The sequence below is a fragment of the Sulfitobacter sp. UBA4523 genome, from assembly GCF_002388305.1.
GTDB lineage: Bacteria > Pseudomonadota > Alphaproteobacteria > Rhodobacterales > Rhodobacteraceae > Sulfitobacter > Sulfitobacter pontiacus.
Map to the genome: position 1 here is coordinate 6,020 of NZ_DGMH01000044.1, position 56,081 is coordinate 62,100.

Sequence of the window (56,081 nt, forward strand, 5' to 3'; positions counted from 1 at the left end):
GGTTTGACCATCGCTTCCTGTGCGCCATTCGCCAGCAGGTGCAAACACAGCGCCCCGCCACCGCCCTCGGCCAAGGCAAAGACAGGTATCCGTGATGTCCGCGGCGACCCCGCGAGCATGGCGCATAGGGCCGTTGCATCCTGCCCGTCCAGATGATGCGCCGTGATGACCAAATCAGGCCCCGACCGGCGCGAGATGTCGACCGCCTGGGCCACGGTGGACGCCTGCCATACCTCGTAGGAGGCGGACGTGAGTTTGGTTTTCAACGCGATGCGGTTGGTCGCAACCGTATCCACAATCAGGACTTTACCGGGCACTTGTCTTCATTCTCCACTCACGTGTAACTGGCTTAAGCGCCCTTTGTTGCCGTGATTGGTTAACAAAGGGTTTCGTTTGGGAAACCGTGATGGAAATTAATATGATGAAGCAAGATGCCGCCGAGACGGTCGCCCTGCAGGCATTAGCCTGGCTGGCCGCGAACGAAGACCTGATGCCCACCTTTATGGGATCAACGGGCGCATCTGCCGAAGATCTGCGCACGCAGGCCGGTGATCCGGTGTTTCTTGGCGCAGTGCTGGATTTCATCATGATGGATGACGCCTGGGTCACGGGGTTTTGTGATACGGTGAACATCCCTTACGATCGTATCATGCAAGCCCGTCAGTCGCTTCCCGGCGGCGCGCAGATGAATTGGACCTGAAAATGATCAAAGCCTTGCTGTTTGACAAAGACGGAACCCTGTTCGACTTCGCCGCCACATGGGAGGCATGGGCCAATGCTTTTCTGACCCGGATCAGCAAGGGAGACGGAGAGAGAGCGGCTTTGCTGGGGCAGCAGATCGGCTTTGATTACGGGACGCAGAGATTCTCGCCCGACAGTATCGTTATTGCGGGCACACCGGGGGAGGTCGTAGATGCGCTGGCCCCCCATGTGGTCGAGATGGCGAAGACGGATCTCTTGGACCTGCTGAACCACGAGGCCGAAAACGCCCCTCAGGCAGAGGCGGTGCCGCTGGTTGCCTTGCTAGAGGCGTTCAAGGCACGCGGGCTGGTGCTTGGCGTCGCCACCAATGACGCCGAGGCGCCCGCCCGCGCGCATTTGGGCGGCGCGGGGGTGACCGGGTATTTTGACTTTATCGCAGGTTTCGATAGCGGCCACGGTGCTAAGCCCACGCCCGGGCAGCTCATGGCGTTTGCCAAAGCCGTGGGGGTGGACCCGTCGGAAGTCGCGATGATCGGGGATAGCCTGCACGATATGGCGGCGGGCCGTGCGGCGGGTATGGCCTGCGTTGCGGTGCTGACGGGGCTGGCCACACGTCAGGACCTAGAAGGGGCCGCCGATGTGGTTCTGCCCGACATCGGCCATCTGCCCGCGTGGCTGGACGGGCAGAGGCATGACCCGCAGGGCTGACAGCTAGATTGCATTTAAGACAAAACCAAAGCGCATTCCGCCGCGTCGGAGGTTTAGCCTTCGGTCTTTGTTAACTCCCATCCGCCATCTTCCCCGTGAAACGGCGGAAAGGGGCGCGATGCAGGGGCTGATCAACCATACGATCCAACGGTTCGTGCTGGATAGCTTTGGCCACCGTGTCTGGGCGCAGGTCGCCCTGCGCGCCGATCTTTGTGCCGTTATGGGCACGGCGGATTTCGAACCGATGCTCACCTATGACGATGCCATCACGCCGCGGGTTATCAACCGCCTGTCTGCCGTGATGAAACGCGCGATCCCCGATCTTCTGGAAGATCTGGGTGCCTGGCTTGTGTCCAACCCCGACCGCGAAGGCGTGCGGCGCTTGCTGCGCTTTGGCGGCGACGATTTTGAAGAGTTCTTGCATTCTCTCAACGATTTGCCAGAACGTGCCACCCTCGCCGTGGAAGACCTGCAACTGCCCCAGATGGAGGTCGCGCAGCTTGATGACTGGCGCTTTACGCTCACCTGTCGCGGGAAAGTGCAAGGCTTTGGCTATGTGATGATGGGCGTGATGCGGGTGATCGCGGATGACTATGGCACATTGGCTCTGCTCGATTGCAAAGCCGCCCCACCGGAGGGGGAGGTGATTGCCGTCACGATTATTGACCGGCACTACGCGCAGGGGCGCAGCTTTGATCTGGGTGCACGCGGGTGACAGTAGGGGCAGCTTATGAGGCGGCATTAGATGTGCTATGCCCGATGCATGTGATCGTGCAGCCCTGCGGACGTATCCGGCATGTGGGCCCCACCATCCACAAACTGCGCCATCGTGGCACTTGGATCGGGAGCAATTTTTTCGACCAGTTTGTCATGCGCCGACCGAATATGGCCGACAGTATTGCGCAAATTCGCCCAATGGCGGGGCGCAAGCTGCATCTGGCGTTGCACGACCGGCCCGAGCAGATTTTTAAGGGGGTTCTGGTCCCGCTGTCTTGTGGCACCGAACAGATGGAAAGCTCGGAAACCGACTGTCTGATAAACCTGTCGTTCGGGATATCGATCCTGAACGGCGTCCGCACCCATCGCCTGAGCAATGCCGATTTCGCGCCGACCGACCTCGCGGTCGAGATGCTTTATCTGATGGAGGCGAAATCGGCGGCGATGGCGGCGTCGCGTGCGCTGAACCAGAAGCTTGAGATCGCAAAGATCGCGGCGGAGGAGCAAGCGTTTACCGATACGTTGACCGGCTTGAAAAACCGGCGCGCGATGGATCACGTGCTGTCGCGGCTTATCGCGGGGGACAAGGGGTTTGCCGTGATGCAGATCGATCTGGATTACTTCAAGGCGGTGAACGATAGCCTGGGCCATGCAGCGGGGGATCACGTGTTGCAAACCGCGGCCCGGATCATGGTGGAGGCAACAAGGGACATCGACACCGTCGCCCGCGTCGGCGGTGACGAATTTACCCTGCTGCTGCCAGGGGTTGCCGGCAGCGCGCATCTGGCACAGGTCGCCGAACGGATTATCACGCGACTGGAACAGCCGATCAAATTTGATGGCGCGGCGTGCCAAATCTCTGCCAGCATCGGCAGCATAGGGGTCAAAGCGGGGCAGGACGTCGTAGCCGAAGATGTCCTGTCGGACGCTGATGCGGCGCTTTACCGCTCTAAGCAAGCTGGGCGTGCGCGGCACACGGTGCACGGTGAAACTGTGTCAGACGCTATGCAGAAGCGGAGGGAGAAACCACACGCGCTGCAGTAGATGACGGCGTGCGCTGGGCGTGCTGGCTTTGGTACGCGTCATAAAATGGTGGCCTGTCGAACTGCGGGCGTTCAATCTGCGCAATGCTTCAAGATTGTGCAGCTTGCCTCAAAACGCGCCGCAGGGGGCTGTGGCGACAGGATTATGGGGGCACCGCTTTTGGCTGCTCGTCACACGCGCGCGCCTGCGTTAGGGTTTTGGGAAAGGATATTCAGGCAAGGCAGGACATCATGACGGACAGTGCCCGTTCTCTCGGCTCTCGGCTCAGCGCGGTGTTGGCAGAGGTCTATCCCGATCTGGATGCCGACATCCTGGCTAGCATGGTCCTTGATGCCTTCTGGCCCGAGGGGACAACCCGCCGCAAAAGAGGCCGGATTGCCGGCAATACGCTTTGGTCGGAACGTGACGCGCTGCTGATCACCTATGGCAACTCGATCGTGGACGGGGCGCATAAGCCGCTGGATTTGTTGAACGACTTCTTGCATCGCTACCTGCGCGGCACATTGAACAGCGTGCATATCCTGCCGTTCTTCCCCTATACCTCTGACGACGGGTTTGCCGTGTCCGATTTTCGCGCGGTGAACCCGCAGCTTGGGGATTGGCCTGATATCAACCGCATCGCCGCCGATTTCACGCTGATGTCCGATCTGGTGCTGAACCATGTGTCGAGCCAGGGGAACTGGTTCAACGCCTACCGTCAGGGGCAGCCCCCCTATGACAAGTTCTTTTTCGAAGCCTCGCCGAAGGATGATCTGCGCGAGGTGGTGCGCCCGCGCACGACGCCGCTGTTGCAAGAGGTAGAAACCTCAAGCGGCCCGCGCCACGTCTGGTGCACTTTCAGCCATGACCAGATCGACCTTGATTTCCGCAACCCCGAGGTGCTGCTCGAGTTTTTGCGTATCATCCGCCTGCATGTGGATAATGGCGTGCAGATCATCCGGCTGGATGCGGTGGCGTTCTTGTGGAAGCAGATCGGCACCCCGTCGATCCACCTGCCGCAAACCCATGCCATTATCCGGCTGATGCGTTTGCTGTGCGACTATGCGCCGGAAAAGATCATCCTGCTGACCGAAACCAATGTGCCCAAGGCTGAAAACCTCAGCTATTTCGGGGCAGGGGACGAGGCCCATGCGATCTATAATTTCCCGCTGCCGCCGCTGATCTTGCATGCGATGATGTCGGGCAATGGGGCGCATCTGAGGCGCTGGCAACGTACGATGCCGCCGGCCCCCATGGGTTGCGCCTATCTGAACTTTACCGCCAGTCACGACGGCATCGGCATGCGCCCCGCCGAAGGGTTGCTGCCCGAGGATGAAAAACAACAGGTCATTGATACGGTGCTACAGGTCGGCGGGTTGGTATCGATGCGCAGCCTGCCCGACGGCGGGCAAAGCCCGTACGAGCTGAACACGACCTTTTACGACGCGCTGTCGCGGACCTTTAAGGGCGCGGATGACCATCATCATGCGCGGTTCATCTGTTCGCAGACCATCGTCATGTCGCTGGAGGGGATACCCGCCTTCTACATCCACGCCATGCTGGCGACGCCCAATGATCACGCGCAGGTCGAACATCGCGGGATGAGCCGCGCGATCAACCGACACCGATGGGATTATCCGAGCTTGCGCGACCAGCTGGCCGATGGGTCCAGCGCGCCGGCGCGCGTCTTGGGCGATCTGTCGGCGCGGCTAAAGGTGCGGCAGAAGCAAAAGGCGTTTCACCCCAATGCGACGCAATTCACCGTGAACCTGCAAGATGACCGCGTGTTCGGCGTGTGGCGGCAAAGTCTGGACCGCAAACAGTCGATCTTTGCGCTGCACAACGTCAGCGACGCCTCTGTCGGGATTTCGGCGGCGGCACTGAACCTGATCGAGGATCAACCCTGGCAGGACCTGATCAGCGGTGATTTGATTGACGCCAGTGCGGATCACATCACGCTGGCCCCCTATCAATGCATGTGGATCACCAACCGGTTCTGACCCTGCTGCCCGCGCGGCCCTCAGCTAGTTGTATTCTGCGTCATCCGCTGCGGCGGCCTCGCGCAGATTGGCAAGGAACTCGGGCGCGGCGGCGTGGACGCGGTTCCACGTGGGTATAAAGGGTGTCTCGTGCGGGTTATCGAGAAAGAAGTGTCCCGCCCGCATGATATTCTCGGTAAAAAGCTCGATCGCGCGTTCTTCCTTGTGGCGGTCAATGCTGAGTCCGTTCATCTTGGCGTCGTTGTAATAGGCATCCAGCAGGTCGAGCGCACAGCGATAATAGGTCGCCTTGAGCGTGCGAAAGACATTGGGCGTGAACACCGTGCCGTCTGCCGCCAGCTTGCGGAAAATCGCCTTGCAGATGTCGGTGGACATGCGGTTCAACCCCGCATCAGCGTCGGCCTCGCTCAGATCTTGGTGCTTGTGGTCATAGTCGTCGGCGATTTCGACCTGACAGACCGATTTCGGCGCGAGGTTGCGCCATGCCTCTGACAGCACGCCGATCTCCAGCCCCCAGTCGGAGGGGATGCGCAGATCGGGCAAGATATTGGTGCGCATGGCAAATTCACCCGAGAGCGGATAGCGGAAGGCGCGCAGGTAATCGATATAGTCACGGTCGCCCACGACCTTTTTCAGCGCGATCAGCAGCGGGCTGACCAGCAGCCGCGTGACCCGCCCGTTCAGCTTGTCGCTGCCCACCCGCGCGTAATAGCCTTTGGCGACCTGATAGGGGAAATTCGCATTGGCGACGGGATAGATCAGCCGCGCCAGCAGGTCGTTGGTATAGGTCACGATATCGCAATCATGGATCGCCATCACCGCGCTGTCCTGACAGGCGATCAGATAGCCGAGCGAGGACCAGACGTTCTTGCCCTTGCCTTGTTCGGCGGGGGCGAGGCCCATGTCTTTGAGCTGCGCGCCAAGCGCCAGCATCCGCGGGCTGTCGTTCCAGATCACGATGTGGTTCTGGTTGAGGCCCTTGAAGAACTCTTTCGCATGGCGGAACTGTGCCTCGTCCGCGCGGTCCAGACCGATGATGATGCGGTGCAGATAGGTGACCTTGGACAGCTCTGCCAGAATGCGGGGCATCGCCTCGGTCTCTAGCTCGGAGTAGAGGCAGGGCAGGATCAGCGCCATTTTGCGGGTCTGGGCGAACGTCTCGAGCTCGTAGGTCATTTCGTCCAGCGAGCGGGTGCGCAGATTGTGCAGGGTCGCGATATTCCCGTTTTGATGAAAATCAGCCATGCGTTGTCATTCCTTAGTTCAGGTTAAGCCGCGCGATCAGGTCCAGCACGGCACCGTTCCATCCGGCAGGGCCGGGGAGCGTGGTGCGGGTGATCCTGCCGGTGTCCTCACCGGGCAGCGGGGGCAGGGAGTCGCGGTGCGGGTTGGCGACAATGACGCCAAACTCGGCTGCTTGCAGCATCTCTATGTCATTGGGGGCATCGCCAAGCGCCAGCGTATGGCGCGGCGCAAAGGCGTCGGTCAGCGCGGCCATCTGGTCGGCTTTGGTGCGCCCGTAGGAGAGGGTCAGAAACCGTCCCCCTTCGCGGGCATGGATGCCGTGATCGTGCAGGGCGTCGATAAATGCGCCGCGCAACTCGGCGCTGCCCGACCAGATGCCGGGTTCGGAAAAGGCCCGTTCTGCCGCGTTGGCGGCGTCATTATGCGACAGGCCGGTGATCTGTGCGATCTGTGCCACGGTCATATCGCCGAACCCGCAAAACGGGTCGCGCAGCTCCGCAGGCAGGCTGTCGAGCGCGTGGCGCAGGCGCACGTAACTGTCCGTTTTGGGCATGTCGGTGCTGTCGGGCGGTAAAATACCGGCACCGTTTTCGATGATCGCGGGGCAGTGATCCCATGCCAGTTCGGCGCGAATCTCTGCGATCTCGGGCGCGGTTTTCGAGCTCGCCAACACCACTGCGGCCCCGATTTTGCGCAATGTATCCAAGGCCGGGGTGGCCGCATCCCAGCGATAGGAACTATGTGACAGCAACGTGCCATCAAGGTCGGTAAACACCAGCAGGGGTAAAGACATAGCCATAGATCAAGCGTGTGGTGCGGGATCGATTGTTGCAACTGGGCACAGGTGTTCATCGCGCGGTTTGCATTGTTTTTCTAGCTTTTGCCTAAAAAATGTGCAGAAACTGGACTGCGTGGATGCGCACGTATAAATAGAATCACATGGGCGCTTTCGGGGGAGGGGCCGGTGTAAAAGAGGTCAGGTGACGTCGCGACCAAGGGCTGTGTTTTCACTCTGACAATAATTTTTATTGTTGACGTAAACAAAGTTGCGCGACAGTCTGAGCGCCAAGATACGCCAAAGCGTGCTTCGGGGGATTATTTGTCAACAACTGCGATACAGGCGGCGGCGCTTTCGCCGCCAGAGGGATTAGGCGACCGCATGCGGATGCAGCGTCATCGGATGGCGATGACATTGCAGCAGCTGTCGTCGGCCTCCGGTGTGTCGGTGGGCTATCTGAGCCAGGTGGAACGCGGCAACGCGACACCGACGCTTGGCACGCTCAGCCAGATCGCTGCCGCGCTTGACGTTGATGCGGATTTTTTCGTGCGGACCCCGCGCACGGTCGACAGCCTGACCCGCGGTGCCGCACGGCCCCGTTTCGCGGTGGCAGGATCGTCGATTGAATATGAACAGATCGGTGCCGAACGCGCGGGCCACGAGATGACATCCTATGTGATGAACGTGCCGCCCGGCTATGAATCCGAAACGGTGACCCATGTTGGCGAAGAGATCATCTATATCCTTGAGGGTGAGATCTCGCAGATGGTTGGCGAACGAGAGTATCTGATGACGGCGGGCGACAGCCTGCATTATCTGGGTACCACGCCCCATTGCTGGGCCAACAGAACAGACCGGCAGGCCCGCATCTTATGGGTCGGTCGCATGAAATACGATAAGTCCGGGGAAATCGGACAGAGTGAGGCCGCGCCGGCAGAGAGCTCGCGCGAAATGTTACCCCTCAGGCGTTAACCCTATCGCCCTCATCGGCCCAGAGAGGCCGTGGGGAGATAACACTTTACCAACTAGGAGAGTAAATCGAATGTCTTTCAAGAATATCATGGCCACGGGCCTGCTGCTAAGCACGCTTGGCGTTGCGGCGCAGGCGCAGTCGCTGGTCTATTGCTCGGAAGGGTCGCCAGAAGGCTTTGACCCGGCTCTGTACACCGCAGGCACGACCTTTGATGCGTCCAGCCACCCGATCTACAACCGCTTGGCGGAATTCAAGGTCGGTACCACCGAAACCATTCCCGCGCTGGCCGAAAGCTGGGACGTGTCCGAAGACGGCAAGACCGTGACGTTCAAGCTGCGCAAAGGCGTCAAGTTTCACAGCAACGCCGAGTTCACGCCCACACGCGATTTTAACGCCGATGACGTGATCTTTAGCTTCGACCGTCAGGGCAACGCCGACAACCCCTACAACCAAGTATCGGGTGGCACCTGGGAATACTACGGTGCGATGTCGATGCCTGATCTGATCGAAAGCATCGAAAAAGTTGACGATTACACCGTTCAGTTCAACCTGACCCGCGCCGAAGCGCCGATCATTGCCAACATGGCGATGGACTTTGCCTCGATCGTGTCCAAGGAATATGCCGACGCGATGCTGGAAGCCGGCACGCCGGAAATGCTGAACCAGGCACCTATCGGTACCGGCCCGTTCACCTTCCAAGCCTACCAGAAAGACGCCGTGATCCGTTACGTGCGCAACGACGAATACTGGGGTGACCCGGCGAAAGTCGAAGCGTTGATCTTTGCGATCACACCGGACGCCTCCGTGCGCTACCAGAAGGTACAAGCGGGCGAATGCCACGTCATGGCCTATCCGAACCCTGCGGACGTGCAGGCGATGAAAGACGCCGAAGATATCGTCGTGATGGAGCAAGAGGGCCTGAACGTGGGCTATCTGGCATACAACACGCAGATGCCTCCGTTCGACAACGCCAATGTGCGTAAAGCCTTGAACATGGCGATCGACAAGCAAGCGATCATCGACGTGGTGTTCCAGGGCTCCGGCGAAATCGCCAAGAACCCGCTGCCGCCGACAATGTGGTCCTATAACGACGCGATCGAGGACGACAAATACGATCCGGAAGCCGCGAAAGCCGCGCTGGAAGCCGAAGGCGTATCCGACCTGACGCTGAAAATCTGGGCGATGCCGGTCCAGCGTCCTTATAACCCCAATGCCCGCCGTATGGCCGAGCTGATGCAGGAAGACTTCTCGAAGGTCGGTGTCGACGTAGAGATCGTGTCCTACGAATGGGGTGAATACCTTGAGCGTTCCAAAGCGAAAGACCGCGATGGTGCCGTTCTGCTGGGTTGGACAGGTGACAACGGTGACCCCGACAACTTCCTCGCGGTTCTGCTGGGCTGTGACGGCGTAGAGAAATCCAACCGCGCACAATGGTGCAACGAGGAATTCGACGCGCTGGTTCAGGAAGCCAAGGTTCTGCCAACACAAGAAGAGCGTGCGCCGCTGTATGAAAAAGCGCAGGAAATCTTCAAGGACCAAGCCCCTTGGGCCACCATCGCGCATTCGGTTGTTTACATGCCAATGCGCCCCGAAGTTGAAAACTATGTTGTGCACCCGCTGGGTGGCCACATCTTCAACCAGGTTGGCCTGTCGCAATAACAGCGATGACAAAGCAATGGGGACGGTGCATGTCGCGCCGTCCCTTCCTCTATTCTAGGCCCCGGCCACGTTAACGAAAGGCGCAAGCCCCCCGTGTCAAAGAACCTCTCTCAACGTCTTGCCGACTATGCCGCTGTGGCCGCCGATCTGGGCGTCGATGCCGTGGCGCTGGTGCCCGGGCCCAATTTCTCGCGCGCTGTCGGCCAAAGCTTCATGAGCCACGAACGCCCCTTTGTTCTGGTGATCCCTGCGGATAAACCTGCGGCGGTGCTCTTGCCGAACCTTGAACTGGGCAGCTGGGACACGGTCGGCTTTGACGGCGCGGTGTTTGATTGGCGCGACCAGACCGGCTATGGCGATGCATTTGTCGCGCTGACGCAGCATTTGGGGATCTCGTCGCTGGCGGTCGAAGGGCAGGTGATGCGCGTGTTCGTGCACCATGCGTTCAAAGATGCACAGCCCGATCTGACCATCACCGACGCCGAACGCGAAATCTCTGCCCTGCGGATGATCAAAACCCCCGAGGATATCGCTGCCCTGCGCGAGGCGATCGGCATTTCCGAACGCGCCCTCCAACGCACGCTGGACAGCGTCAAACTGGGCCAGAGCGAGAAGCAGATCGAACAGACGCTGGTGCAGGCGCTTTTCGCGGAAGGGGCGGATGACCTGTCCTTTGGTCCCATCGTGGCCGCCGCGGATGGCTCGGCCCGGCCCCATGCCCATGCGCGCGAGGATTACGCCGTCAAGGCGGGCGATGCGCTGCTGCTGGACTTTGGCGCGCGCAAGAACGGCTTTGCCGCCGACATCACCCGCACCGTTTTTCTGGATCACGTCACCGACGAGGGGCGCGATGTCTATGACACCGTGCTGCGCGCCAATATGGCAGGGCTTGCCGTGACCCGCGCGGGGGTGACCGCGCATGGCATCGACGATGCCGTGATCTCTGTGCTGGAAGCCTCGCCCTATGGGGACCGCATCCGCACCAAGACCGGCCACGGTCTGGGCCGCGAGGTCCACGAGGCCCCCTATATCATGCGGGGCAATCACATGACTTTACCCGCCGGAACGGTTTACACCAATGAACCCGGCCTCTACGAGATCGGAAATTTCGGCGTGCGCATCGAAGATGACGTGCTGATTACCGACGACGGCTATGAAACGCTGACCAACTTCCCCAAAGAGCTGATGGTGATAAAATGCTGAACTATGTTCTGGGACGACTGCTGACGTTCATCCCGACTTTCATCGGGGTGACGCTGATCTCCTTCGGGTTCATCCGCGCGCTGCCTGGCGACCCGATCCAGGTGATGGCGGGCGAGCGCGGCATCTCTGATGAACGCTATGCCCAACTGGCCAAACAATTCGGTTATGACCAGCCGATCTATGTGCAATTCTGGGATTATCTGACCGGCGTGCTGCAGGGCGATCTGGGCAATAGCTTTGTCACCAAGCGCCCGGTGTTCGACGAATTCTTTACGCTCTTCCCCGCCACGCTTGAGCTGGCGGTCTGCGCGATGATCTTTGCCATCGCCCTTGGCCTTCCGGCGGGGGTGATCGCGGCGGTGAACCGGGGCAAATTCTTTGACCGGGCGCTGATGTCCACGGCGCTGGTGGGCTATTCGATGCCGATCTTCTGGTGGGCGCTGCTGCTGATCATCGTCTTTTCGGGCAACCTGCAATGGACGCCTGTGTCGGGGCGGATTGATCTGCTGTATTACTTCCCCAACCCCACCGGCTTTATGCTGATCGACAGTCTGGCGTCGGGTCAGAAGGGGGCGTTCCTGTCAGCGGTGCGCCATCTCGTTCTGCCAACGATCGTGCTGGGGACAATCCCGCTGGCCGTGATCGCACGCCAGACGCGGTCGGCCATGTTGGAGGTTCTGGGCGAGGATTACATCCGCACCGCCCGCGCCAAGGGCATGTCTCCGGGGCGGATCAACGGCATCCACGCCCTGCGCAACGCGCTGATCCCCGTGATCACCGTGATTGGTCTGTCGGTCGGCACATTGCTGGCCGGTGCGATCCTGACCGAAACCATCTTTAGCTGGCCGGGCATCGGCAAGTGGATGGTCGATAGTATTTTCCGCCGCGATTACCCCGTGGTTCAGGGCGGGCTGCTGCTGATTGCTGTGATGGTGATGGTCGTGAACCTGACCGTCGACATGCTTTACGGCGTCATCAACCCCAAAATCAGAAAGCGATAACATGGACGACGCACTCTCTGCCGAAGCCGCAATGGTCCAGGAACGTCCGGGCCGCTTGCGCGAATTCTGGTTCTACTTCCGCGAAAACCGCGGCGCTGTCATCGGGCTATGGATCTTTGCGGTCTTTGCCTTTCTGGCCCTCTTCGGTCCGTGGGTCGCCCCCCATGACGCGACAGAGCAATTCCGCGCCGCCACCCTACAGCCCCCCGCATGGCAAGAGGGCGGCACCTGGACCCATATCCTGGGCACCGATCCGCTCGGGCGCGATATGCTGTCGCGTCTGATTGTGGGCGCGCGTTATTCCTTCTTTGTGGGGGTCGTCGTTGTCTCTATCGCGGCGACCGGCGGGATCATCATCGGGCTGATCGCGGGCTTTGCGCCCAAATGGGTCGACAGCATCATCATGCGTGTCATGGACATCGTGCTGGCGTTCCCGTCTCTGCTGCTGGCGCTGGTGCTGGTGGCGATCCTCGGGCCGTCGCTGACCAACGCGATGATCGCCATCGCGATTGTGTTGCAGCCCCACTATGTGCGCCTGACCCGCGCCAGCGTGCTGTCGGAACGTCAAAAGGATTACGTGACCTCGGCCCGCGTGGCGGGGGCAGGGATCTTACGGCTGATGTTTGTCACCGTGCTGCCCAACTGCCTCGCGCCGATCATCGTGCAGGCCGCGCTGTCATTCTCGACCGCGATCCTTGATGCCGCGGCCTTGGGCTTTCTGGGAATGGGGGCGCAGCCACCTACACCTGAATGGGGCACGATGCTGGCCGAAGCGCGCGAGTTCATCCTGCGCGCCTGGTGGGTCGTGACCTTCCCCGGCGTGGCGATCCTTGTGACCGTGCTGGCGATCAACCTCATGGGTGACGGCCTGCGCGACGCGCTTGATCCGAAACTGAAACGGAGCTGAGCCATGACACTTTTGCGTATCAGAAACCTAAGCGTTGATTTCGCCACGGCCTCGGGCAAGTTCCGGGCGGTGGACGGTGTCGACCAGGACGTGAACGAAAGCGAGATCCTCGCGATTGTGGGGGAAAGCGGGTCGGGTAAATCCGTGTCGATGCTGGCGCTGATGGGGCTGCTGCCCTGGACCGCCACCGTCACCGCGGACGAGCTGACCTTTGACGGGCACAACCTGCTTACGATGGACGCCAAGGCGCGTCGCAAGATCGTCGGCAATGATCTGGCGATGATCTTTCAGGAGCCGATGTCATCGCTTAACCCCTGTTTCACCGTGGGCTGGCAAATCCGCGAGGCCCTGCGGGTGCATCTTGGCATGGGCCGCCGCGAACGTCAGAAACGCGCGATCGAGCTGTTTGAACAGGTCGGCATCCCCGATCCCGAAAAGCGCCTGTCGGCCTTCCCGCACCAGATGTCGGGCGGGATGAACCAGCGGGTGATGATCGCGATGGCGATTGCCTGCAAGCCCAAGCTGTTGATCGCCGATGAACCTACCACGGCGCTCGACGTGACCATTCAGGCACAGATCCTTGATCTGCTCGCGTCCCTGCGCGAGGAAACGGGCATGGGGCTGGTGTTGATCACGCATGACATGGGCGTGGTTGCGGAAACCGCCGAACGGGTCAGCGTGCAATATGCCGGCCAGAAGATCGAAGAGCAGCCGGTGATCCCGCTGTTTGACGCGCCGCACCACCCCTATACCTCGGCACTGCTGGATGCGCTGCCAGAACGGGCGACGGAAAAGCGGCTGCCAACCATTCCGGGCGTGGTGCCGGGGCAATTCGACCGCCCCGCAGGATGCCTGTTTTCGCCACGCTGCAAATTCGCCAACGCCAAATGCAAGTCCGAAGCGCCGCCCGCCTTGGGCGCTGATCTGGGCTATGCGCGTTGTTTCTACCCCTTGAACACAGACGAAAGGGTCGCATCATGACCGCACCTGTGATGACTGCAACGGCGCTAGAGCGTCACTATGAAGTCGGCGGCGGGCTGTTTCGCAAGCCGCGTACGCTCAAGGCCGTGGGCGGGCTTGATTTCGCGCTTTATCCCGGCAAGACGCTGGCCGTCGTAGGCGAAAGCGGCTGCGGGAAATCGACCTTGGCGCGGATGGTCACGATGATCGAAGACCCGACCGCCGGATCGCTGACACTGGATGGAAAACCCGTGGTCCGCGAAGATTGGGCATCGCTGCGCAAATCGGTGCAGATCGTGTTTCAAGACCCCTATGGCTCGCTCAACCCGCGCCAGCGGATCGGCGCGATCCTCGAGGAACCTCTCAAGATCAACCGCCCCGACATGAGCAGCAAGGAGCGTACCGCCAAAGCGCGCGAGATGCTCGGGCTGGTGGGCTTGCGGCCTGAACATTTTGACCGCTATCCGCATATGTTTTCCGGCGGTCAACGCCAGCGGATCGCGATTGCGCGGGCGTTGATGCTGGATCCCAAAGTGCTGGTGCTGGACGAGCCTGTGTCCGCGCTGGACCTGTCGATCCAGAGCTCGGTGCTGAACCTGTTGGTTGATCTGCAGGAACGTCTGCAACTGGCCTATCTGTTCATCTCCCATGATCTGAGCGTTGTGCGTCACGTGGCGGATGAGGTGATCGTGATGTATCTGGGGCGCGCGGTCGAACGCGGCAGCCGCGATGATGTCTTCGGTGCGCCGTTCCACCCCTATGCCAAGGCGCTGCTGTCGGCCACGCCCCAAGCGGACCCACGCGGCGCGAAAGAGCGGATCAAGCTGCAAGGCGAACTACCATCGCCACTGGCGATCCCCGATGGCTGCCCCTTTGCGCCACGGTGCTGGAAAGTGCGCGACAAATGCCGCGCCATGCGGCCCGAACTGCCGCAGGGGCATCATGCCGCGGCGTGTTTCTTTCCTGAAAACGGTGGCACCCCGGCCTAGGGCCGGGGGCTTCCTCGTGTATTGCGCGCGCGTCAGATCAACTGGCGCTTGCGTCGGCGCAAAGTTGCAGCCCGGCGCGCACATGGTCGCGGCGCGAGACGTGGCTGGCCGTCAGACCCTGGGCGGCAAGCCCGCGTGCATAGAGCGGGGCGAGGGGGCTGTCGGACAGGATGACCACCTCGCGGCCCAGCCAATAGGCGCGGGCACCGGCCAGCTCTAGCCCGATCAACAAACCCATCAGCCGTGACCAGCCTGCGTCCGTCGTGGGGCCGTCGATGGTGGCGTGCGCCGAAATCTCGGCCAGCGCGGTGGCAAAGATTTGCGGGCGAGCCATGACATCATTCACGGCGGCGTCGAAAGTATCCTCATCCAACGCACCACCGACAACCGCCTTTGATAGCGGTGCTGTCGCGGACAGTTGCGTGGCCATCACGGGGGTGAGAAAACTTTGAAAACTGACGACCTCGCGGGCGCTGATGTGGGCCCATGTGGACTGTGCATCAAGGCAACAGATCACCCCGTCAAACTCGGGCGCTGCCTGAAGGTAGCCCGCAATCGCCGTCTCGGCCCCTTGCGTGATCTGGGGGGGGCTGGCCTGTTTCAGGCCGGGCACCGCGCGCAGTTCCAGCCGCGGGTCATCAACACCCAGGGCAAGCACCCCGCCCAAGGACTCTGCCGGAACGGGGCGCAGGCTGCTGGCGGGCAGGGCGGGCAGCCCCGCGACGATCACCGGCAAACGCTGCTGGTCCGACAGATAGGGCGACAGCAAATCCGTAAGGGCCGCGACAAAGCCGTCTTCCGCAGGCAAGGCAGCGACCGGCCCGTCGGCCTGCGCCAGCACATCGCCGCGTGGATCATGCACCCACAGATGCATATGCCCATCCGCGACATCGACCCCGATCCACGCGGGGCTTGCACCGCTCACGCGCGGGGGCCTGTTAAGAGGGGAATGGGAAAATAGGGGGTGCCGATCATGGGGTGTCTCCTTGCCTGAGCCGCGTCTTGCCGCGCGGTCGTGTAGAAATCGGGTTGCATCAAAGCGCGCAATCGCGCTCTATTACGCGATCAACAATAAACATAACGGGAGTTCCTCTGCCATGAAAGTTCTTGCAGCAACCACCGCGCTTACCCTGTCCCTTGCCAGCAGCCTTGCTGCCGCAAGCTGTGACGAGATCACCTTTTCCGACGTAGGTTGGACCGACATCACCGCGACCACTGCGGCAACCACCGTCGTGCTGGACGCTTTGGGCTATGAGACAGACGTGAAAATCCTATCCGTTCCAGTGACCTACACGTCGATGGCCGCAGGCGATGTGGATGTGTTTCTTGGCAACTGGATGCCCACGATGGAGGCGGACATCGCCCCCTACCGCGAGGATGGCAGCGTTGACACCGTGCGTGCGAACCTGACTGGCGCGAAATACACGCTGGCCGTGAATAAAGCCGCCGCTGACATGGGGATCAAGAATTTCGCCGATATCGCCGCCAATGCAGACGCGCTGGACGGTCAGATCTATGGCATCGAGCCGGGCAATGACGGCAACCGCCTGATCCAGTCGATGATCGACGATAACGCCTTTGATCTGGCCGAGTTCGAGGTCAAGGAATCCTCGGAGCAGGGGATGCTTGCACAGGTCAAACGCCTGTCCGCCAAGGGCGAGCCTATCGTCTTCCTTGGTTGGGAGCCGCACCCGATGAACGCGAACTTTGATCTGACCTATCTGGAAGGCGGGGATGATTTCTTTGGCCCCGATCTGGGCGGTGCGACCGTTCATACCAACACCCGCGCCGGTTTTGTCGAGGAATGCCCCAACGTGGGCAAGCTGCTGACCAATCTGGAATTCACCCTCGCCATGGAGAACGAGATTATGGGGGCCATTCTGGATGACGGCGAAGAGCCCCGCGATGCGGCGACAGCCTGGATCAAGGCGAACCCTGATGTGCTCGACACATGGCTGGACGGCGTGACCACCGTGGACGGTGGCGACGCGATGGCGGCCGCCAAGACCATCGTCGAGTAATCCACCCTTAGGATGTGAAAAGGGCCTGCCATCGGGCGGGCCCTTTTTGCCATCATCGCATGATACCAGCCTCCGGAGGTTCCCATGAACTGGCTCACCGATAACAAGATCCCGATTGATGACGCCGCAGAGGCGGTTTTTGATTGGCTGCTGATCAACGCGGGTTGGCTGTTCGACGGGCTGGCCGTCGCGATGGAGTGGTTGATTGACGCGATCCTCTGGGTGCTGCAAACGCCACATCCGCTGATCGTTATCGCTGTCTTCGGCGCGTTGACCTGGGCGATCCAGCGCAACTGGAAAACCCCGCTGCTGATCATGTTGGGGTTTCTGTTCATCCTCAATCAGGATTACTGGGAAGAAACCACCGAAAGCCTGACGCTGGTGCTGTCGGCCTGTGTGGTTTGCATGGGCGTCGGCGTTCCCATCGGCATCGCCGCGGCGCATCGACCGCGCATGTACCGCTATATGGCACCGGTGCTGGACCTGATGCAGACGCTGCCCACCTTCGTCTATCTTATTCCCGCGATTGTCTTTTTCGGCATCGGCATGGTGCCGGGGCTGATCGCGACGGTGATCTTTGTCCTGCCCGCGCCGATCCGGCTGACGCAGCTTGGTATCGCCTCCACCCCCAAGGCGCTGCTTGAGGCCGCGCAGGCCTTTGGCGCGAAGCCCAGCCAGACCCTGTGGAAGATCGAACTGCCCTATGCGCTGCCGCAGATCATGACCGGTCTGAACCAGACGATCATGCTTTCGCTGTCGATGGTGGTGATCGCGGCCCTCGTGGGGGCGGATGGCCTTGGCGTGCCGGTGGTGCGCGCGCTTAATCAGGTGAACACGGGGCTTGGCTTTGAATCGGGGCTGATCATCGTCGTGGTCGCCATCATGCTGGACCGGATGCTACGGGTGACACGAAAATGAGCGATCAAATGACCAACCCCGCAAACGCCGTCGAATTCGACAATGTGTCCATCGTCTTTGGCCCGAAACCGGCCAAGGCGCTGCCCTTGATGGATGCCGGACAAGACCGCGCCGAAATCGAGGCCGAGACAGGCCAGATCCTCGGGGTGCATAACTGCACGCTTGACGTCAAACAGGGCGAGATCCTTGTGCTGATGGGCTTGTCCGGCTCTGGCAAATCCACCTTGCTGCGCGCGGTCAACGGGTTGAACCCGTTGGTGCGTGGATCGGTGCGGGTACATGATGGCGACTGGAGCTGCGACGTCACCGCCAGCTCTGCCGCTGATCTGCGCCGCGTGCGCCGCGAATGTGTGTCGATGGTGTTCCAGCAGTTCGGATTGCTGCCGTGGCGCACGGTGCGCGACAACGTGGCGCTTGGGCTGGAACTGGCCGATGTCCCCAAACGCGAACGGCTTGAACGGGCAGAGGCGCAGCTCAAGCTCGTCGGTCTGGCCGATTGGGCTGACCGCAAGGTCAGCGAACTGTCGGGCGGGATGCAGCAACGCGTGGGGCTGGCTCGCGCCTTTGCCACCGAAGCCCCGATCCTGCTGATGGACGAGCCTTTCTCGGCTCTTGATCCGCTGATCCGCACCCGGCTGCAGGACGAGCTGCTTGATCTGCAGCGCGAATTGAAACGGACGATCATCTTCGTCAGCCATGATCTGGACGAAGCCTTCAAACTGGGCGGGCGCATCGCGATTATGGAGGGCGGGCGCATTGTGCAATGCGGCACCCCGCGCGAGATTTTTTCGAACCCCGCGTCGGACTATGTGGCGGAATTCGTGGCCAATATGAACCCGCTTGGTGTGCTGACGGCCCGCGATGTGATGGGCCCGCCCGCCGCGACATCGGACGGGGCCGTCGCCGCCGAGACGCCGGTGGCCGAGCTGATTGGCAAAATCGGCGATGATGCGCAGGCGATCCCCGTGGTCGAGGACGGAGAGACGATCGGCACCGTGACCGCAGGCAGTATCGTATCGCGCTTGCAGTCCGAATGATGCTTTGACCTCAGGCGCTTGGCGGGTCATCACTACGCCACAGGACCGCGCAGCGCAGGGGATGACAGGATGACGGATCAGGAAAGCTCGGGCCGCCAGAGCAATGCGCTTGGCGTGGCAGGTGTGCTTTTTGCAGGCATTGTCTGGGGCACCACCGGCACCGCCGCGACCTTCGCCCCCGGGGTCAGCGCTGCCGCCATTGGTGCTGCGGCCATGGGTCTGGGCGGGATCGCGCAGGCCCTTTGGGCCGGGCGGGGCATCCTGAACCAGCGTGCGCGGCTCTGGCAGCAGCGCCTTCTGCTGGTCATCGGCGCAGTGGCGGTGGCGGTCTATCCGCTGGCCTTTTACGGCGCGATGCGGCTGGCGGGGGTGACGGTGGGCACGGTCATCACCATCGGCTCCGCCCCGCTGCTCTCGGCGCTGATCGAATACCTGNNGCCGCGGCGATGGGGATCGGCGGCATCGGGCAGGCGCTGCTGGCGCTGCGGGGCATCACCCAAGCGCGTGCGCAGCTTTGGCAGCAGCGCGGGTTGCTGCTGCTCGGGGCCTTTGCGGTGATGATCTATCCGCTGGCGTTCTATGGCTCCATGCGGTTGGCGGGGGTGACCATCGGGACCGTCGTCACCATCGGCACAGCGCCCCTGTTTGCCGCGCTGATCGAATATGTGATGGAGCGTTCCTTGCTGACCCTTCGGTGGAGCCTTGGCGCGCTGGCGGGCGTGGCGGGCATGGTGCTGATCTGTCTGGCCGAGGGCGGGCATGGGGCCGTGGGGGGCACCAATGTGCCGCTTGGGGTCGTGCTGGGGCTGCTCGGCGGGTTTACCTATGCGCTTTATAGCTGGACGGCGCGCGCGATGATGCTGCGCGGCCTGCGGTCTTCGGTGGCCATGGGTGCCACCTTTGGACTGGGCGGGCTGATGCTGATGCCTGTGCTGTTGGCGACCGGCGGCCCGCTGCTGGCCTCGTGGGGGAACGCGGCGGTCGGGCTTTATATGGCGTTTGTGCCGATGTTTCTGGGCTATATCTGTTTCGGCTACGGGCTGTCGCGGGTGCGGGCGAGTACCGCCACGACCCTGACGCTGATCGAGCCGGTGGTCGCAGCACTGCTGGCCGTTGTCGTGGTGGGCGAACGCTTGCCCCCCCTTGGCTGGGCGGGCGTGGGGCTGGTTGTGCTTTGCCTGCTGGTGCTGACGGTGCCCACGGGGCGGGGCGCGCAGCCGGTGGCCCCGATCCCGCCCAAGTAGTATCGGATTCGACTGACGCAGCGACATGGGTAAAATTCTTGCGCTTTTGCTACCTACATCGCGGCGTTTTAGTCTAGAAGCATCGCCAAGCCGCCCCATGCCCCGCCATGGCCCCGATAGATTGCAATGACGACCTTACCAAAAAGGACCGCCACAGATGAGCGCCACAGCCCGCAAGACCGCCCCCATGCCGACGGATATTCTGGCCCGCAAAGGGGGGGCTCCGCTGGTGAGCCTGACCGCCTATACCACGCCGATGGCGCAAGTGATGGATGGCATCTGCGATTTCGTGCTTGTGGGCGATTCAGTGGGGATGGTGCTGCACGGGCTGCCCTCGACGCTTGAGGTCACGATGGAGATGATGATCCTGCACGGTCAAGCGGTGCGGCGCGGGCTGACCCAGTCGATGCTGGTGATCGATATGCCCTTCGGCAGCTACGAGCAAAGCCCTGCCCAAGCCTTTGAGAACGCGGCACGCTTGATGCGCGAAACCGGCGCCGGTGCGGTCAAGCTTGAAGGGGGTGAGGTGATGGAAGACACCATCGCCTTCCTGACCAAACGCGGCATTCCGGTGATGGCGCATATCGGCCTGACGCCGCAGTCGATTCACACGCTTGGCGGGTATAAGGTGCAGGGGCGCGGTGCGGCCGCTACGCAGCTTATGGCCGATGCGCAGGCGGTGGCGCGGGCAGGGGCCTTTGCCGTGGTGCTTGAGAAAGTGCCGCAGGCTTTGGCGGACCAGATCACTGAAACGGTCGCCATTCCCACCATCGGCATCGGTGCGTCAGCGCAATGCGACGGGCAAATTCTGGTGGTCGATGACATGCTGGGGCTGTTCACCGCCTTCAAGGCGAAATTCGTAAAACGCTATGCCCATCTGGGCGATGACGCAAAGGCCGCGGTGCAGGCCTATGCCGACGAGGTCACGGCGCGATCCTTCCCCGGACCCGAGCATGTATTTTCTGACGAGGTTTCCAAAACATGACACCCGAAATTATCCGCACGCTCGTTGAGCTGCGCAGCAAGGTCGCCGGATGGAAAGCCGCGGGCGAAAGCGTCGCCGTGGTGCCGACCATGGGCGCGCTGCATCAGGGACATCTGAGCCTCGTCCGGGCCGCAAAAGAGGCGTGCGACCGTGTGATCGTGACGATCTTCATCAACCCCAAACAATTCAACAACCCTGAGGACTACAAGAACTACCCCCGCACCGAGGAAGAGGACGCGCGCAAGCTGATCGCGCTGAAGGCGGATGTCGTCTATGTGCCCGATGGGGAACAGATGTACCCCAATGGTTTCGCGACAACTGTGTCGGTCGAAGGTATCACCCAAGGGCTGTGCGGGGCGCATCGGGCAGGGCATTTCGACGGGGTTGCGACCATCGTGACCAAGCTCTTTACCCAGACCCAGGCGGACAAGGCGTTCTTTGGCGAAAAGGATTATCAGCAGCTTCAGGTGGTGACCCGTCTGGCGCGTGATCTGGACCTGCCGATAGAGGTGATCGGCTGCCCCACCATCCGCGAGGAAGACGGTCTGGCGATGTCCTCGCGCAACCTGCTGCTGTCGGATCGCGCCCGCACCTGGGCCCCCGAACTTCACCGCGCGATGGAGGAGATGTCAGAGGGGCTGCTTGCCGGTGGCGATCTCGAAACGCTCCGCGCGGCGGCAGTGTCGCGGGTGGAACGTGCGGGCTTTACGCAGGTGGAATACCTTGACCTGCGATCTGCTGACCAGTTGGAGCTGATGACCACGCCCGACCGCCCCGCACGTCTGTTGGCCGCCGCGTGGCTGGCCGGTGTGCGGCTGATCGACAATATCGCCGTGGGTTAAATCGCTCTGAAATATGCAAAAAAGCGGGGCCCGCTAAGGCCCCGCTGATCGTTTGGCTTGAAATGGGTCGGCGTTACTTGCCGCCGATGCTGAGGGCAGAGGCCATGCCGGGGGCTTTGGATTCCCCGCCCAGCTTCTCGCGCACACTGGCCTCGATCTTGTCGCCGGTGTCTTTGTCGATATTGCGCCAGTATTCAAAGGCACGGACGAGCACCTTTTCGCTGACACCGTCGCACAGGTGCCCCACCACGTTCGACACCAGACGCGCGCGGGCATCGGCGTCCATCACCTCGCGGACGAGCTTGCCGGCCTGGCTCCAATCATCGTCATCGGGGCGCAGGGTATAGGCCTGACGCACCATGTCGCCATCGGAATACCACAGGCCCGCTTCATGCTGATGCGGCTGCGCGGAGGGCCCACCATATGAGTTGGGCGCATATACCGGATCAGACACTTTTTCAGTCCGCCCCGCACCATCTTTTGAATAGCTATGGGTCGGCGAGACGGGTTTGTTGACCGGAATCTGCTTGTAGTTGACACCCAGCCGCGCGCGGTGCGCGTCCGCGTAGGAAAAGCCCCGTGCCAACAGCATCTTGTCTGGCGACAGACCGACGCCCGGCACCATATTGTTCGGCTCGAACGCGGCCTGTTCGATCTCTGTATGGAAATCGGTGGGGTTGCGGTTCAGGGTCAGCTTGCCGACCTCGATCAGCGGGTAGTCCTCGTGCGGCCAGACCTTGGTCAGATCAAACGGGTTGATGCGATAGGTCTTGGCATCCTCGTAAGGCATGATCTGCCACTTGAGCGTCCAGCTGGGGTAGTTCCCGTCGCGGATGTTGTTGAACAGATCGGCGCGGTGGTAGTCGCCGTTGGTCCCCGCCAGCTTGTCGGCTTCGTCCTGGCTAAGGTAGGCATTGCCGTCGCCCTGATCGGTGTGGAAGTGGAACTTGACCCAGAATTTTTCACCCTCGGCATTGACCAGCGAATAGGTGTGGCTGGAATACCCGTTCATCTCGCGCCAGTTTTTCGGAATGCCACGGTCGCCCATGAGATAGGTCACCTGATGCGCGCTTTCGGGCGAGAGCGTCCAGAAATCCCACTGCATATCGTGGTCGCGCATGTTGTTATCCGCACGGCGTTTCTGGCTGCGGATGAACTGCTGGAACTTGATCGGATCGCGGACAAAGAAGATCGGGGTGTTGTTGCCGACCATGTCAAAGATGCCTTCGTCGGTGTACATCTTGATCGAGAAGCCGCGCGGGTCGCGCCATGTATCGGGGCTGCCACGTTCGCCTGCCACGGTTGAAAACCGCATCACCACATCGCATTTCGCGCCGGGCTGGAAGATATTCGCCATCGTGTATTTCGACACGTCTTGCGTCGTCTCGAAGGTGCCAAAGGCACCCGAGCCTTTGGCGTGGGGCTGGCGTTCTGGAATACGTTCACGGTTAAAATTCGCCATCTGTTCCAGCAGATAGTGGTCATTCAGCACGATCGGGCCATCGGGGCCAACGGTCAGCGAATGTTCATCGCTTTGAACGCGAATGCCGGCGTCTGTGGTTGTGGGAGGGGTTTGCTTCTTGTCGGTCATCTGTAGCTACTCCTTCAGGGTCCACAGGCAAAACCTGTAGCGTGACGGATGGTTCCCGTCCAAATGTGTAAGGAGTTGAATAGAACTGTGGCCGCTTGGCGCGCTTAATGGGTCGCCGTGTGAAAGCGGATCACCTGCGCGTTATCCGCCGGATCGACAAGGAAATGCCCGCAGACGCCAAAGACCTCGCGCAGGAGGGTTTCTGTCATGATCTCGGAGGGGGTGCCGATGGCGCGTAGCTTGCCATCTTGCAAGACGCAGATCCGGTCGCAGAGCGTGGCTTGGTTCAAGTCGTGCAGGGCGATGATCGCCGTTGTCGGCAAGCGCTGGATCAGCTCGAGGATCGACAGCTGGTGGCGGATATCCAGATGGTTCGTCGGCTCGTCCAGCAGCAGCACTTGCGGCCTTTGGGCCAGTGCACGGGCGATATGAACGCGCTGTTGTTCACCGCCCGACAGCGTATGCCAGTGGCGGTCGCCAAAGCCCGACAGATCCACATCCGCCAGCGCCTGCGTGACGATGGCGTCGTCCCCTGCGCTCCACCCGCGCAGGGCGGACAACCACGGGGTGCGGCCCAGTTCAACGGCATGGCGCACGGTGATGCGATCTGCGGTATCGGCGTGTTGTTCGACCAGCGCCAGCCGCTGTGCAATGTCGCGCTGGCGCATCTTCGCAAGCGGTGCGCCGTCCAGCTCGACCCGCCCGCGCGAGGGTTTCTGAATACCGGCAAGCATATGCAGCAACGTGGATTTGCCCGACCCGTTCGGCCCGATCAGCCCCAGCTTTTCGCCCGGACGCAAGGACAGGGACACGTCATCGACGATGGCGCGGTTGCGCACCCGCCAGCCCAGTTCGTGACAGGACAGAATCATGGCGACGTCCTTTTGCCAATCAGGATCAGTGCAAAGACCGGCGCGCCGACCAAAGCGGTCACCACGCCGATGGGCAGCACTTGGCCCGGTACAATCACCCGCGAAATCACATCGGCAAAGACCAGAAACACCGCCCCCGCCAGTGCGGAAGCAGGCACAAGGATCGCATGACGATGCCCCACGACGATGCGCATGGCATGGGGAATCACCAGCCCGACAAAGCCGATCGCACCCACCACCGAGACCATCACCGCCGTGACCAGCGCCGCCGTGCCGATCAGCAGCAGCTGCACGCGGCGCACCGGAATGCCCAAGGACGCGGCGCTGTCGCTGCCGAAGGTAAAGGCATCCAGCGCGCGGGCGTGCCACAGACAGGCCAGCAGCCCGATCACCGCCGCGGGCAGGGCGCTTAGGACATCGGGCCAGCGCACGCCCGACATATTCCCCAAAAGCCAGAACATGATAGCACGGGCCTGTTCGGCATTGGCCGATTTCGTGATCATCAGCGCGGTCAGGGCGTTGAACATCTGGCTGCCCGCAATACCGGCCAGCACGATCACGCCCGCGGCCCGCAGGCCCACACCGCCGCCCGCCGCCTGCGCCAGCAAGGCGACAAAAGCGAAAGCCACCAGCGCCCCGCTGAACGCACCGATAGACAGCGAGATGGCACCACCCCCCAGCCCGAGGATGGTTACCGCAACAGCGCCTGTGGACGCCCCCGCAGAGATGCCCAGCAGATAGGGATCCGCCAGCGCATTGCGCAGCAGTGCTTGCAACACGACGCCCGACAGCGCCAGACCGGCGCCGCAGCACATCGCCACCACGGCCCGCGCCATGCGGTAGTTCCACACGATGCCCTCGTCGATCTTGTCGACCGCATAGCCCGCGTTCAGCGCCTTGTTGGCCAGCACCTTCAGCACCACCAGCGGCGGGATAGAGACCTCGCCGATGGCCGCACCAAACAGCAATGCGGCCAGCAGCACCGGCGGGATGATCACCCACCAGTGCCACTGCGGCCTGCGCATCACAGAGCGGTCGATTGCGGTCATTCGGCCAGATCGAAACCGGACAGCGCGTCAGCCATCGTTTCCAGCGCATAGATCGCACGCACGGTCGGGTCCATCGCATGGGCGTCCATGGTGATGATGCGGCCCTCTTTCACCGCGGTCATCTCGCGGGCGACGGGATCGTTCATCAGGAAGGCGCGCTTTTTCTCGATGTCATCCGCAGGGAAGCGGCGGCGGTCCATTTTGGCGAGCACGATGAAAGTCGGGTCGGATTTCGCCAGAGTCTCCCATCCGACCAGCGGCCATTCCTCGGCCGAGGTCACGACGTTTTCAACGCCAAGCTTGTCCATCATATAGGCGGGCACACCCTGTTGACCTGCCACATAAGGGTCCGCCGCCATCTCGGAGGACGAGAACCAGAACAGCGCCGAGGTGCCTTGCGGCAGGTTCAGCGATTTGGCTTTCTCGACCGCCTTTGCCTCGCGCGATTGCAGGTCTGCAAGCAGCGTGGCACCAGCGTCTTGCGCGTTGTAGATGAGGGCGAGCTCTTCGATGCTGGTATACAACTGCTGGGTCGTGAACAGTTCGGATCGCGTGCCGTCCGCGCCGACAGAGTTATCCTTGGCCGCGCAATCGGTGGGCATCACATAGGTCGGCACGCCCACCTCGTGAAAGCTGTCGCGGGTGCCGACCATACCTTCGGGGCCGACGTGCCATTCATACATCACGGTGACCAGATCAGGGCGTTTGCCCAACACGCTTTCAAAGCTGGGATCGTTATCCGCCAGCCGTTCAATCGCATCGTTTGTCTCTTTGAACTCTGGCAAAACGGGGCTGAACCAGACAGAGGTTCCCGCGATCCGGTCCTGCTGACCCAGCAGATACAGGATCTCTGTCGTGGATTGTCCGATGGTCACAGTGGTCTGGGGTGCCGCGTCAAAGCTGAGCGTATGGCCGCAGTTGTCGATGGTCAGCGGATAGTCTGTCTCTGCGCCAAGCGCGGTGCTGGCCGCAAGGCTCGCAATCAGGGTCAGGCTGGAAAAAAATGTTTTCATATCAAGGGCTCCGGTTGGTCCGATGCCGGGGTCTTTGAATAGAAAGAGAAGGGGCCGGCCAAATGGCGCGCGGGCGCATTTCGGTCTGCGCGTGTGGTAAGATCCGGTCCCATCATCATCCTCTCCCGAGCAACCCCGCCCGGTGTTTCAGGTTCAGTGTCGGCAGGTCTCCTGACTGACGGATCGCGGCTGTCCCCGCCTTCCCGGACCTTGAGGCCCAGTGGCATGATGGAGGTAGCTCACCGTCTACAGTTGCGGGGGCAGTTCCGGTTCATCCACACCAAAGCGCGGATGGCGAATTCCCTATTATTTCCCGAAGGAAACCGACCCGGTTTCGATGACAGTTGTCCGCCCACCCGTCAAGTTGCGTTTTTGCGGTCGTCATCGCGGGGCAAAGGCAAATAACGCGGGCCACGGGTCCGCAGAACGGGCGAGAGGCAAATAACAAACGGATGGAAAACCAAGTGGCAGCCCGTAGGGGAGTCGAACCCCTCTTTTCAGGTTGAAAACCTGACGTCCTAACCGATAGACGAACGGGCCACTTAACTTGTGAGCGCTTCTTTAGGCAAAGCCATCGGCGGGCACAAGTGCAAGCCGCATGAGAAAGCGGGGAAATACAGCAAAAAAATCACATCTTCTGATGCCGTATTCCAAGGGGCGTATGGCGAGGGGGAATCGCCGTGTGAAACGCGCGCCGCGCTCGGGATGCGGGCGCGCGTTTCCCTTAGATTTCCCAGTGAAAACCTGTCGCTTTTTCGGAGACGGTCCAGAGTTTTTCCATCACGGGTTTGTCGTAGGCATGGGGGTTCAGCGTGCCTTTGCCAACGGGCCCTCCGGTTTGCAGCCATCCGGTCGGGCCATAAAGCGCGCGCTGCGCCAACCCGTCTTCGGTCGCGCACATGACCTCGGGATACGCGCCTTTTTCGGCGGATTGCACCATTGGCGTCTTGCTCATCATCCACCAGGTGACCCGTGTGAAAAGCCCGCCGCTTGTGCTGATCAGCGAGGTCGCCGACGCGCCGGGGTGGCAGACGTATACCTCAACGCGGCTGTCGGTGGCTTTCAGCCGGTCCTGAAGCTCATAGGCAAACATCATCTGCGCCAGCTTGCTTTGGCTGTAGACCGCGTTGGCGCTATAGTTCTTGTCCCAGTTCATATCGTCAAACTGGATCGTCTTGATCCCCATGTTGTACCCGAGGCTGGACACCACGACGATGCGGCCCGCGCTTTCCTGAATGCGATCAAACAGCATTCCGCACAGCAGGAAGTGCCCATAGTGGTTGGTGCCAAGCTGGCTTTCGAACCCGTCAACGGTCAGCTGCTGTGTCGGCACCTGAGCGATGGCTGCGTTGCAGATCAGCGCGTCAATCCGGGGAACGGTGCGTTGTACCTCCTCCGCCGCGGCGCGCACGCTGGCCAGATCTGACAGATCCATCCGCACAAAGCTCACCTCGGCGTTGGGACCGAACGTGTCCTTGAGCGTTTTGACCGCGGCGATGGATTTGTCGGCGTTGCGGTTCAGCATGACGACTTTTGCCCCCTTGGACAGCAGGATGCGCGTGGCCTGAAAGCCCGCACCGGCCGTCGTGCCGGTGATGAGATATGTTTTCCCCTTGAGCGATCCAAGGCGATCAGGTGTCCAGCCTTTGGGTCCGAAAGTCGTGTCCTTCATCGTCATGTTCCTTTTCGATGTCAGCGCGGCAGCGATGCGCGCTGTGTTTGGTGTTGAAGGGTAAATAGCTCTCGGCTGTCTCTCAAAACAGGCGAGATCGTCGCGAATACTTGCCTGATTGTATCACGCGCTTGCGAAAGGCTAATGTGACGCAGTAGATTGCCCTCATGAGCAAAGACCAGATCAGACAGCTAATCCGGAACAACGCGACCCAAGAGGGGCTGACGGGAACCGGCATTGACGGGGTGCGCCTGTTTCGGGCCACGCAGGCGATTCCGTGCGTGCCGGCGGTCTATGAACCCAGCGTTATTGCTATCGTCAGCGGGGCGAAAGAGGCCGTGCTGGACGGGCACAGGTACATCTATGACGACAGCCGATATATGTGCTGCCCGATGTCGATGCCGGTGAAGGCCGGCACGCCGACCGCCTCTGCCGAAAGCCCGCTCTACGGGGCTATCATTTCGCTCGATAAGCGGATGATGACAGAACTGTCGATGGAGATGGAAAATACCGGCAATGTGATTCCCGAGGTCAAAGGCGGTTTACGCGCGCAGGGGATCAGGCTGGCCGCATGGGATGATGTCTTTGCCGACGCGCTGCTGCGTTTGCTGCAATTGGGTGGCAATCCGGCGGATACGGCGATCCTTGGCGAGGCACGGCTGCGCGAGCTTTACTACGCGATCCTGAAGGGCGAGGCAGGGCGCTTTGCCAGACAGGCCTTCGGCGCGGGCAATGCGATTGCACGGTCGATCGCGCATGTATCCTCTCACCTGGACGCGCCGATCTCTATTGATGATATGGCGTCCCGCGCCGGGATGAGCCGCGCCGCCTTTCACCGCAAGTTCAAGCAGGTGACGACGATGGCCCCGATCCAGTTTGTCAAATCCATGCGGCTCAACAATGCGGCGATGAAGATCGCAGGCGGCATGTCCGTGAACGAAGCGGCGGTCGATGTGGGATACGTCAGCCCGTCGCAATTCAGTCGCGAATTCAGGCGGATGTACGGGCAATCCCCGCGCCAATGGGGGGATGCCCAGCAGTTTCCGGTTGAAATGGGCCAATAAGGGGCTGCCATCGCCCGTGCGTTGGCAGCCCCTTTTCACAAGTCTGGTGCTATGATCAGACGTCTACAACCACCTTGCCGATGGCCTGCCCGCTGGTCAGGCGGTCATAGGCCCCGCCCACCGTATCAAGGTCGACCCTCTGGCCATCAAGCAAGGGCTCCAGCGCCCCTGCGTCCACAATCTCTGCCAGTTTGGTCAGCTCGGCAGCTTCGAACGAAGCGTCGTCACCGTAGGCGGTAAGGGGCTTAGCTTTCATGGCGGTCATCCTCGGGTGTGTCTGATGCCCACCTGAAGACTGCCGTGATTTATGTAATTGACCTGATTTTGAGCTCAGTTTTCTGATCATGGATATAATAGGCGAGCCGCAAACCGCCGTCAAAGACATCAGGGCTTAGCCGTCCAGCCAGCCGCGCGAGATCAAACAGCGCAGAAACAATGGCAAACACATCTCGCCCAAGATCATGGCGCAGTGTCTTCAGAATGTCGGGTAAGGGTACAAGTGGCAGCCCGTAGGGGAGTCGAACCCCTCTTTTCAGGTTGAAAACCTGACGTCCTAACCGATAGACGAACGGGCCACTTAGCTTGTGAGCGCTTCTCTAAGGAATGCAGCGCAGGCGCGCAAGCAGAAATCGAAAGAAAATGAAAAATTTTTACGCAGGTGCCGCATCTTCCAGACGCAGCTGCACCGACTGTCGGCCGCGCCAGGTATTGATGTCCAGACGTCCCGCCAGATGGAACCGTGCACCACCGTGGTTTTCCAGTGCCGGGCCAAGCGGGCCGTCAAATGCGCCAAAGGCGATGGCGTCCATTTTGGTGTTGTTGCCGTCGCCAAAGCTGATCTTGAGGTGGCTTTCCCCCACACGCTTGGCAAAGCGGATCTGCATGTCGGCAAAGGCATATCGCGGGGCAGGGGCACCGGCCCCGAAGGGGCCTGCTTGTTCCACTTGCTGCGCCAGTTCCACCGTCGCGGCGGCGGGCATCAACATGCCGTCCAGCTTCAGGTCTGCCGCGCCAGCCAGATGCGCGCCCTGCTTGGCCAGTAGCTCTGACAGCCGCGCCATGGCGGCGTCCAGCTTGTCTTCGGCCACGGTCAGACCGGCGGCCATCTTATGTCCGCCGCCCTTGATCAGCAGCCCCTCGGCCGCCAACCGCTGGATCGGCGCGCCCAGATCAATCCCCGAGACAGAGCGGCCAGAGCCTTTGCCGATGCCATCCTCGAACCCGATCACGATCGACGGCCGGTTGGACGCCTCTTTCAAGCGCGAGGCGACGATGCCCACCACGCCCGGGTGCCAGCCCGCGCCCGAGGCCCAGACCAAAGGCGCGTCAAAGCCGCGGGCCTCTGCCTGATCCAGCGCGGCGGCGCGGACGGCGGTTTCGACGTCGCGGCGTTCGGTGTTCAGCAGGTCCAGCTTTTCGGCAAGCGACTGCGCCTCATGGGGATCATCGCAGGCCAGCAGCCTTGCCCCCAGATCCGCTTGCCCGATGCGCCCGCCCGCGTTGATCCGTGGGCCAAGCAGAAACCCAAGATGATAGGCCGCCGGGGCCGTATCCATCCGCGCCACATCGGCCAAGGCGGCAAGCCCCAACCTGTCGCGCCGCGCCATGACGCGTAGCCCCTGACGCACAAAGGCGCGGTTCACGCCGATCAACGGGGCGACATCGGCCACCGTGGCGAGCCCCACCAGATCCAAGAGCGCCATCAGGTCAGGCCCGCGTGCGCCCGCTTCGCGCAGTTGGCGCCCTGCCTCGACCAGCATCAAGAACACCACTGCCGCGGCACAAATATGCGCCAAGGCACCGTCTTCATCCTGCCGGTTGGGGTTCACCACGGCCAAGGCGTCGGGCAGGGTTTCTCCGCCCAGGTGGTGGTCCAGAATAACCACATCCGCCCCGACCGCCGCGGCCACCGGCCCATGCGACAACGTCCCGCAGTCAACGCAGACGATCAGATCATGGGACGCCGCCAGTTCGGCCATTGCGGCGTCATTGGGGCCATATCCTTCGTCGATCCGGTCCGGCACATAAAGCGTCGCGGCGCAGCCCATCTCGCGCAGCCAGACCAGCAGCAGCGCGGCAGAGCTGCCACCATCCACGTCATAATCCGCAAAAACGGCAATCCGCTGACGCGCTTTGACCGCAGCAAGAAAACGGGTCGCGGCTTTCTCCATGTCGCGCAGGGATCGCGGGTCAGGCAGCAGATCGCGCAACGACGGCGCAAGAAACGCTTCGGCCTCTTCCGCCGCCACACCGCGCCGCGCCAGCACCTGACACAGGGCCAGCGGCAGGCTGGTCTGCTGCACCAGAACTTCGGTCGCGCGTTCCACCTCGACACTGGGGCCAACCCAGCGACGCCCCGTCAAAGACGCATCAACACCTAAAAAGCTCATGCATCTCCCCCTTCCAAATGGTCAAAAATCCTCGCCGAAGGCATCCGTCCCATCCTCCCCACAATGGGCAGGGCAGGGGCGCGGCCGCGCCCCTCGGGGTTACAGATCCTCGATCCGCAGCGCCACAGGATCGCTTGCCAGCACACCGGTTTTCGCCATCGCGGCCAGAGCCTCGTCCAGCGCGGTGCGGCTGCATTTATGGGTGACGATCAAGACGGGTGCCTGATCGCTGCGGTGTTCGGTCTGGCGCATGCGGTCGATGCTGATGCCGGCCTCGCCCAGAACGGTGGCGACTTTGGCCAGGGCACCGGGTTTGTCCAGCAGGCCCATGCGCAGATAGAAGGCGGCGGGGCGCTGCGACAGGGCCGCGGTGGCCGAGGCGAGCGTTGCGGCCTTCTGGCCAAAGACGGGGCCATGCCAGCCACGCGCGATATCGCAGATGTCCGACAATACGGCGCTGGCGGTGGGGCCTTCACCGGCACCGGGGCCGCGCAGGACGATCTGCCCGATGGCATCGCCTTCCAGCACGATCATATTGGTCCCGCCCGCGAGTTGCCCCAGCGGAGAGCTGTCGGGCACAAGACAGGGCTGCATGCGCTGTTCCAGCCCGCGGCCGGTCATTTGCGCGACGCCGAGAAGCTTGATCTTGTATCCCATATTCGCGGCAGCCTGAATGTCGTCGATGCTGACGCGCTGGATGCCTTCGATCTCGATCCCGTCGAAATCCACCTGTGTGCCAAACGCGATCGAGGACAGGATCGCCAGCTTATGCGCCGCGTCAATCCCGCCCACATCTAGGTTCGGGTCCGCTTCAAGATAGCCGAGCGCCTCGGCCTCTTCGAACAGGGAGTTGTAGCCGTTGCCGGTCTCTTCCATGCGGGTCAGGATATAGTTGCAGGTGCCGTTCATCACGCCCATGACGCGGGTGATCTCGTTGCCGGCAAGGCTTTCCGTCAGCGCCTTGATCACGGGGATGCCTCCGGCCACGGCAGCTTCATAGCGGATCAGGCAGCCCGCGGCTTCGGCTTGTTCTGCCAACGCCTGACCGTGGATCGCCAGCAGCGCCTTGTTGGCGGTGACCACATCCTTGCCCGAGGCAAGCGCGGCTTCGGTCGCGTCCTTGGCGGGGCCTTCGTCGCCGCCCATCAGTTCGACAAAGACATCCACATCGTCCCGTTTTGCCAGTGCGACGGGATCATCTTCCCACGCGTAGCCCGACAATGTGACGCCGCGGTCCTTGTCGCGGCTGCGGGCAGAGACGGCGGTGATGGTGACGGGGCGACCGGTGCGGGCCTCGATCAAGGCAGCCTGCTTGCGGATGATCCGCACTACGCCAACCCCAACGGTGCCCAATCCGGCAATCCCAAGACGAAGCGGTTGTGACATGGTGCAATCCTTTTGGTGGTGCGCGGCAGCGGGCTGCGGCGTTTCGGGGGTTTAGCCGCGATGTAGCCCTTTCCCACCGCGCACGCAACGCGACATTGCATGCGCCTTATTGCAAACCTTGGGACAAACGCTGCTTTTCCGACCCCGACAGAACCGATCCGCGCAAGCGCGCCGCGCGCGCCTGCAACCGTTCGACCCGCGATGTCAGCCCGCTTTCGGTTTGCGGGATGTTCACCTGTCCGGCCTCGGCCTTGGCAAGCAGCGGATCGACCGGCACAATCGCGGGATAGTCCGATGCGAGAAGCTCGGGCGTGGCACGGCTGTCAAGCGCGGGAAACTGCGTGCAGGCCGCGGGCAGGGTCAGCGCGGCAAGGCAGAGCGGAAGAAGGATACGGTGCGTCATAGATCAGTCATGCACCAGCGACGGAAATCGCGCAAGCAGGGGTTTGCCTTTGAACATGCGTTCAATTAACCTTTGACCCATGGCGCGTACAACCGGATCACATTCTGACATCACTCGGCCCAAAATCCGCGCGGCAGCGTTGCGGCTTTTCGCTCGTCACGGCTTTGCTGCCGTATCCATGCGGGCACTCGCGACGGAAGTCGGGGTGCAGGCGGGCGCATTGTATAATTACACGCCGGACAAGCAGACCTTGCTGTTCAGCCTGTTGCAGGACCATATGAACGACCTGCTTTCGGCCTGCGACAGTGACCCCAGCCAAAGCGCGGTGGATCGCCTGCGCCGATTTGTCGACTTTCACATCCGCTTTCACGCCGACCGCCCGGACGAGGTGTTCATCTCTTATATGGAGCTGCGCAACCTTACGCCCGAGAATTTCACCGAGGTCGAAGCATTGCGCCGCCAGTATGAAGACCGGCTAGAGACGATTTTGCGAGACGGGGCGGCGGCGGGGGATTTCGCCATCGCGGATACCAAGATCGCGACCTTGGCGGTGATTGCGATGCTGACAGGGGTGAATACGTGGTTTCGCGTAGGCGGACGGCTGTCGCTGGACGAGGTGATCGCGCAATATTGGGATATGGTGCGCAAGTCCGTCACGGCGGGGTAGGCCCCCGCGCGTGACGCTGGTTTTCAAGGCGCTTAGGGCCGCAGGGCGTTAATCGTCAAAGCCGACGAACCGCGTGACCTCTTCGACGGGGCGGCGGGTAGAGACGACGGCATTGGCCGAAAAATCCTCGTCCGGCCAGCCCATGGCGACGCAGGTCATGATCACCTGATCGTCGGGGATCTGCGCATGTTCACGCACCACAGGCGATTGCATAATGCCCTGACCGTTGATCACGCAGCCCAGACCTTTGCTCCACGCGGCGAGGACAAGGCCGTAGGTCACCGCGCCCAGATCGAAATGCGCGATGGTGCCATTGTCATCCAGCGACTTGTCAAAGCAGACGACGATGGACACCGGCGCGTCAAACTGGCGGAAGCCGCGCATCACCCAATCCTGGCGGCGCTCCTTGTCGTCGCGTTCGATCCCCATAGCAGCAAAGAGCTGTTTCGCGATGCCGACCTGCCGGTCGCGGTGGACACCGGCATAGGCCCCGTGATCGCTGATTTCACGCACCGGCGGCACGCCTTGCAACATACGGGTCGAATTCCCTTCACGGACTTTCTCAAGCGGTTCGCCGGTCAGCACATGCAGATGCCACGGCTGGGTGTTCATCGAGGATGGCGCGCGATTGGCCAGTGCGATGACCTCTTCCAGCAGGGCGCGCGGCACGGGGTCTTTCTTGAAGCCCCGGATGCTGCGCCGTTCCTGCATTGCCTGTTTCAGTTCCATCTTGCCCTCCCGCAAATTTCCTGACGGCTGTCAGACTGTTGCAGTTCCACGGTGGGGTCAAGCGCGGGTGGGGCCGCGTGCCGCTGCGTCAGATCAGCAGTTCGGGACGTTGACCGCCAGCCCCCCAAGCGAGGTTTCCTTATACTTTTCAGACATATCCGCACCGGTCTGACGCATGGTTTCGATGCAAGCGTCCAGCGGCACCAGATGCGTGCCGTCGCCGCGCAGCGCAAGCGACGCGGCGGAGACCGCCTTGATCGCGCCAAGCCCGTTGCGTTCGATGCAAGGCACCTGCACCAGACCGCGCACGGGGTCGCAGGTCATGCCCAGATGATGTTCCAGCGCGATTTCGGCGGCGTTCTCGATCTGCTGCGGCGTGCCGCCCATGACGGCACAAAGCCCGGCGGCCGACATGGCGGCGGCGCTGCCCACTTCGGCCTGACAGCCCGCTTCCGCCCCCGAGATCGACGCGTTGAATTTGACCAGCCCGCCGATCGCCGCAGCGGTGAGCAGGAAATCCTCGATATGCGCCTCTGATGCGCCGGGGACGTGATCCAGATAATAGCGCAAGGTAGCGGGCATCACACCCGCTGCGCCGTTGGTGGGGGCGGTGACGACTTGCCCACCGGCGGCATTTTCCTCGTTCACCGCCATGGCGTAAACGCTCATCCAGTCGTTGATCGTGTGAGGCGCACGCTGGTTCTGGCCGCGTTCTTGCTGTAGCGCATCATGGATCGCCTTGGCGCGGCGTTTGACGTTCAACCCGCCGGGTAGGATGCCATCGGTTTCGAGCCCACGGTTGATGCAGTCGTTCATCACCTGCCACAGCCGCTTGGTGCCGTCGCGCAGCTGCGCCGCCCCGCCGCGCGATTCCTCGTTGGCGCGTTTCATCTGGGCGATGCTCTTGCCGGACTCCGTCGCCATCTGCAGCATCTCGCTTGCGGATTTGAACGGGAAGGGTATCGGCGCGCCTTCGTCCGTGTCCTTGCCCGCCGCCAGTTCGGCTTCGGTCATCACGAAGCCGCCGCCGATGGAATAATACGTCTCGCGCAAGCTAACGTCGCCTTGGGCGTCGGTGGCCATCAGCATCATCCCGTTGGCGTGGCCGTCGAGCTTGGTGTCGTAGTCAAAGATCATATCTGACTTGGGCGCGAAACTCAGCGTGCCAAACTCGGGCAGGGTGATCGTCTGCGTGCGGTTGATCTCGGCCAGCACTTCTTCGGCGCGGTCATTGTCGTAGTCTTGCGGCGTGAACCCCGCGAGGCCAAGGATCGTGGCGCGGTCCGTGGCGTGGCCCACACCGGTAAAGGCCAGACTGCCATGAAGCGATGCGCGCAGGCCCGCGAATTTGAACGGAGAGGCGCGCATCAGGTCCAGAAACCGTGCCGCCGCCACCATCGGCCCCATCGTGTGCGAGGAGGACGGGCCGATGCCCACTTTGAACATATCGAAGACAGAGAGAAACATCAGGTGGCACTTCCTATGGGTGGGGTGGCAAGGCGGGGCGCGGTAAACGGCGTGGGCCCCAGCCCTTCGGCGGTTTGCGCGGCCGCCGTGCAGGGGAGCGTTTCGATCTTTGAGCAAAGCGCGTGCAGATGCGGGGTGGCGCGCAGATCGAACCAGCCGCGATCACGGTTGCGCGGATACAGCGCACACCAGCGCAACAGCGGGGCGAGGTAAAGCGCAAGCGCGAGGGGCAGCGTATCCGCCGCGGCCCGGTCCTCCAGCCTGCGCAGGTGGGTCTGCAACGCTTGGGTTACGGTTGTGTGCAGCGCGTCTTGGGCGGTGTCGTCAACGCCCACGTATTTATCAGGGTAAAACAGCATACGCAGGGCAGGGTGCACCGTATTGGCAACGAAAAACAACCACTTGAGGAAATCCGCCCGTGTGGCATCCATCGCGGCAGGGGCCAGCCCCCCATGCCGGTCCGCTAGCCACAGCAGGATTGCGCCGGTTTCGAACATCGGCCCGTTCGGCGTCTGCAACGCGGGGATCAGCCCGTGCGGGTTCAGCGCCCGATAGGCGGGGGCAGACTGCCCCTGCGCCGCGCGATCGACCAGACAGGTGTCATAGGCCACGCCCTGCGCCTCGAGCGCGAGGCGGATGATCAGGGAGGCATTGTCGGGGGCGTAGTGCAGCGTGTAATCGGTCATAGGCCGGTGGTATCCCATTGCGCCGGAGGCGGGCGATTGAAAACGACCGATCTGCGCGGTTTGCGGTACTCTATCCAGATTATCGGCGCGTAACACCCCCGTGGCGTCGTGGCGCAGACCATGTGTCACCGGTCGCAGGCCACGCGACGCGACGACAATGCGGTTTTGAGGGTCGCGCGCCGGCGCGGCTGCGTCTATAAGGGCGTCGATTAACGAGGAGTCGCTGCCATGACCGGAGAATTGTCACCCATCGATAAGGCCAAATTTGTCGCCGCCAAACGCGCTGCACAATTTGTAGAAGACGGAATGCGCGTCGGATTGGGCACCGGCTCTACCGCCGCGTGGCTGGTGCGCTGCCTGGGCGAGATGGTGCGCGACGACGGCTTGCGGATCAAGGGCGTGCCCACGTCGACCCGTACCGCGCAGCTGGCGCGCGAAGTGGGGATCGAGGTGATCAGCCTTGATGAAGCCAAGTGGCTGGACCTGACCATCGACGGTGCGGACGAGTTCGACGGAGAGCTGAACCTGATCAAGGGCGGCGGCGGTGCCTTGCTGCAAGAAAAGATCGTGGCCACCGCATCCGATCAAATGGTTGTGATTGCCGACATCGGCAAAGAGGTCGAAACACTGGGCGCATTTCCCCTTCCGGTAGAGGTTATTCCCTTTGGCTGGCAGACCACACAAGCGCTTGTCGAAGAGACTTTGGTGTCTATGGACGTGCTGGGGCGCAATTCCACGCTGCGTATGAACGGCGACATCCCCTTCGTGACGGACGAAGGGAACTACATCCTTGACCTGCATCTCAAGCGGATCGGCAACACCCGCCAGATGGCCTTGGTCATGAACCAGATGCCGGGCGTAGTTGAAAACGGGCTATTCATTGATATCTGTGATGCCGTTGTGATCGGCTATGGCGATGGCCGCGTCGAAGTGCGCGACATCAACGAAGGCACTGTTGATCGCGATAAGATGGAGTTTGTCGAGACGGATAACCTGTTCTCCGACCTGAGCGATTAACAAAGAAAGGCCCCGGCCCAGATGAGCGATTTTGATTACGACCTTTTTGTCATTGGTGGCGGTTCCGGCGGCGTGCGCGCCGCGCGTGTTGCGGCGGGCGAATACGGGGCCAAAGTCGCCCTCGCCGAAGAGGACCGCTATGGCGGGACATGCGTGATCCGGGGCTGCGTGCCGAAAAAGCTGATGGTTTTTGCCTCGGGCTACGCCGAGCTGGTGGACGAGGCGCAGTGCTTTGGCTGGGACATCAAGCCGGGCACCTTCGACTGGCACGCATTCAAGACCCGTTTGAACACGGAACTGGACCGGCTGGAAGGCGTTTATCGCAAGCTGTTGGCCAATTCGGACGTCGATACCTTTGACCAGCGCGCCACGATCAAGGACGCGCATACTGTGCAGCTGGCCAATGGCGAAACCCGCACGGCCAAACACATCTTGCTGGCCACCGGCGGCCGTCCGGTACGCCCTGATGTGCCGAACGCCCAGCTTGGGATTGTGTCGGACGATATCTTCCATCTCGAAAGCCTGCCCAAGTCGATCTTGATTGTGGGTGGCGGCTATATCGGCTGTGAATTCGCCTGTATCCTGAATGGCTTGGGCGTCGAGGTGACGATGTACAACCGCGCGGCACAGATCCTGCGCGGTTTTGATGACGAGGCCCGCGGGCTGATCGCTGAATCGATGACAAATGCAGGCGTCGATATCCACTGCGGCACCAGCATCGTCGAAATGGCGCTGGAAACCGAACACGAGGCGGGCACCATGCCCAGCAACTCTGACGCGGCGATGGGGGCCACGGCTGAACAATCGAACGAGCTGAACAATTGCGACGCGCGCGCAGGCACGCAGGGGCCGATCTGGGTCAAAGCCTCCAACGGGGCCGAGAAGGTCTTTGACATGGTGCTGTTCGCCACAGGGCGCGCACCGAATACCGATGGCATGGGGCTGGAAGAGGTCGGCGTATCGCTGGGCCGTCGCCAAGAGGTCGAAGTCGACGACTACAGCCAGTCGGGCGTCCCGTCGATCTATGCTATCGGCGATGTCACCGACCGCGTGAACCTGACACCTGTTGCGATCCGCGAAGGCATGGCTTTTGTGCAAACCGTCTTTGGCGGCAACCCGACACCCGTGGATCACGACCTGATCCCGTCGGCCGTGTTCACACAGCCCGAATTCGGCACTGTCGGCCTGACAGAAGAGCAAGCGGCAGAGCAGGAACCGGTCGAGATTTATTCGGCGTCGTTCCGGCCCATGCAAACGGCCTTTGCCGAAAAGAACAAACGTGTGATGATGAAGCTGATCGTCAGCAAGGAAACACGCGTCGTTCTGGGGTGCCACATCGTCGCACCAAACGCGGGCGAGCTGATCCAGCTGGTGGGCATTGCCGTGAAGGCGGGGCTGACAAAAGAGCAATTCGACGCGACCTGCGCCGTGCACCCGACCATGTCCGAAGAGCTGGTCACCATGCGCAGTCCGACACGCACTGCTTGAAGTTCGGGCGAATATGCCCAACTCTGCACAAGATAAAACCGCGTAGGCGGTTGGGATAGGGCCGCTGTAGCGGCCATACATAGGGAAGAATTAATGGCTGGAAATACAGGCGGTCCTTGGGGCGGCGGAGGGAACTCAGGCGGTGGGAACAATGGTGGCGACCGCAACCGGCCCGGAGGGCAGCGGCCCACCGGTGGTGGCGGGCGCGGTCCGGGTGGTGACAAAGGTCAGATGCCCGAGATCGACGATCTGGTGAAAAAGGGTCAGGAACAGCTGCGCGTCCTCATGGGCGGCAAAGGCGGGACTCGTAACTCCGGCGGCTCTGGCGGGAATATGGGCGGCGCAGGCCCCAAGTTCACCCGCGGCACAGTGGGTCTGGGTCTGGTGGCGGCCGCTGTCGTCTGGGGGATGGCAAGCTTTTATACCGTGCGCCCCGAACAGCAGTCGATCGAACTTTTCCTTGGCGAATTTTCTGGCATCGGGACAGAGGGTCTGAACTTTGCCCCTTGGCCCTTTGTCACTGCCGAAGTCTTTGACGTGACCACCAACCGCGCCGAAACCATTGGCGCAGGACGCGGTGGCGACGACAACGAAGGGCTGATGCTGACCACGGATGAAAACATCGTCGACATCGATTTTCAGGTCGTCTGGAACGTGAAGAACGCCGAGAACTTCAAGTTCTCGCTGCGGGATCCGCAAATGGCGGTGCGTGCGATTTCTGAATCCGCCATGCGCGAGATCATCGCCCAGTCCGAGCTGGCACCGATCCTCAACCGTGACCGTGCCACCATCGAAGCCTCCGCGCGCGAGCTGATCCAGACCACGCTTGATAACCGCGAGACCGGGATCAACATCATCCGCGTCAACTTCAACAAAGTGGATCCGCCCAGCCAGACGGTCACCGTGACGGATGCAAATGGCAACACGACGCAGGAATCCGTCATCGACGCCTTCCGCGACGTGCAAGCTGCCGAACAGGAACGCGATCGGGTCGAACGTCAAGCTGACGCTTATGCCAACCGCCGCACCGCCGAAGCCCGTGGTGAATCCGCCCGCCTGCTGGAAGCCGCCGAAGGGTACCGCGCACGTGTGGTCAACGACGCCGTGGGTGAGGCAAGCCGCTTTGAAGCGGTATTGCAGGAATATGCAGCCGCCCCCGATGTAACCCGTCGTCGTCTGTACATCGAGACCATGGAGAAAGTACTGGGAGACGTGGACAAGATCATCCTCGAAAACGGCTCTGACGGGACCGGGCAGGGGGTCGTGCCTTACCTGCCGCTCAATGAACTCCGCAACTCCAACCGAGGATCGAACTGATGCGTAAACTCAATATCCTCATCCCCGTGGTTGTGATTGCAGCCGTTGTCGCCCTGTCGTCGATCTTTATCGTGGACGAACGTGAACGCGCGCTGGTGCTGCGTTTCGGCCAGATAAAACAGGTGCGTGAAGACGCGGGCATCGGGTTCAAAATCCCGCTGCTGGACGAGGTCGTCCGCTACGACGACCGTATCCTGTCGCTTGAAACGCCGATGATCGAGGTCACCCCCGCCGATGACCGTCGTCTCGAAGTGGATGCCTTTGTGCTGTACCGCATCAACAGCGTGCGCCAGTTCCGTCAGGCCCTTGGCACCGACGGTGGCCGTCAGGCTGAAATCCAGTTGAACGGTATTCTTGACGGTCAGATCCGTGCGGTTCTGGGCTCGCAGGGGGTGACATCCAACACCATCCTGTCGCCCGAACGCTCTGCACTGATGGACCAGATCCGCGAACGTTCTGACGCGCGTGCGCAGGCGCTTGGTCTGGATGTGGTCGATGTGCGTTTGCGCCAGACCAACCTGCCAGAGCAGAACTTTGACGCGACCCTGCAGCGGATGATCGCTGAACGTGACCGCGAAGCGACCGATGAACGCGCCCGTGGCCGCGAGGCGGCGCAACGTGTCACCGCCCTTGCGGATCGTACCTACGAGGAAATCCTCTCGGAAGCCCGTCGTGATGCCCGTATCACCGAAGGTGAGGCCGACGCCGAGCGGAACAAGATCTTTGCGCAAGCCTATTCCAAGGATGCGGAGTTCTTTGAATTCTACCGCTCGCTCAGCGCCTACGAGCAAGCGTTGAAGGGCGAGAATTCTACCATGGTGATGTCGCCCGACAGCGAGTTCTTTAACTATCTCAAGTCGGACGAAGGCAGCCGCAGCCAACGCGCGACCACCACCGGGACCGGCAACTGATCCAATCCACGGTGCACTTTTAAACAGGGGCTGGCAGAAATGCCGGCCCCTGTTTCGTTTGGGGGCATGACCCCGGGATCAACGGGATAAGGGGCGGCAATTTCGCATAGAAACCGAGGGTCGCGTTGACATGCGCGTGAGGATGACCATCTTTCACCTTGCAGCAGTGGGTTTGCAGATGCACTCTGCCAAGGACACACAAACGGGGTGTATCGCCCCTTATCAAACCGGAGTTGACGAATGCAGCCAAAGGCCGTTTCCCTGTCGCGTACCGACGCAATATCGCCCCAGATCAAATGGTTGATGATGGGTATGCTGGCGCTGGCTTTTGTCCTGATGCAGGCCGTGGTCGCACTGGCCAAACCCGAAAGCCTTGCGCCGCTTGCGGAAAAGATCAGCCCGTCGGTCGTGAATATCACCACCTCCACCACCGTAGAAGGGCGCACAGGCCCCCGTGGCATCGTGCCCGAAGGCTCCCCCTTCGAGGATTTCTTCAAGGAATTTCGTGACCGCAACAATGGTGGCGAAGCCCCCGCGCCACGCAAATCATCGGCGCTTGGGTCGGGGTTTGTCATCTCTGAAGACGGGTTCGTCGTGACCAACAATCACGTGATCGAAGGCGCGGACGAGATTACCATCGAATTTTTCACCGGTCTTGAACTGAAGGCCGAAGTCATCGGCACCGACCCCAACACCGATATTGCCCTGCTTAAGGTTGAAGCCCCAAGCGCGCTGCCGTTCGTCAGCTTTGGCGACAGCAATGCCGCCCGCGTTGGTGACTGGGTGCTGGCCATGGGGAACCCGCTGGGGCAGGGGTTTTCCGTCTCGGCCGGTATCGTCTCGGCGCGCAACCGTGCTTTGTCGGGCACCTATGATGACTATATCCAGACGGACGCTGCCATTAACCGCGGCAACTCCGGCGGGCCGTTGTTCAATATGGACGGCGAAGTCATTGGCGTGAACACCGCGATCCTGTCGCCCAACGGCGGCTCCATCGGGATCGGTTTCTCGATGGCGTCGAATGTTGTGACGCGTGTTGTGAACCAGCTTAAGGAATTCGGTGAAACCCGTCGCGGCTGGTTGGGTGTGCGTATTCAGGACGTTACTCAGGATGTGGCCGACGCGATGGGGCTTGCCAAAGCGTCCGGCGCGTTGATCACCGATGTACCGGAGGGCCCTGCGAAGGATGCGGGCCTGAAAACTGGCGACGTGATCCTCAGCTTTGCAGGGGTCGAGGTCGAAGACACCCGCGGTCTGGTCCGTCAGGTGGGCAATAGCACCGTCGGGGCCTCGGTCCGCGTGACTGTCCTGCGCGAGGGGAAATCCCAGACGCTCAAGGTCAAGCTGGGCCGCCGCGAAGATGCCGAAGGGGCAGGGGCGTCGGCTTCGGCACCAGAGGATGAGGCAGAGCCCGAAGCGCCTGCGTCAAAGTCGGTGCTTGGTCTGACAATCACGCCGCTGACGGATGATCTGCGTACCGAGCTTGGGGCGGATGATTCAGTCGAGGGTCTGGCCGTGACCGAGGTGGACGAGATGTCGGAAGCCTTCGAGAAAGGCCTGCGTGTAGGGGACATCATCACCGAGGCGGGCCAACAGCCGATCCTGTCCATCACCGATCTGGAGGACCGGATCACCGAGGCCAAAGACGGCGGCCGCAAGTCGCTGTTGCTGTTGGTGCGCCGCGCAGGTGACCCGCGCTTTGTGGCCTTGGGTCTGGGCGACTAAACCCGCCCCACATCGCTGGAAAAACACTGCCCCCGTCGGTCCCCGTACCGGCGGGGGTTTTGCGTGGGGTGCCACTGCACGCTGCCGGTTGTTTCGCATATCGAAAGCCGATAGGATTTACGTCAAATGAAGGACAGCCCCATGCACGACACATCCACGACGGCCATTCGCAGCGATCGGCTGTCTGCGCTGCGCACCCAAATGCTGGCAGAGGCGGAAATTACCAGCGTGCAGAACCAGTCGCTGATCCAAAGCCGCCGCGAACAGATTTGCGAGGCGGCCTTGTCGCTGTTTCTTGAGAAAGGCTTTGCCGCGACCACGATCCGCGACATCTGTGCGCGCTCGGGCGTCAATCAGGCCAGCATCTATGATTATATCGCGAATAAGAACGACATCCTGCGCCGCCTGCTGAACCAGCTGTGGTTCCGCGAGGACGTGTCGACGCTGCCGATCATCCTGCTGGATGAAAACCTGTCACTCGAGGACGCGTTCGAGAAATACTTCCGCGAAAGCTGGTCGATGAAACGGGATGGCACGTTGCTGGCCTATCGGTGCGTGCCGCATATGCAGGCCGAAGACCGCCGCGCCCTGCATGCGCGCGAGTTTGCGGTGATGAAGGATCTGGCCGACCAGCTTGCCCCGCGTCTGGGGATGCATAGCGACGATCAACGGCTTGATATCGTTGCCAATCTGATGGTGTTCCTGTCAGCCTTTGGCCCGATGCGCGACTGGCTGATCCGTGACATCCCGGACGAGGTGATCCTGCGCACGATCTCGGCCGGTGCGGCGGCAATGGTCAGATCGCTTGCGGATCAGACGCAGACCTAAAGCTTGCGGGCGCGAATGACCGTGTGGTGGCTGACCAGCTCATAGCCCATTTCGGCGGCGACACGATCCAGCAGCGTCGCGATCTCGGTTCCTGGAATTTCCACCAGATCCCCACTATCGACATCGACCAGATGGTCGTGGTCCGTGTGGGGCATCATCTCGTAGCGGGCAGGGGCATCATCCAGCACCAGTTTGCGCACCAGCCCCGCGTTTTCAAGCACTGACATCGTGCGATAGACCGTGGCGACAGACACGGTGTCATCAAGTCTGCGCGCCTTTTCATACAGGTCTTCGACATTGGGGTGATCGTCGGTTTCCGACAGCAGCGACACGATGGTTGTGCGCTGTGGCGTGACCCGCAGGCCCGCTTCACGCAGCAATTGCTTGTAATCAGCGCTGTGGGTCAAACCGATGTCCTTTCTCGTCTGCCTTCTTGTTACGCAAGATTCTCCTTGCCCGCAAGTTTATGCGACCTATTCTTATTTGCATGTTTGACATATGCGACTAATTCGCATTTACATCTAGCGAACGCATTGCTCCTTGGAGGAACAGAATGAGAAAGAATGTGCTGGCGTCGGTTTTTGCTCCGGTTCTTGGTGTTGCAGCGATGGCGGGCGTGCCTGCGGTTGCGGCTGATTTCAAAGTCGTCACGACCTTTACGGTTCTTGCCGATATGGCGCAGCAGGTCGCGGGCGATGCGGCAGAGGTGGTATCGATCACCAAGCCCGGTGCCGAAATTCACGGCTATGAACCCACCCCGCGCGATATCGTGGGCGCGGTGGATGCCGATCTGATCCTGTGGAACGGCATGAACCTAGAACTGTGGTTCGAGCAGTTCATCTCGAACCTCGGGGATATTCCGTCGGCCACGCTGACCGAAGGGGTGGAGCCGATCTCTATCGGGGAGGGGGAGTATGAGGGCAAACCGAACCCCCACGCCTGGATGGGGCTGGATAACGCGCTGATCTACGTCGACAATATCGCGGCAGCTTTTGCCGAACACGACCCTGACAATGCGGCGACCTATGCCGCCAATGCAGAAAGCTACAAACAGGAAATCCGCGATACGATCACGCCCCTGCGGGACCGCATTGCGCAGATCCCTAAAGACCAGCGTTGGCTGGTGACCTGTGAAGGGGCGTTCAGCTACCTCGCGCGGGATTTCGGGATGAAAGAGCTGTACCTCTGGCCGATGAACGCCGACCAGACTGGCACGCCGCAGCAGGTGCGCAAAGTCATCGATTCCGTGCGCGACAATGATATTCCGGTCGTTTTCTGTGAAAGCACGGTGAACACCTCGCCTGCAAAGCAGGTCGCGCGGGAAACCGGCGCTGCCTATGGTGGTGTGCTTTATGTCGATAGCCTCAGCACCGCCGAGGGGCCCGTGCCAAGCTATCTGGACTTGCTGCGCGTCACCTCGCAGACTGTCGCGGACGGGCTGGATGCAGGCCTGAAGTAAATGGATACCCCTATGCACCCCGCCTCCACCACGACCCCTGATGCCGGGCTTGCGCCCGATGCGATCGGCATCAAGGCCACCGATGTGACCGTGACCTATCGCAACGGCCACACCGCGCTTTATGATGCCAGTTTCGAGATCCCGCGCGGTACGATCACGGCGCTGGTCGGGGTGAACGGGGCGGGGAAGTCCACGCTGTTCAAGGCGATCATGGGCTTTGTGCCCGCCGCGCAGGGGCAGATCACCCTGCTGGGCAAGACGGTCAAACAGGCGTTGCGAGAAAACCTTGTGGCCTATGTCCCGCAGTCAGAAGAGGTCGATTGGGCCTTTCCGGTGCTGGTGCAGGATGTGGTAATGATGGGGCGCTATGGGCATATGGGGTTTCTGCGCCGTCCCAAAGCCGCCGATCATGCGGCGGTGGACGATGCTCTGCGCCGCGTCAATATGACCGATTTCCGCCACCGCCAGATCGGAGAGCTGTCCGGCGGGCAGCGAAAACGTGTCTTTCTGGCGCGCGCCTTGGCGCAGAACGGGCAGGTGATCCTGCTGGACGAACCCTTTACCGGCGTAGACGTGAAGACCGAGGACCAGATCATCGACCTGCTGCGCGAGTTGCGCGACGAAGGGCGGGTGATGCTGGTGTCGACGCATAACCTGGGCTCTGTCCCGGAATTCTGTGACCGGACGGTCTTGGTCAAGGGCACGGTGCTGGCCTATGGGCCGACGGAAACGGTCTTTACCCATGACAATCTGGAAACGGCTTTTGGCGGGGTGCTGCGGCACTTTACCCTCGGGGGGCAAGACCTGCATGATGATGACGACGGGCGCGAGCTGCGGATCATCACCGACGACGAACGCCCCTTCGTGCATTACGGCGAACGCATTGATACCTCCGAGGACGACACATGATCGACCTGCTGCTAGAGCCGTTCAGCTATGACTATATGTTCAACGCCATGTGGGTGTCGGCGATGGTGGGGGCGGTTTGCGCCTTTCTGTCCTGCTATCTGATGCTCAAGGGCTGGTCGCTGATTGGCGACGCGTTAAGCCATTCTGTCGTGCCCGGTGTGGCGGGGGCTTATATGCTGGGGCTGCCCTTTGCGCTTGGCGCGTTTCTGGCGGGCGGTATGGCGGCGGGGGCGATGCTGTTTCTGTCGGGGCGGTCGGGGCTGAAGATCGACGTGATCATCGGCATCATCTTTACCGCATTTTTCGGCCTGGGCCTTTTCATGGTGTCGCTATCACCCATGTCGGTTAGCATCCAGACCATCATTATGGGCAATATCCTTGCCATCGCGCCGCAGGATATCGTGCAGTTGGCGATCATCGGGGTCGTCTGTCTGACCGTGCTGCTGCTGAAGTGGAAAGACCTGATGGTCACCTTCTTTGATGAAAACCACGCACGCTCCATCGGGTTGCGGCCCGAGCTGTTGAAGGCGGTGTTCTTCATGCTGCTGTCGGCGGCGGTGGTGGCGGCGATGATGACCGTCGGGGCCTTTCTGGTGATCGCCATGGTCGTGACACCGGGGGCGACGGCCTATCTGCTTTGCGACCGTTTCCCACGGCTGATCATCGTATCGGTGCTGATCGGCACGATAACCAGCTTTCTGGGGGCCTATGCCAGCTATTTTCTGGACGGGGCAACAGGCGGGGTGATCGTCACACTGCAAACCGCGATCTTCCTGCTGGCCTTTGTCTTTGCGCCCAAACACGGTGTGCTGGCCGCGCGGCGCAAGGCTGCGGCGGCGCTCAAATCCTTGCGAGACGGGGTGGCCCCATGATCGAGACGTTGCTGTTTCCCTTCCAGTTTCCCTTCATGCAGAACGCTTTCTGGATCGTCCTGCTGGTCGCCCCGCCGACGGCGTTGCTGTCATGCTTTCTGGTGCTTAAAGGCTGGGCCTTGATGGGCGATGCGGTCAGCCATGCGGTCCTGCCGGGGGTCGTGCTGGCCTGGATCACGGGGCTGCCGCTGATTGTAGGGGCCTTCGCCGCGGGCATGTCCTGCGCGATGCTGACCGGATACCTGAGCTATAACAGCCGGATCAAACAGGACACCGTGATGGGGGTCGTCTTTTCGGGCATGTTCGGGATCGGCATCATCATGTACACCTCGATCACCACGAACCAGCATCTGGATCACGTGTTGTTCGGCAATATGCTGGGCGTCGGCGTGCAGGATCTTTGGACGGCGGGGCTGATCTCGGCCTTTGTGACGGCGTTTCTGGTGCTCAAGTGGAAAGATCTGCTGCTGCACGCCTTTGACCCTGCACAGGCGCAGGCCAGCGGGCTGCACACGGGGGTCTTGCACTATGGGTTGCTGGCGGTGTTGTCGCTGACCATCGTGGCGACGCTGACGGCGACGGGGCTGATCCTTGCGGTGGCGTTGCTGGTCACACCGGGGGCGATTGCCTTTCTGGTGGTGCGCAGCTTTGGCCCGATGCTGATAGTATCTGTGCTGGTCTGCCTGTTGTCGATGTTCGCGGGCGTCTACGCCAGCTTCTTTCTGGACAGCGCACCGGCACCGACAATCGTGTTGATCCTGACGGTGATCTTTGTCCTGGCCTTCATCAACCGTTTGCTGGTGACGCGCCGCACCTCGCGTCAGGCGGCACGGGGGTAGCCTTGAAGGGGAGAACGGGCTCTAGACCCGCCCGACCTTGAACCCGCGGGACAGATGATTGCGCATGGCAAACAGCAGCAATGCGCCGGGCAGCATAGAGGTCAGCGTAAAGGCCATGACCATCCCGATATCGGTCTGAAAGCCGAACATCGCGCTGAGCGCCATAGAGATCGGCTTGCCGTTGGTGGTGGTCAGGATGCGGGCAAAGACGACTTCTACCCAGCTGAACATAAAGCAGAAAAACGCAGTCACCGCGATGCCGGGCGCGATCTGCGGCAGCAGGATTTTCCAGATGTAGCGGGGGCGCGAATAGCCATCAAGGAACGCCGTCTCGTCCATCTCGCGCGGGACGGCGGCGATGAATCCCTGCAGAATCCAGATCGATACCGGCAGGTTGAACAGACAATGGGCCAGCGCGATGCCGGTGACCGAGTTGACGATGCCAAGCACCGAGAAAAGCTGGAAGATCGGCAGGGTCAGCACCACCGGCGGGGTGATGCGAAAGGCGATGAAGCTGAAGAACAGGTGTTTGTCCCCCAGAAACGACAGCCGCGCAAAGGCAAAGGCTGCGGGCAGGGCGACGGGGATGGTGATCGCGATATTGATCAGCACATAGGCGACTGAATTGCCAAAGGCCGCGCGCAAGCTCGGGTCGGCCCAGATGGCGCGATAGTTGCGCAGCGTCGTCTCGCCCAGGCTCAGATCGTCCTGCGCCAGCGTTGCGGTAAAGCTCAGCACCGTCATCTGTACCAGCGGCAGGATGGTAAAGAGGATGAACGCCCCCAACAGCGCCAGTTTGATCACGGGCCATGCCCGAGGCGGTATCATCACGGCACCCCCGGTTTGGGATCGTCAAGCTTGGCCTGCACCTTGGTAAAGACCCATGCGACCGACAGCACGATCAGGAAATATAGCACTGACCGCGCGGCCGAGGGGCCGTAGTTGAACGCCTTGATCTCCTCGCCCAGATCCACGGCCAGAAACAGGCTGGCCTCGGCCGGGCCGCCGGCATTGATCGGAAAGGCCTCGGTGTAGATCATGAAACTGTCCATGAACCGCAGCAGCACCGCCATGAGCAGCACATGCTGCAACCGCGGCAGCTGGATGTGGCGAAACACCTGCCACGGGCGCGCCCCATCGATGGCGGCCGCCTGATAAAGCGGATCGGGGATGGTGGTCAGCGCGCTATAGGCGAGGATGACCACAAGGCTGGTCCAGTGCCACGTGTCCATTGCCAAGATCACCACCCAGGTCAGCACGGCGCTGTCCTTCCACGCGGCGGGCCAGCCGTAGCCCGCCAGCCACAGTCCCAAAATGCCTGTGTCGTCGTTCATCAGGCTCAGCCAGAGCGCAGGGATCATATTCCACGGTACGAGCAGCGGCAGCGACAGCACAGCCAAGGCCGCCCCCGCCCAGATCCGTCCGCGCGGGATGCACAGGGCCAGCGCGATCCCCAGTGGGATCTGGATGCACAGCACGAAGGTCGAGAACAGCGCGCTGCGCCCGAAGCTCGCCCAGAAACGCGGGGCGGTGATCAGGTCGCGAAACCATTCGGTGCCGATCCAGAAGCGCGATTGCAGGGTGAAAATCTCGAAAAACGAATAGTTGATGACGGTGACCAGCGGGATCAGCCCGACCACCCCCAGCAAAAGGCAGGCGGGGGCGACAAAAAGCCAGCCGCGCGGGTCATGCTGCTTCATGGGGCTCTGTCCATGCTTGGGTCAGGCGGTCACAACCGAGGTGCCCCAGCCCGCGCATTCCGCCTTGAGCGCATCGGGTAGGTGGTGGTCGGTGAACAGCGTGTTCACATCGCGCAGCGAACAGATCGTCAGCGGGGCCTTGCGCTGGAACTTCAGGTGGTCGGCTACGACCATCACCGTGCGTGACCGCCCGATGGCGGACCGGCTGACCAGCACCTCTTGCCCGTCGAAATCCAGCAGATCGCCATCCGCATCAATGGCAGAACAGCCCAGAACCGAGAAATCGAACTTGAACTGCTTGACCATCTCGGCGGTCAGCCCGCCCACCATGCCGCCATCCGCACGGCGCAAGACGCCGCCTGTCAGGATGATCTCGCAGCTTTGGTTGGCGGCGAGGATATTGGCGATGTTGAGGTTGTTCGTCACCACCAGCAGGTTTTCGTGATGCAGCATTTCCTGCGCGACCGCTTCGGTACTGGTGCCGATGTTCATGAACACCGACGCCCCATGCGGTATAGCCTGCGCGCAATGTTCGGCGATGGCGCGTTTGCCTTCCTCGTTCAGGCGTCGGCGTTCATCATAGACGATATTCACCACCCCCGACGGGATCACCGCGCCGCCATGCACCCGTTCCAGCTTGCCGCTTTCAGCAAGCTCGGACAGGTCGCGGCGGATGGTCTGCACGGTAACATTATACGCCTCTGCCAGCCCGTCGACGGTGACTTTGCCGTCCTTGCGCGCCAGCTCCAAAATCTCGCGCTGTCTGAAATTTGACATATATCCCCCCGTCTTTGGCTGGGGATGCCCAAGATTTCTGCACGCCCGACCAAAACTTACAATCTACGGAAAGCGAAGCACGTCAAGGCCGCGAATCGTGGTATATCGTCTGTAAGGCGCAGAAATGCGCGTCAGGCGAAGGATTAATGCGCCTAAAATCAAGGCTATAGTCGAAAACGAAAGGAAACGAACGTTCGATCTTGAAAAACGAAGGGGCTTGGTGTCTTTTGTCACGACGTCCCGCAAACCTAGCTGCGAGACGCGAAAATGATGCGGGGAGGCTTCATTGAGCCAGCTTGAAACAGAACACAGCGTCGATCTCTTTGTGATCGGCGGAGGGATCAACGGCTGCGGCATTGCACGCGACGCCGTGGGCCGTGGGTTTAGCGTCGAGCTGGCAGAGATGAACGATCTGGCCTCGGCAACATCCTCGGCTTCGACCAAGCTGTTTCACGGCGGGCTGCGCTATCTGGAATACTGGGAGGTTCGCCTTGTCCGCGAGGCGTTGATCGAACGCGAAACCCTGCTGAAAGCGATGCCGCATATCTCTTGGCCGATGCGGTTTGTGCTGCCTTATCATAAGGATATGCGGTTCGAGGGGGATACACCCACCTCAAAGCTGCTCAACGTGTTCATGCCGTGGATGAAGGGGCGTCGCCCTGCGTGGCTGATCCGCTTGGGTCTGTTCATGTATGACAATCTGGGCGGGCGGCAGATCCTCAAGGGGACGACCGCGGTCGATCTGACGCAGGCCCCCGAGGGGGCACCGCTGCAGGACAAGTTCGAAAAAGCCTATGAGTATTCCGACTGCTGGATCGAAGACAGCCGTCTGGTGGTGCTGAACGCTCGCGACGCCCAAGCCCGTGGTGCACGGATCAACACCCGCACCAAGGTCGTCTCGGCCGAGCAGGTGGACGGCGTGTGGCAGGTCACGCTGGAACCGAAAGACGGCGGCCCCCAACGCGTGGTACAGGCCAAGATGCTGGTCAACGCCGGTGGCCCGTGGGTGGAAAACGTGATCCGCAACACCGTGCGCATCAATTCCTCGGAAGGGGTGCGGCTGGTGCGGGGCAGCCACATCGTGACGCCCAAGCTGTATGATCACGACAAATGCTACTTCTTCCAAGGCGAAGACGGGCGCATCATCTTTACCATTCCTTACGAGACGGATTTTACCCTGATCGGCACCACAGATGCCGACCATGCGGATGTGTCCGAAAAGCCGGTCTGCACCCCCGAGGAGCAGGACTACCTCGTGCGCTTTGCGTCCAAATACCTGAAAAAGCAGATCACCACCGACGATATCGTCTGGACCTACTCCGGCGTGCGCCCGCTGTATAACGACGGGGCGAGCTCTGCCACGGCGGCAACGCGGGATTATGTGCTGAAGGTCGACACATCCGCCGGTGCGCCGGTGCTGAATGTCTTTGGCGGCAAGATCACCACCTACCGCCGTCTGGCCGAAAGCGCGCTAGAGAAGATCCAGCCCTATTTCGCCAATGACGCCAAACCCTGGACGGCGGGTGTCGCCTTGCCTGGCGGCGATTTTCCGGTAGACGGCGTGGCGGCGTTGAAACAAGAGTTGCAGGACCGCTACGGCTTTTTGACCCAACGTTGGGCGGATCGTCTGGTCAAAGCCTATGGGCGCGAGGCATTTGATGTCTTGGGCGACGCGCAAACCGCGGCAGATCTGGGGCGTGATTTCGGTGCGACCCTGACCGAGCGTGAGGCCAAGTGGCTGATCGACAAGGAATTTGCCCGCACCGCTGACGACATCATCTGGCGCCGGTCCAAACTGGGCCTGCGGCTTGACGCGGATGAATTGAACACGTTGGAAGCATGGATGGTGGAAACCACCGCCACGCCCGCCGACAACACTACAGCCGCCACTGGCGCGTGAAGGGGAGAGGAACATGTCGCTCGTTTTGCAAGGCGTGTCCAAGGTCGCAAACGGCCAGACGCATATTCATCCGACAGATCTTGAGCTGCAGTCCGGCACCATGAACGTGCTGCTGGGGCCGACATCTGCGGGCAAGACTTCCCTGATGCGGTTGATGGCGGGGCTGGATGTGCCCAACACCGGCAAGGTGATCTGGAACGGCGAGGATGTCACCGGCATGCGCGTTCAGGATCGCGGTGTGGCGATGGTGTATCAGCAGTTCATCAACTACCCGTCGATGACCGTCTACAACAACATCGCCAGCCCCATGCGGTTGTTGGGAAAATCCAAGGACGAGATCGACAGCGCCGTGCGCAAGGCCGCCGATCTGATGCAGTTGACGCCGATGCTGGACCGCAAGCCGCTGGAACTGTCGGGCGGGCAACAGCAACGCTGCGCGCTGGCCCGGGCTTTGGTCAAGGACGCGGGGCTTGTACTGCTGGACGAGCCGCTGGCGAACCTCGACTACAAACTGCGCGAAGAGCTGCGGGCCGAGATCCCGAAAATCTTCGAAGAAGCAGGGTCGATCTTCGTCTATGCCACGACCGAACCCGAAGAGGCGCTTTTGCTGGGCGGGCACACCGCCACATTGTGGGAAGGGCGCATCACGCAGTTCGGCCTGACCCCCGTGGTCTACCGCCAGCCCGTCGATGCCACGACCGCTCGCGTCTTCTCTGACCCGCCGATGAACTTCCTCAACATCACCAAGGCAGGCGACACGCTGACCTTTGGCGATGGCAACACGGTCGCGACCTTCGGGAACTTCAAGACCGTGGCCGATGGCAGCTATGTTGCGGGCTTCCGCCCCAATCACCTTGAACTGTCCAAGCAGTCTGACGACGCGCTGGAGTTTGCGGGCAAGCTGAACGTGACCGAGATTACAGGGTCGGAAACCTTTATCCACCTCGATCACCACGGTGAAAACTGGGTCGGTCTGGTGCACGGGGTCAAAGACCTCAAGATCGGGGCTCCGCTGAACGTCTATCTTGACCCGACACATGTTTACATCTTTGCCGAAGACGGCACATCCGTGGCCCCCGCATCCTATGCGGCAGCGGCCTGAGGGAGGACCGGACCAATGGCAAAAATCACCCTTGATAACCTGGCGCATTCCTATTTGCCCAACCCCACCAGCGAAGATGACTTTGCGCTGAAAGAGCTGAACCACGATTGGGTGGACGGCGAGGCCTATGCGCTTTTGGGCGCGTCGGGCTGCGGGAAATCCACGTTGCTGAACATCATCTCGGGCCTGCTGCACCCCAGTCAGGGCCGCATCCTGTTCAACGACCGTGACGTGACCAACGACCCCACGACCAAGCGCAACATCGCGCAGGTTTTCCAGTTTCCGGTGGTCTATGACACGATGACCGTGCGCGACAATCTGGCGTTCCCGCTGCGCAACCGGGGCGCGGATGCGGCCTATGTCGCGCAGCGCGTGCAGCAGATCGCGGGGATGATCGGCATGGAAGACATGCTGAACCGCAAGGCGCGCGGGCTGACGGCGGATGCGAAACAGAAAATCTCGCTCGGGCGGGGGATGGTGCGCGAGGACGTGAACGCGCTGCTGTTCGACGAGCCGCTGACCGTGATCGACCCCCATATGAAGTGGGAACTGCGCACGCAGTTGAAATCACTGCACCATGAATTCGGTCACACGATGATCTATGTGACCCATGACCAGACAGAGGCGCTGACCTTTGCGGATAAGGTTGTCGTCATGTATGACGGCCGCGTTGTGCAGATGGGCACCCCGCAAGAGCTGTTCGAGACACCACAGCACACCTTCGTTGGCTATTTCATCGGCTCGCCCGGTATGAATGTGCTGGACGCGACGGTGACCGGTGACAAGGCCGTCATTGGCGGCCACGAGATCGCCTTGGGCCACGGCTTTGCGCCGCTGGACGGCAAGGTCGAACTGGGCGTGCGCCCCGAATTCACACGGCTTGCCACGGGCGAGGCGGGGCTGCCTGTCACGATCAAGCGGATCGAGGACGTGGGCCGCCACAAGATCGTGCGTGCTGACTTTAATGGCAATGAAATCAACGTGATCGCCGAAGAAGGTGCCGAGATTTCTCCGGATATGAACCGCATTGTTTTCGACCCTGCCGGGGTGAATGTCTATGCCAACAGCTGGCGCGTTGCGCCGCAGGGGGCCTAAGATGATCCAATCCGCCGCTTTCCCGCTGACCCTCGCTGAAAGGACCGCGTCATGAACAAGACCGTCAATCAAAAGGCCTGGTTCCTTGTGTTGCCCGTGCTGCTGCTGGTGGCTTTCTCTGCCGTGATCCCGCTGATGACCGTGGTGAACTATTCGGTGCAGGATACCTTCGGGAACAACCAGTTCTTCTGGGCTGGCCTCGACTGGTTCCGCGAGATGATTGAATCAGAGCGGATGTGGAACGCCTTGGGCCGCCAGATCGCGTTTTCGGTGATCATTCTGGCGATTGAAATCCCGTTGGGGATCTTCGTGGCGCTGAACATGCCCAAGAAAGGGTTCTGGGCCTCGCTGTGTCTGGTTCTGATGTCGCTGCCGCTGCTGATCCCGTGGAACGTTGTGGGCACCATCTGGCAAATCTTTGGCCGCGTGGACATTGGCCTGTTGGGCTACACGCTGTCGGCCTTGGGCATCGACTATAACTACACCCAGGATTTCTATGCCGCATGGATCACTGTGATCGTGATGGATGTCTGGCACTGGACGTCACTGGTCGCGCTGCTGGCCTATGCTGGTCTGCAATCCATCCCCGATGCTTATTATCAGGCGGCCAAGATCGACCAGGCGAGCCGCTGGAAAGTCTTCCGCTATATCGAGCTGCCCAAGATGATGGGCGTTCTGATGATCGCGATCCTGCTGCGGTTTATGGACAGCTTCATGATTTACACCGAACCGTTCGTCGTGACGGGCGGGGGGCCTGGTAACTCTACCACCTTCCTGTCGATCGATCTGGTCAAGATGGCCCTCGGACAGTTCGACCTTGGTCCTGCGGCGGCGTTCTCGATCATGTATTATCTGGTGATCCTGCTGATCTCCTATGTGTTCTACACCGTGATGACGAACCTTGATAAAAGGGATGGCCACTGATGTCTGATCTTGCACAAAAAAGAGGGTTTGCCCTGCCCAAGATCAAGGGCAATGCGGTTGTCATGGCGCTCTATCTGCTGTTCTTGCTGCTGCCGATCTACTGGCTGCTGAACATGAGCCTCAAGACCAACACAGAGATCCTCAATAGCTTTACCCTGTGGCCGCGTGATCTGACGTTCGACAACTATATGACGATCCTGACGGATGCGTCCTGGTACACGGGCTATCTGAACTCGATGGCTTATGTGGTGATGAACATGGTGATCTCGCTCGCGGTGGCGCTGCCGGCGGCCTATGCCTTCTCGCGCTACAGCTTC

55 protein-coding genes, 2 tRNA genes and 1 riboswitch (1 of these 58 cut by a window edge) are annotated in these 56,081 nt (G+C 61.2%); of the genes, 35 read left to right on the plus strand and 22 right to left on the minus strand.

All coding sequences use genetic code 11. From position 1 onward, the window contains the following. A partial coding sequence (locus tag B3849_RS10410; protein ID WP_286780101.1) for a response regulator occupies positions 1 to 317 on the minus strand: 317 nt, incomplete at its 3' end. Between the two features lie 89 nt (positions 318 to 406). On the opposite strand from B3849_RS10410, the gene B3849_RS10415 reads away from it, so the two are divergent. The 5 genes from B3849_RS10415 (at position 407) to B3849_RS10435 (ending at position 5,150) form a co-directional block, all read left to right on the plus strand. Next, complete coding sequence (locus B3849_RS10415) at positions 407 to 700, plus strand: DUF3572 domain-containing protein (RefSeq protein ID WP_005852482.1); 294 nt, start codon at positions 407 to 409, stop codon at positions 698 to 700. A 2-nt stretch (positions 701 to 702) separates the two neighbouring features. Continuing rightward, a complete protein-coding gene (locus B3849_RS10420; protein ID WP_278425305.1) occupies positions 703 to 1,410 on the plus strand; it encodes an HAD family hydrolase in 708 nt (235 codons plus the stop codon). A gap of 118 nt (positions 1,411 to 1,528) precedes the next feature. Continuing rightward, on the plus strand, positions 1,529 to 2,125 hold the full coding sequence (locus B3849_RS10425) for a heme NO-binding domain-containing protein (RefSeq protein WP_278425306.1): 597 nt from the start codon (positions 1,529 to 1,531) through the stop codon (positions 2,123 to 2,125). Between the two features lie 44 nt (positions 2,126 to 2,169). Continuing rightward, positions 2,170 to 3,171: a GGDEF domain-containing protein gene (locus B3849_RS10430; protein WP_278425323.1), complete on the plus strand. Its 1,002-nt coding sequence runs from the start codon at positions 2,170 to 2,172 to the stop codon at positions 3,169 to 3,171. A gap of 230 nt (positions 3,172 to 3,401) precedes the next feature. Beyond that, positions 3,402 to 5,150, plus strand: coding sequence for a sugar phosphorylase (locus B3849_RS10435; protein WP_286780102.1), 1,749 nt, complete (start codon positions 3,402 to 3,404; stop codon positions 5,148 to 5,150). 24 nt (positions 5,151 to 5,174) lie between these two features. Here B3849_RS10435 and B3849_RS10440 read toward each other — a convergent pair whose 3' ends face one another. After that, complete coding sequence (locus tag B3849_RS10440) at positions 5,175 to 6,395, minus strand: glycosyl transferase (protein ID WP_005852492.1); 1,221 nt, start codon at positions 6,393 to 6,395, stop codon at positions 5,175 to 5,177. 13 nt (positions 6,396 to 6,408) lie between these two features. Then, on the minus strand, positions 6,409 to 7,194 hold the full coding sequence (locus B3849_RS10445; RefSeq protein WP_278425308.1) for an HAD-IIB family hydrolase: 786 nt from the start codon (positions 7,192 to 7,194) through the stop codon (positions 6,409 to 6,411). A 360-nt stretch (positions 7,195 to 7,554) separates the two neighbouring features. On the opposite strand from B3849_RS10445, the gene B3849_RS10450 reads away from it, so the two are divergent. The 7 genes from B3849_RS10450 (at position 7,555) to B3849_RS10480 (ending at position 14,865) form a co-directional block, all read left to right on the plus strand. After that, a complete protein-coding gene (locus tag B3849_RS10450; RefSeq protein ID WP_005852495.1) occupies positions 7,555 to 8,145 on the plus strand; it encodes a helix-turn-helix domain-containing protein in 591 nt (196 codons plus the stop codon). Between the two features lie 70 nt (positions 8,146 to 8,215). Beyond that, positions 8,216 to 9,805: an ABC transporter substrate-binding protein gene (locus B3849_RS10455; protein ID WP_278425309.1), complete on the plus strand. Its 1,590-nt coding sequence runs from the start codon at positions 8,216 to 8,218 to the stop codon at positions 9,803 to 9,805. Positions 9,806 to 9,898: 93 nt separating this feature from the next. Beyond that, positions 9,899 to 11,008: a M24 family metallopeptidase gene (locus B3849_RS10460; protein ID WP_278425310.1), complete on the plus strand. Its 1,110-nt coding sequence runs from the start codon at positions 9,899 to 9,901 to the stop codon at positions 11,006 to 11,008. Beyond that, on the plus strand, positions 11,002 to 12,009 hold the full coding sequence (locus B3849_RS10465) for an ABC transporter permease subunit (RefSeq protein ID WP_005852501.1): 1,008 nt from the start codon (positions 11,002 to 11,004) through the stop codon (positions 12,007 to 12,009). The genes B3849_RS10460 and B3849_RS10465 overlap by 7 nt, the downstream gene beginning before the upstream one ends. 1 nt (position 12,010) lies before the next feature. Continuing rightward, entirely contained in the window at positions 12,011 to 12,916 is a 906-nt protein-coding gene (locus tag B3849_RS10470) for an ABC transporter permease subunit (RefSeq protein ID WP_074635644.1), read from the plus strand. Between the two features lie 3 nt (positions 12,917 to 12,919). After that, positions 12,920 to 13,897, plus strand: a complete 978-nt coding sequence (locus tag B3849_RS10475; RefSeq protein WP_005852505.1) for an ABC transporter ATP-binding protein — start codon at positions 12,920 to 12,922, stop codon at positions 13,895 to 13,897. Then, positions 13,894 to 14,865: an ABC transporter ATP-binding protein gene (locus B3849_RS10480; protein ID WP_005852507.1), complete on the plus strand. Its 972-nt coding sequence runs from the start codon at positions 13,894 to 13,896 to the stop codon at positions 14,863 to 14,865. Before B3849_RS10475 ends, B3849_RS10480 begins: the two co-directional genes overlap by 4 nt. 37 nt (positions 14,866 to 14,902) lie before the next feature. Here the strand turns inward: B3849_RS10480 and B3849_RS10485 are convergent, their stop codons facing one another. After that, the gene (locus tag B3849_RS10485; protein WP_286780103.1) at positions 14,903 to 15,790 is read right to left on the minus strand and encodes a 2-dehydro-3-deoxygalactonokinase; all 888 of its coding nucleotides are present in this window, start codon (positions 15,788 to 15,790) and stop codon (positions 14,903 to 14,905) included. Between the two features lie 172 nt (positions 15,791 to 15,962). Here B3849_RS10485 and B3849_RS10490 point away from each other — a divergent pair, with 172 nt between their 5' ends. The 6 genes from B3849_RS10490 to panC all read left to right on the plus strand — a co-directional run bounded on the left by B3849_RS10490 (position 15,963) and on the right by panC (position 21,912). Then, complete coding sequence (locus tag B3849_RS10490) at positions 15,963 to 16,886, plus strand: choline ABC transporter substrate-binding protein (RefSeq protein WP_005852512.1); 924 nt, start codon at positions 15,963 to 15,965, stop codon at positions 16,884 to 16,886. Between the two features lie 84 nt (positions 16,887 to 16,970). After that, positions 16,971 to 17,804, plus strand: coding sequence for a choline ABC transporter permease subunit (choW, locus tag B3849_RS10495; RefSeq protein WP_005852514.1), 834 nt, complete (start codon positions 16,971 to 16,973; stop codon positions 17,802 to 17,804). Between the two features lie 8 nt (positions 17,805 to 17,812). Then, complete coding sequence (choV, locus tag B3849_RS10500) at positions 17,813 to 18,841, plus strand: choline ABC transporter ATP-binding protein (protein WP_235208498.1); 1,029 nt, start codon at positions 17,813 to 17,815, stop codon at positions 18,839 to 18,841. 446 nt (positions 18,842 to 19,287) lie between these two features. After that, complete coding sequence (locus B3849_RS10505) at positions 19,288 to 20,085, plus strand: DMT family transporter (RefSeq protein WP_286780104.1); 798 nt, start codon at positions 19,288 to 19,290, stop codon at positions 20,083 to 20,085. A 157-nt stretch (positions 20,086 to 20,242) separates the two neighbouring features. Beyond that, entirely contained in the window at positions 20,243 to 21,070 is an 828-nt protein-coding gene (panB, locus tag B3849_RS10510; protein ID WP_278425313.1) for a 3-methyl-2-oxobutanoate hydroxymethyltransferase, read from the plus strand. Further along, complete coding sequence (gene panC / locus B3849_RS10515) at positions 21,067 to 21,912, plus strand: pantoate--beta-alanine ligase (RefSeq protein ID WP_243251694.1); 846 nt, start codon at positions 21,067 to 21,069, stop codon at positions 21,910 to 21,912. The genes panB and panC overlap by 4 nt, the downstream gene beginning before the upstream one ends. A gap of 73 nt (positions 21,913 to 21,985) precedes the next feature. Here the strand turns inward: panC and B3849_RS10520 are convergent, their stop codons facing one another. From B3849_RS10520 to B3849_RS10545, 6 genes are all read right to left on the minus strand, one after another. Further along, positions 21,986 to 23,503, minus strand: coding sequence for a catalase (locus B3849_RS10520; protein ID WP_278425314.1), 1,518 nt, complete (start codon positions 23,501 to 23,503; stop codon positions 21,986 to 21,988). A gap of 104 nt (positions 23,504 to 23,607) precedes the next feature. Continuing rightward, the gene (locus B3849_RS10525; protein WP_237278837.1) at positions 23,608 to 24,375 is read right to left on the minus strand and encodes an ABC transporter ATP-binding protein; all 768 of its coding nucleotides are present in this window, start codon (positions 24,373 to 24,375) and stop codon (positions 23,608 to 23,610) included. After that, entirely contained in the window at positions 24,372 to 25,400 is a 1,029-nt protein-coding gene (locus tag B3849_RS10530) for a FecCD family ABC transporter permease (RefSeq protein WP_278425324.1), read from the minus strand. Before B3849_RS10530 ends, B3849_RS10525 begins: the two co-directional genes overlap by 4 nt. A 20-nt stretch (positions 25,401 to 25,420) precedes the next feature. Further along, on the minus strand, positions 25,421 to 26,437 hold the full coding sequence (locus B3849_RS10535) for an ABC transporter substrate-binding protein (RefSeq protein WP_278425315.1): 1,017 nt from the start codon (positions 26,435 to 26,437) through the stop codon (positions 25,421 to 25,423). A 144-nt stretch (positions 26,438 to 26,581) separates the two neighbouring features. Further along, positions 26,582 to 26,780: riboswitch (cobalamin riboswitch) on the minus strand. Positions 26,781 to 26,902: 122 nt separating this feature from the next. Next, positions 26,903 to 26,977: transfer RNA gene (locus B3849_RS10540), tRNA-Glu, on the minus strand. A gap of 184 nt (positions 26,978 to 27,161) precedes the next feature. Continuing rightward, on the minus strand, positions 27,162 to 28,109 hold the full coding sequence (locus B3849_RS10545; RefSeq protein WP_278425316.1) for an SDR family oxidoreductase: 948 nt from the start codon (positions 28,107 to 28,109) through the stop codon (positions 27,162 to 27,164). Positions 28,110 to 28,276: 167 nt separating this feature from the next. On the opposite strand from B3849_RS10545, the gene B3849_RS10550 reads away from it, so the two are divergent. After that, positions 28,277 to 29,173: an AraC family transcriptional regulator gene (locus B3849_RS10550; protein WP_278425317.1), complete on the plus strand. Its 897-nt coding sequence runs from the start codon at positions 28,277 to 28,279 to the stop codon at positions 29,171 to 29,173. 55 nt (positions 29,174 to 29,228) lie between these two features. Here the strand turns inward: B3849_RS10550 and B3849_RS10555 are convergent, their stop codons facing one another. From B3849_RS10555 to B3849_RS10575, 5 genes are all read right to left on the minus strand, one after another. Beyond that, positions 29,229 to 29,558: a zinc-binding dehydrogenase gene (locus B3849_RS10555; RefSeq protein ID WP_286780105.1), complete on the minus strand. Its 330-nt coding sequence runs from the start codon at positions 29,556 to 29,558 to the stop codon at positions 29,229 to 29,231. 115 nt (positions 29,559 to 29,673) lie between these two features. After that, a tRNA-Glu gene (locus B3849_RS10560) sits at positions 29,674 to 29,748 on the minus strand. Between the two features lie 75 nt (positions 29,749 to 29,823). Continuing rightward, entirely contained in the window at positions 29,824 to 31,563 is a 1,740-nt protein-coding gene (gene recJ, locus B3849_RS10565; protein ID WP_286780106.1) for a single-stranded-DNA-specific exonuclease RecJ, read from the minus strand. Positions 31,564 to 31,662: 99 nt separating this feature from the next. After that, complete coding sequence (locus B3849_RS10570) at positions 31,663 to 32,949, minus strand: homoserine dehydrogenase (protein ID WP_074635663.1); 1,287 nt, start codon at positions 32,947 to 32,949, stop codon at positions 31,663 to 31,665. Positions 32,950 to 33,055: 106 nt separating this feature from the next. Continuing rightward, entirely contained in the window at positions 33,056 to 33,352 is a 297-nt protein-coding gene (locus B3849_RS10575) for a hypothetical protein (protein WP_278376072.1), read from the minus strand. 79 nt (positions 33,353 to 33,431) lie between these two features. Between B3849_RS10575 and B3849_RS10580 the strand changes: the two genes are divergently transcribed. Continuing rightward, positions 33,432 to 34,019 (plus strand): TetR/AcrR family transcriptional regulator, encoded by a 588-nt coding sequence (locus B3849_RS10580; RefSeq protein ID WP_278425848.1) that lies wholly within the window; start codon positions 33,432 to 33,434, stop codon positions 34,017 to 34,019. A 48-nt stretch (positions 34,020 to 34,067) separates the two neighbouring features. Here B3849_RS10580 and B3849_RS10585 read toward each other — a convergent pair whose 3' ends face one another. The 3 genes from B3849_RS10585 to B3849_RS10595 form a co-directional block, all read right to left on the minus strand. Next, complete coding sequence (locus tag B3849_RS10585; RefSeq protein WP_037943891.1) at positions 34,068 to 34,748, minus strand: nitroreductase; 681 nt, start codon at positions 34,746 to 34,748, stop codon at positions 34,068 to 34,070. 93 nt (positions 34,749 to 34,841) lie between these two features. Next, positions 34,842 to 36,215 carry an L-serine ammonia-lyase gene (locus B3849_RS10590; protein WP_286780107.1) on the minus strand — a complete coding sequence of 458 codons (1,374 nt, stop codon included), beginning with the start codon at positions 36,213 to 36,215 and terminating at the stop codon, positions 34,842 to 34,844. Next, positions 36,215 to 36,901, minus strand: coding sequence for a glutathione S-transferase family protein (locus B3849_RS10595; protein ID WP_278425851.1), 687 nt, complete (start codon positions 36,899 to 36,901; stop codon positions 36,215 to 36,217). Before B3849_RS10595 ends, B3849_RS10590 begins: the two co-directional genes overlap by 1 nt. Before the next feature lie 228 nt (positions 36,902 to 37,129). Here B3849_RS10595 and rpiA point away from each other — a divergent pair, with 228 nt between their 5' ends. The 6 genes from rpiA to B3849_RS10625 all read left to right on the plus strand — a co-directional run bounded on the left by rpiA (position 37,130) and on the right by B3849_RS10625 (position 44,187). Further along, positions 37,130 to 37,918 carry a ribose-5-phosphate isomerase RpiA gene (gene rpiA / locus B3849_RS10600; RefSeq protein WP_005852551.1) on the plus strand — a complete coding sequence of 263 codons (789 nt, stop codon included), beginning with the start codon at positions 37,130 to 37,132 and terminating at the stop codon, positions 37,916 to 37,918. Positions 37,919 to 37,939: 21 nt separating this feature from the next. Further along, positions 37,940 to 39,406, plus strand: a complete 1,467-nt coding sequence (locus tag B3849_RS10605; protein WP_278425852.1) for an FAD-dependent oxidoreductase — start codon at positions 37,940 to 37,942, stop codon at positions 39,404 to 39,406. 93 nt (positions 39,407 to 39,499) lie between these two features. Beyond that, positions 39,500 to 40,723, plus strand: a complete 1,224-nt coding sequence (gene hflK, locus B3849_RS10610; RefSeq protein ID WP_181358632.1) for an FtsH protease activity modulator HflK — start codon at positions 39,500 to 39,502, stop codon at positions 40,721 to 40,723. Beyond that, entirely contained in the window at positions 40,723 to 41,634 is a 912-nt protein-coding gene (gene hflC / locus B3849_RS10615) for a protease modulator HflC (RefSeq protein ID WP_009826613.1), read from the plus strand. Before hflK ends, hflC begins: the two co-directional genes overlap by 1 nt. 240 nt (positions 41,635 to 41,874) lie before the next feature. Continuing rightward, a complete protein-coding gene (locus B3849_RS10620; RefSeq protein ID WP_278425853.1) occupies positions 41,875 to 43,359 on the plus strand; it encodes a DegQ family serine endoprotease in 1,485 nt (494 codons plus the stop codon). Positions 43,360 to 43,500: 141 nt separating this feature from the next. Continuing rightward, positions 43,501 to 44,187 (plus strand): TetR/AcrR family transcriptional regulator, encoded by a 687-nt coding sequence (locus tag B3849_RS10625; RefSeq protein ID WP_235183770.1) that lies wholly within the window; start codon positions 43,501 to 43,503, stop codon positions 44,185 to 44,187. Here B3849_RS10625 and B3849_RS10630 read toward each other — a convergent pair. Continuing rightward, positions 44,184 to 44,594 carry a Fur family transcriptional regulator gene (locus tag B3849_RS10630; RefSeq protein ID WP_005852561.1) on the minus strand — a complete coding sequence of 137 codons (411 nt, stop codon included), beginning with the start codon at positions 44,592 to 44,594 and terminating at the stop codon, positions 44,184 to 44,186. The genes B3849_RS10625 and B3849_RS10630 overlap by 4 nt on opposite strands. Positions 44,595 to 44,740: 146 nt before the next feature. On the opposite strand from B3849_RS10630, the gene B3849_RS10635 reads away from it, so the two are divergent. Genes B3849_RS10635 through B3849_RS10650 form a run of 4 tightly spaced genes read left to right on the plus strand, consistent with a single transcriptional unit; the run spans position 44,741 to position 48,266 of the window. Continuing rightward, positions 44,741 to 45,646, plus strand: a complete 906-nt coding sequence (locus B3849_RS10635; RefSeq protein ID WP_414718042.1) for a metal ABC transporter substrate-binding protein — start codon at positions 44,741 to 44,743, stop codon at positions 45,644 to 45,646. A 12-nt stretch (positions 45,647 to 45,658) separates the two neighbouring features. Continuing rightward, a complete protein-coding gene (locus B3849_RS10640) occupies positions 45,659 to 46,555 on the plus strand; it encodes a manganese/iron ABC transporter ATP-binding protein (RefSeq protein ID WP_037943901.1) in 897 nt (298 codons plus the stop codon). Further along, a complete protein-coding gene (locus B3849_RS10645) occupies positions 46,552 to 47,427 on the plus strand; it encodes a metal ABC transporter permease (RefSeq protein WP_005852566.1) in 876 nt (291 codons plus the stop codon). Before B3849_RS10640 ends, B3849_RS10645 begins: the two co-directional genes overlap by 4 nt. Beyond that, positions 47,424 to 48,266 carry a metal ABC transporter permease gene (locus tag B3849_RS10650; protein ID WP_278425854.1) on the plus strand — a complete coding sequence of 281 codons (843 nt, stop codon included), beginning with the start codon at positions 47,424 to 47,426 and terminating at the stop codon, positions 48,264 to 48,266. The genes B3849_RS10645 and B3849_RS10650 overlap by 4 nt, the downstream gene beginning before the upstream one ends. 21 nt (positions 48,267 to 48,287) lie before the next feature. On the opposite strand, the gene B3849_RS10655 is transcribed toward B3849_RS10650, so the two are convergent. Genes B3849_RS10655 through B3849_RS10665 form a run of 3 tightly spaced genes read right to left on the minus strand, consistent with a single transcriptional unit; the run spans position 48,288 to position 50,743 of the window. Next, positions 48,288 to 49,094, minus strand: coding sequence for a carbohydrate ABC transporter permease (locus B3849_RS10655; RefSeq protein ID WP_278425855.1), 807 nt, complete (start codon positions 49,092 to 49,094; stop codon positions 48,288 to 48,290). Next, positions 49,094 to 49,966 (minus strand): carbohydrate ABC transporter permease, encoded by an 873-nt coding sequence (locus tag B3849_RS10660; RefSeq protein WP_132996823.1) that lies wholly within the window; start codon positions 49,964 to 49,966, stop codon positions 49,094 to 49,096. The genes B3849_RS10655 and B3849_RS10660 overlap by 1 nt, the downstream gene beginning before the upstream one ends. Positions 49,967 to 49,987: 21 nt before the next feature. Beyond that, the gene (locus B3849_RS10665; RefSeq protein WP_005852573.1) at positions 49,988 to 50,743 is read right to left on the minus strand and encodes a DeoR/GlpR family DNA-binding transcription regulator; all 756 of its coding nucleotides are present in this window, start codon (positions 50,741 to 50,743) and stop codon (positions 49,988 to 49,990) included. 286 nt (positions 50,744 to 51,029) lie between these two features. On the opposite strand from B3849_RS10665, the gene glpD reads away from it, so the two are divergent. The 5 genes in view from glpD to B3849_RS10690 are tightly spaced (at most 51 nt apart) and all read left to right on the plus strand, a layout consistent with a single transcriptional unit that may run on beyond the window. Then, positions 51,030 to 52,643, plus strand: a complete 1,614-nt coding sequence (gene glpD / locus B3849_RS10670; protein ID WP_278425856.1) for a glycerol-3-phosphate dehydrogenase — start codon at positions 51,030 to 51,032, stop codon at positions 52,641 to 52,643. A gap of 13 nt (positions 52,644 to 52,656) precedes the next feature. After that, positions 52,657 to 53,745: an ABC transporter ATP-binding protein gene (locus B3849_RS10675; RefSeq protein ID WP_278425857.1), complete on the plus strand. Its 1,089-nt coding sequence runs from the start codon at positions 52,657 to 52,659 to the stop codon at positions 53,743 to 53,745. Between the two features lie 15 nt (positions 53,746 to 53,760). Beyond that, positions 53,761 to 54,840: an ABC transporter ATP-binding protein gene (locus B3849_RS10680; protein ID WP_286780108.1), complete on the plus strand. Its 1,080-nt coding sequence runs from the start codon at positions 53,761 to 53,763 to the stop codon at positions 54,838 to 54,840. A gap of 51 nt (positions 54,841 to 54,891) precedes the next feature. After that, on the plus strand, positions 54,892 to 55,764 hold the full coding sequence (locus B3849_RS10685; protein WP_037943909.1) for a carbohydrate ABC transporter permease: 873 nt from the start codon (positions 54,892 to 54,894) through the stop codon (positions 55,762 to 55,764). After that, positions 55,764 to 56,081: the start of a carbohydrate ABC transporter permease gene (locus tag B3849_RS10690; protein ID WP_005852582.1), read on the plus strand. The gene runs 522 nt beyond the window's last position; 318 of the gene's 840 nt are visible here — the first part of the coding sequence; its start codon is at positions 55,764 to 55,766; its stop codon lies off the right edge, out of view. The genes B3849_RS10685 and B3849_RS10690 overlap by 1 nt, the downstream gene beginning before the upstream one ends.

What these genes read in the sequence shown, in the direction of transcription:
- B3849_RS10415 (WP_005852482.1), top strand. Translation starts at nt 407, where the DNA reads ATGGAAATTAATATGATGAAGCAAGATGCCGCCGAGACGGTCGCCCTG.
- B3849_RS10420 (WP_278425305.1), top strand. Translation starts at nt 703, where the DNA reads ATGATCAAAGCCTTGCTGTTTGACAAAGACGGAACCCTGTTCGACTTC.
- B3849_RS10425 (WP_278425306.1), top strand. Translation starts at nt 1,529, where the DNA reads ATGCAGGGGCTGATCAACCATACGATCCAACGGTTCGTGCTGGATAGC.
- B3849_RS10430 (WP_278425323.1), top strand. Translation starts at nt 2,170, where the DNA reads ATGCATGTGATCGTGCAGCCCTGCGGACGTATCCGGCATGTGGGCCCC.
- B3849_RS10435 (WP_286780102.1), top strand. Translation starts at nt 3,402, where the DNA reads ATGACGGACAGTGCCCGTTCTCTCGGCTCTCGGCTCAGCGCGGTGTTG.
- B3849_RS10440 (WP_005852492.1), bottom strand. Translation starts at nt 6,395, where the DNA reads ATGGCTGATTTTCATCAAAACGGGAATATCGCGACCCTGCACAATCTG.
- B3849_RS10445 (WP_278425308.1), bottom strand. Translation starts at nt 7,194, where the DNA reads ATGGCTATGTCTTTACCCCTGCTGGTGTTTACCGACCTTGATGGCACG.
- B3849_RS10450 (WP_005852495.1), top strand. Translation starts at nt 7,555, where the DNA reads ATGCGGATGCAGCGTCATCGGATGGCGATGACATTGCAGCAGCTGTCG.
- B3849_RS10455 (WP_278425309.1), top strand. Translation starts at nt 8,216, where the DNA reads ATGTCTTTCAAGAATATCATGGCCACGGGCCTGCTGCTAAGCACGCTT.
- B3849_RS10465 (WP_005852501.1), top strand. Translation starts at nt 11,002, where the DNA reads ATGCTGAACTATGTTCTGGGACGACTGCTGACGTTCATCCCGACTTTC.
- B3849_RS10470 (WP_074635644.1), top strand. Translation starts at nt 12,011, where the DNA reads ATGGACGACGCACTCTCTGCCGAAGCCGCAATGGTCCAGGAACGTCCG.
- B3849_RS10475 (WP_005852505.1), top strand. Translation starts at nt 12,920, where the DNA reads ATGACACTTTTGCGTATCAGAAACCTAAGCGTTGATTTCGCCACGGCC.
- B3849_RS10480 (WP_005852507.1), top strand. Translation starts at nt 13,894, where the DNA reads ATGACCGCACCTGTGATGACTGCAACGGCGCTAGAGCGTCACTATGAA.
- B3849_RS10490 (WP_005852512.1), top strand. Translation starts at nt 15,963, where the DNA reads ATGAAAGTTCTTGCAGCAACCACCGCGCTTACCCTGTCCCTTGCCAGC.
- choW (WP_005852514.1), top strand. Translation starts at nt 16,971, where the DNA reads ATGAACTGGCTCACCGATAACAAGATCCCGATTGATGACGCCGCAGAG.
- choV (WP_235208498.1), top strand. Translation starts at nt 17,813, where the DNA reads ATGACCAACCCCGCAAACGCCGTCGAATTCGACAATGTGTCCATCGTC.
- B3849_RS10505 (WP_286780104.1), top strand. Translation starts at nt 19,288, where the DNA reads ATGGGGATCGGCGGCATCGGGCAGGCGCTGCTGGCGCTGCGGGGCATC.
- panB (WP_278425313.1), top strand. Translation starts at nt 20,243, where the DNA reads ATGAGCGCCACAGCCCGCAAGACCGCCCCCATGCCGACGGATATTCTG.
- panC (WP_243251694.1), top strand. Translation starts at nt 21,067, where the DNA reads ATGACACCCGAAATTATCCGCACGCTCGTTGAGCTGCGCAGCAAGGTC.
- B3849_RS10520 (WP_278425314.1), bottom strand. Translation starts at nt 23,503, where the DNA reads ATGACCGACAAGAAGCAAACCCCTCCCACAACCACAGACGCCGGCATT.
- B3849_RS10525 (WP_237278837.1), bottom strand. Translation starts at nt 24,375, where the DNA reads ATGATTCTGTCCTGTCACGAACTGGGCTGGCGGGTGCGCAACCGCGCC.
- B3849_RS10530 (WP_278425324.1), bottom strand. Translation starts at nt 25,400, where the DNA reads ATGCGCAGGCCGCAGTGGCACTGGTGGGTGATCATCCCGCCGGTGCTG.
- B3849_RS10535 (WP_278425315.1), bottom strand. Translation starts at nt 26,437, where the DNA reads ATGAAAACATTTTTTTCCAGCCTGACCCTGATTGCGAGCCTTGCGGCC.
- B3849_RS10545 (WP_278425316.1), bottom strand. Translation starts at nt 28,109, where the DNA reads ATGAAGGACACGACTTTCGGACCCAAAGGCTGGACACCTGATCGCCTT.
- B3849_RS10550 (WP_278425317.1), top strand. Translation starts at nt 28,277, where the DNA reads ATGAGCAAAGACCAGATCAGACAGCTAATCCGGAACAACGCGACCCAA.
- B3849_RS10555 (WP_286780105.1), bottom strand. Translation starts at nt 29,558, where the DNA reads ATGTCTTTGACGGCGGTTTGCGGCTCGCCTATTATATCCATGATCAGA.
- recJ (WP_286780106.1), bottom strand. Translation starts at nt 31,563, where the DNA reads ATGAGCTTTTTAGGTGTTGATGCGTCTTTGACGGGGCGTCGCTGGGTT.
- B3849_RS10570 (WP_074635663.1), bottom strand. Translation starts at nt 32,949, where the DNA reads ATGTCACAACCGCTTCGTCTTGGGATTGCCGGATTGGGCACCGTTGGG.
- B3849_RS10575 (WP_278376072.1), bottom strand. Translation starts at nt 33,352, where the DNA reads ATGACGCACCGTATCCTTCTTCCGCTCTGCCTTGCCGCGCTGACCCTG.
- B3849_RS10580 (WP_278425848.1), top strand. Translation starts at nt 33,432, where the DNA reads ATGGCGCGTACAACCGGATCACATTCTGACATCACTCGGCCCAAAATC.
- B3849_RS10585 (WP_037943891.1), bottom strand. Translation starts at nt 34,748, where the DNA reads ATGGAACTGAAACAGGCAATGCAGGAACGGCGCAGCATCCGGGGCTTC.
- B3849_RS10590 (WP_286780107.1), bottom strand. Translation starts at nt 36,215, where the DNA reads ATGTTTCTCTCTGTCTTCGATATGTTCAAAGTGGGCATCGGCCCGTCC.
- B3849_RS10595 (WP_278425851.1), bottom strand. Translation starts at nt 36,901, where the DNA reads ATGACCGATTACACGCTGCACTACGCCCCCGACAATGCCTCCCTGATC.
- rpiA (WP_005852551.1), top strand. Translation starts at nt 37,130, where the DNA reads ATGACCGGAGAATTGTCACCCATCGATAAGGCCAAATTTGTCGCCGCC.
- B3849_RS10605 (WP_278425852.1), top strand. Translation starts at nt 37,940, where the DNA reads ATGAGCGATTTTGATTACGACCTTTTTGTCATTGGTGGCGGTTCCGGC.
- hflK (WP_181358632.1), top strand. Translation starts at nt 39,500, where the DNA reads ATGGCTGGAAATACAGGCGGTCCTTGGGGCGGCGGAGGGAACTCAGGC.
- hflC (WP_009826613.1), top strand. Translation starts at nt 40,723, where the DNA reads ATGCGTAAACTCAATATCCTCATCCCCGTGGTTGTGATTGCAGCCGTT.
- B3849_RS10620 (WP_278425853.1), top strand. Translation starts at nt 41,875, where the DNA reads ATGCAGCCAAAGGCCGTTTCCCTGTCGCGTACCGACGCAATATCGCCC.
- B3849_RS10625 (WP_235183770.1), top strand. Translation starts at nt 43,501, where the DNA reads ATGCACGACACATCCACGACGGCCATTCGCAGCGATCGGCTGTCTGCG.
- B3849_RS10635 (WP_414718042.1), top strand. Translation starts at nt 44,741, where the DNA reads ATGAGAAAGAATGTGCTGGCGTCGGTTTTTGCTCCGGTTCTTGGTGTT.
- B3849_RS10640 (WP_037943901.1), top strand. Translation starts at nt 45,659, where the DNA reads ATGCACCCCGCCTCCACCACGACCCCTGATGCCGGGCTTGCGCCCGAT.
- B3849_RS10645 (WP_005852566.1), top strand. Translation starts at nt 46,552, where the DNA reads ATGATCGACCTGCTGCTAGAGCCGTTCAGCTATGACTATATGTTCAAC.
- B3849_RS10650 (WP_278425854.1), top strand. Translation starts at nt 47,424, where the DNA reads ATGATCGAGACGTTGCTGTTTCCCTTCCAGTTTCCCTTCATGCAGAAC.
- B3849_RS10655 (WP_278425855.1), bottom strand. Translation starts at nt 49,094, where the DNA reads ATGATACCGCCTCGGGCATGGCCCGTGATCAAACTGGCGCTGTTGGGG.
- B3849_RS10660 (WP_132996823.1), bottom strand. Translation starts at nt 49,966, where the DNA reads ATGAAGCAGCATGACCCGCGCGGCTGGCTTTTTGTCGCCCCCGCCTGC.
- B3849_RS10665 (WP_005852573.1), bottom strand. Translation starts at nt 50,743, where the DNA reads ATGTCAAATTTCAGACAGCGCGAGATTTTGGAGCTGGCGCGCAAGGAC.
- B3849_RS10675 (WP_278425857.1), top strand. Translation starts at nt 52,657, where the DNA reads ATGTCGCTCGTTTTGCAAGGCGTGTCCAAGGTCGCAAACGGCCAGACG.
- B3849_RS10680 (WP_286780108.1), top strand. Translation starts at nt 53,761, where the DNA reads ATGGCAAAAATCACCCTTGATAACCTGGCGCATTCCTATTTGCCCAAC.
- B3849_RS10685 (WP_037943909.1), top strand. Translation starts at nt 54,892, where the DNA reads ATGAACAAGACCGTCAATCAAAAGGCCTGGTTCCTTGTGTTGCCCGTG.